Origin of the sequence: Youngimonas ophiurae (nom. illeg.), from assembly GCF_049803795.1 — a bacterium.
GTDB lineage: Bacteria > Pseudomonadota > Alphaproteobacteria > Rhodobacterales > Rhodobacteraceae > Thalassobius.
In genome coordinates this window covers 394,494-444,623 of record NZ_JBNAGJ010000003.1, presented here as the reverse complement: position 1 = coordinate 444,623, position 50,130 = coordinate 394,494, and the positions used below count along the sequence as shown (strand labels likewise).

Sequence of the window (50,130 nt, the reverse complement as noted above, 5' to 3'; positions counted from 1 at the left end):
AAAAGGGCCCCAATGGACCCTTTTCATTTTCCTTCAGCATGCTTTTACGGCGCGTATTGTGAGTATTTTTGCCAGATGGGCGCGGTATTTTCCCGATCCGTGCAGATCTGCGATCATCTCTTCTCCGGGCAGGTTCAGCGGGTCGATTGCGCCTGCGCTGAAGTCGGCGCTCAGCGCCGCTTCGGCCTCGGTCCAGCGGAACACGCCGTCATTGCCCGCCCCGGTCACCGCCACGCGCACGCCATCGGCAAACTTCGCCACGAAGACACCGCATAGCGCAAACCGCGAGGCCGGCTGCTCGAACTTCTGATAGCTGGCCGCCTGCGGGATCGGAAAGCGCACCGCGGTGATGATCTCGCCCTCCTCCAGCACGGTGCCGAACAGCCCGTCAAAATACGCATCCGCAGCGATCTCACGCGCAGAGGTCACCACCACCGCCCCCGAGGCCAGAACCGCCGAAGGATAACACGCCGCCGGATCGTTATTCGCCACAGACCCGCCAATCGTACCGCGATTGCGCACCGCCGGATCGCCGATCCCCCCCGCCAGCGCGGCCAGCGCCGGATAGGCCCCCGCCTCGGCCGCCACAGTCGCATGAGTGCTCGCGCCCCCCACGCGCAGCACACCGTCCGCAGAGGTCACCCCCTGCATCTCGGCAATCCCCGCCAGACGCACCAGCGCCGAAGGCATCGCCAGCCGCTGCTTCATCGTCGGCAGCAGGGTCTGTCCACCCCCCAGCGCCAGCGCCTCCTCATCCTTCAAAGCCTCCACAGCCTCGGCCACCGATCCGGGCGCCACAAAGTCAAAATTATACATCTCGTTTCTCCTCCCAAAGCGCCCAGAGCCACAGCCCAACCCGCTTCTTTGTTCCATAAATACTCATTGCGGCGGCGCCGCACCCGCCGCGCCGCCCCAAAACAAAGCCTCAGCCCCCCTGCATCGCTTCCCAGACCCGCGACGGGCTGACCGGCATGTCGATGTGATCCACCCGGTACCCCCCGCGCTGCAACGCATCGATCACCGCATTCACCACCGCCGGCGGGCTGCCGATCGCCCCGGCCTCGCCGCAGCCCTTCACCCCCAGCGGGTTATGCGTGCACGGCGTCTGGCACGAATGATCCACATCGTAAAACGGCACATCCGAGGCCCGCGGCATCGCGTAATCCATGAAGGATCCGGTCAGCAGCTGGCCGTTCTCATCATAGACGGTGTTTTCCAGCAGCGCCTGGCCGATGCCCTGCGCCACGCCGCCATGCACCTGACCGGCCACGATCATCGGGTTGATCACATTGCCAAAATCATCCGCCGCGGTGAAGGCCAGGATGTCCACCTTGCCGGTCTCGGGGTCCACCTCGACCTCGCAGACATAGGCGCCCGAGGGATAGGTGAAGTTGCTGGGGTCATAAAACGCGGTCTCCTCCAGCCCCGGTTCCAGGTTCTCCAGCGGGTAGTTATGCGGCACATAGGCCGCCAGGGTCACATCGCCCCAGGCCACGGATTTATCCGTGCCCGCCACGCTGAACTGGCCGTCTTTCAGCTCGATATCCGCCTCCGAGGCCTCCAGCAGATGCGCGGCGATGGTCTTGGCCTTGTTGATGATCTTCTCGGTCGCGCGCACCATGGCCGAGCCCCCCACCGCGATGGAACGAGACCCGTAAGTCCCCATACCCATTGGCGTTTTCGAGGTATCGCCATGCACGATGTCGATCTGGCTGACATCAATCCCGATCATTTCCGACACGACCTGCGCAAAGGTCGTCTCGTGCCCCTGCCCGTGGCTGTGGGACCCGGTAAAGACGCTGATGGAGCCGGTCGCATTCACCCGCACGGTGGCGGATTCATACAGCCCCGCCCGCGCGCCCAGCTGGCCCACCAGATTGGACGGCGCAATCCCGCAAGCCTCGATAAAATGCGCCAGGCCGTAACCGCGCAGCTTACCGCGCGCTTTGGATTCGGCTGCGCGCGCGTCAAACCCCGCATAATCCGTCATCTCCAGCGCCTTATCCAAGGTCGCGTGGTAATTGCCGGTGTCATAGGTCACCGCCACGGGCGTGTCATAGGGGAACTGCTCGGGCTTGATGAAGTTCAGACGGCGCAGCTCGGCCGGGTCCATGCCGATCTCGCGCGCGGCCTTGTCGATGACGCGTTCCAGCTGATAGGTCGCCTCGGGGCGCCCGGCCCCGCGATAGGCATCCACCGGCACCGTGTTGGTGAACACCGCCTTTACGTTCACATAGATCAGCGGCGTGGTGTAATTGCCCGCCATCAGCGTGCCATGCAGCCAGGTGGGAATCGACGGCGCAAAGGTGCTTAGATACGCGCCCATATTGGCATAGGTATCGGTGCGCACGGCGGTGAACTTGTGGTTCTCATCCATCGCCAGTTCGATCTTGGTGACGTGATCGCGCCCATGCGCATCCGAGATGAACGCCTCGGAGCGCGAGCAGGTCCATTTGACCGGCCGGTTCACCACTTTGGACGCGTAGGTCACAAAGGCCTCTTCGGCATAGTGGTAAATCTTCGAGCCAAACCCCCCGCCCACATCGGGCGCCACGACCCGCAGTTTATGTTCCGGAATGGACAGCACAAAGGCCCCCATCAGCAGCCGGATCACATGCGGATTCTGGCTGGTGGTGTAGAGCGTATATTCGTCATTGGCGCGCGCATAATGGCCCACGGCCACGCGCGGCTCCATCGGGTTGGGAACCAGGCGGTTGTTGACCAGCTCCAGCGTGGTGACGTGATGGGCCGACTTGATGGCCGCGTCCACGGCCTCGCGGTTTTCTTCGACAAATCCCCAGTCATAACAAAGGTTTGAGCTCAGATCCTCATGCACCTTGGTGGCCCCGTCCTTCAGCGCCTCCTTCATGTTCAGCACCGGCTCCAGCTCTTCGATCTCCAGCTCGATCGCCTCGGCCGCGTCGCGCGCCTGTTCCAGGGTTTCGGCCACCACAACCGCGATGGGATCGCCCACATGGCGCACCTTGCCCTCGGCCAGAATCGGGTGTTTGGGTTCCTGCATCGGCTGGCCATGGCGGTCCGTCACCTGCCAGCCGCACGGGATGCCGCCCGCCGCCGCAAAATCGGCAGCGGTAAAGATCTTCACCACCCCCTCCAGCGCCGACGCCGCGGCCGTGTCCAGCCGCGCGATCCGCCCATGCGCCACATCCGAGCGCAGGAAATACGCGTGGGTCTGGCCGTGAATGTTGATGTCATCGGTGTAATTGCCGGCCCCCGTCAGGAAACGGACGTCCTCGCGCCGTTTCGTGCTGTCGCCGATGCCGCCCGCCTTGGGCATGTCCTTGGGCATGTCTTTGGGCATGATCTCTCCTCCCTGAGAAAATCGTCCTGTAATCAGTGATTTATGCTGCGCTCTTCATTCTGCCGCCACGGCACCCACGTCCTGACCGGACGCCGCCATGATCGCCTTGACGATGTTGTGATAGCCCGTGCAGCGGCAGATGTTGCCCTCCAGATGATGCCGGATCTCGGCCTCAGTGGGCTTGGGGTTGTCCTTCAGCAACGCCGCCGCAGACATCACCATCCCAGGCGTGCAGAACCCGCATTGCAAACCGTGATGATCCTGAAACGCCTGCTGCAAAACGCTCAGCGTTCCGTCCGCAGACGCCTGGCCCTCAATCGTCGAAACTTCTGACCCATCCGCCTCAACCGCAAGCATCGTGCAGCTTTTGATCGCAACACCGTCAACATGCACAACACAGGCCCCACATTGCGACGTGTCACACCCAACATGCGTCCCACTCAAACCCAAACCAAAACGCAAAAAATCAACCAATAACGTCCGACTCTCAACATCAGAACTATGAAATATTCCGTTTACTGTCATACCTATCCGCATCTCATTTCCTCCCTGCGACATCAGTGTACAAATTCATACCGGACGGGCCGCGCGGGCCATTATCCGGGGACTTCAATAGATGTATCTTTCCGATCAGGCGCTTGCGCGGGCGCTGGTTTGTGCCCCTGACGCGGCATGGGCCGGGTCGGGATTTCCTTTAGCAGCCCGCCCACGCCCATACGCGCGATATCCCGCCCCGTGACAGGCAGGGCGCAGGCCACACGGCCCAGCACCCAATCGGCCCCATTCAGCGCGGGCGAGCGGGCACAGCCGGGCAGGCCGATCACGGGACGCCCGGAGATGTCGGCCAGAAACAGCAGGTTGCCGGGGTCCACGGGCATACCGAACCGCTCGACCCGCCCGCCGGCCAGCCGCACCGCCTGAGGGGCCACATCCAGCGGATCTGAGGTGGCCGAGCCGGTCAGGATCAGCGTCAGATCGCTGGAGACCCCGGCCAGAGCGGCGCTCAGCGGCTGCTCTTGATGCGGAACGGTGATCACCTCGGTCAGGGCGATGTTCAGCGCGTTCAGGCGGGCCTCGATCGCGGGCAGGCCTTTTTCGCCCGCCCCACCGGGGATTTGCGTGATCAGCAAAGAGGCCGTGCGCAATTGCGGCGGCGCAAAGCGGATCGCCCCGTGCGCCAGGTGACAGGCGCGCTCCAGATCGGCGCGCGGGACACCGTAAGAGATGATCTTGACCGTGGCCACCATCCCGCGCGCGGCCATCTGCTGATGGGGCGGCACCGTGGCGACGGTGATCATCGGGTGAACCTCGTTGGCGGCGATCAGGCGGGCCTCGTCCAGCAGGGCCAGCCCCGGCCCGCGGGCCAGGATGTTCACCCGCCCGGTGAAAGGCGCGGTCAGGCGCAGGCCCCGAAGATCGGGGGCCAGCGCGGCAGCCAGTTGCTGCGCGGCGGCGTCTTCGTGCAGGTCCTCGGGGTCCAGCTGCGCGACGATCACCTGCTTCAGCCCGGCATCGCTTAGCAGGCGGGCGTGCTGCTCGGTCAGTCTGATCCCCTTGCGCAGCTTCTGCCCGTTCACCGTCAGCGAGTGGGCCAGAATGGCGCCCGCGATCCGGGCCGGAGGAACGGGACCGAACTTCATCCCTGCCTCAGCACCCGAGTGCATTCGGCCAGGATGGAGACGGCGATTTCAGCCGGGCTGGCCGCACCGATATCCAGACCCACAGGGCCGTGAATGCGGGCAATCTGATCGGGGGGAAACCCTGCCTCTGTCAGGCGGTCCACGCGTTTGGCATGGGTCCGTTTCGAGCCCAGAGCCCCGATATAGAACACATCCGCCGTCAGCGCCTGTTCCAGCGCGGGATCGTCGATTTTCGGATCATGCGAGAGCAGCACAAGCGCGGTACGCGGGTCCAGACCCAGCGTCTTGATCGCGTCATCGGGCCAGTCGTTCAGGATTCGCTCTCCGGGGAAACGTGCGTCCGAGCCAAATGCCTCGCGCGGGTCCACCAGCACCGGATCATAGCCCGCCAGCCGCGCCATCGGCACCAGCGCCTGAGCGATATGCACGGCGCCCACGATGATCATCCGCAAAGGCGGGTTGTGAATGGTGACGAAAAAGCGCCCGTCCTCTTCAAAGCCCGAGCGGTCCAGCCGAAACCGATCCGCATGGCCATGCTGCGTCAGCCAGCGGTCGCCCTCAACCAGATCGGCCACGACGGCCACCGCGCGGCGGGCGGTGCGGGCCGCCACCAATTGTTCCAGCAAATCGGCAGGCAACACCGCGCCCACGGGTTCGACCAGCACGCGGATTGTCCCGCCGCAGGCCAGCCCGACAGCAAAGGCATCCCCATCGCTGATCCCGAATTCCAACAGGCGGGGCTGGCCGTCCTCCAATGCCTCCAGCGCTTCGACGACCACCGCGCCTTCGACGCATCCGCCAGATACCGAGCCCTGGATCTCGCCCGCGCCCGACACGGCCAGCTGACTGCCCACCCGGCGCGGCGCGCTGCCCCAGGTTTCCACCACCGTGGCCAGAACAGCCCCCTTGCCACCGCGATACCATCGCAGAGCAACCTCGGGGATGTTGTCAAACCGATCCATACGTGATGAGCCTCCCTGTGACGATCACTCTAACACAGGGTAGTGCTCTGTCTGCCCCCCGCAACCTACGACGAAAGTCTTAGAGGAAAAGATCGCAAAACGGCCGCCCCAAAGGGCAGCCGCATCGCATAGCCAATCTGGCAAACGGGCTATTGCGCCGGGACGGGCTCGGCTGTTTTGCCATTCAGGCTGTCGGGCAGCACAAAGGCGATGACGATAAAGGCCAGCCCCAGAACGATGCCCAGAATGTCACCCGGCAGGGCTGTCAGGCCTTCGTATTTGGCCCCCGGAACGGTGCCCAGCGTCACCTTACCCCCGGCGATTGCGTCCAGCAGGCCGCTGGATTTCCACGCCGGATAAGTCACCATATAGGCCGCCGCGCCCAGCAGGCCGCCCGCGATAAAGGCCAGCCCGTCCTTGCGCCCGGTGGCCGCCGCGCAGACCCCTGTACCGGGGCAGAACCCCGACATCGCCCAGCCGGTGCCCAGCAGCAGACCGCCGATAAACACGCCGATATAGGCGGATTTCACGGACATATGCCCCACATCCACCAGCCCCAGCATCTGCCCGCCGAACATCAGGATAGACCCGGTGCCGATTGCCAGCAGAATGGTTTTCATCAGATGCAGGTTGGTCAGGTTCAGCATCTTGCCGATATAACCCGGATTGGTGGCGCCGATCCGGTCCAGAGTGAAGCCGAACAGGGCTCCGATCACGATTGCAAGCAGAATGGTCATGGCTCAGGCCCCTTTCTTATACATCATCAGCGACACAGGGATCGCGGCGGCAAAGGCTCCGGCGGCGAAAATATAGCCCGACAGCGAAGTCTGCATCATCCCGCTCATCATATGCCCCGAGGTACAGCCCCCCGCCAAGCGCGCGCCATAGAGCACGATAAACCCACCGACAAAGGCCACGGCGAAACGCTTGACCGCGCTGTCTCCGAAATTGGCGCGCCAGATGCCGGGCATGGTGCGCTCTTCGCGGCTCAGCCCGCCCTTCAGCAGCGTGGACAGAAAGGCCCCCGCCATCATCGCCAGCACGAAAACAAAGCTATAGTTCAACGGGTTAGACACCGATTTGGCGTATTTCCCGTTCGATTTCGCCAGATAGGCATTGGTCGAGGTGTAGCCGTCCTCGGTTTGGGTCACCAATTGCGTATTCACCGCATCGCCGATGATTCCATCCAAAATCACGAATTGCGTGCTCACCCCGATCGGTTTGACCAGCAGCACCGCCAGAAAGAAGACGAACCCCAGCAAGAGCCCCCCCGTTTTCCAATTGAGTACCATTTTCTTCCCCTCGATTTTTCACATCAGGAAATCATTATATGTACTCACATTCCATTTGCAGAATGATTTAGATCAAACCGGCTCAGCCCGCGCGCAACAGGGCCATCAGCCGGTCTTTTTCACCGCCATCGCCAGGGCGCGAGATCGCGGCGGCCAGTTGCTCCAGCGTGGCAATCGAGTGCCCGGCGCGGAAGGCATCCACATGCGGCAGCATCGCCTTGATCCCCGAGGCTTTGGGCGCGAACCCATCCCAGCGCAGCAGCGGATTGAGCCAGATCAGGCGGCGCGCGGACAGGTGCAGGCGCTCTGTCTCTTTTTCCAGCGCGGCTACATCGCCCCGGTCCAGCCCGTCGGTGATCAGCAAAACAACCGCCCCCTGCCCCATCACCCGGCGCGACCAGTCGCGGTTAAACGCATGTAAACATTCACCTATTCTGGTTCCTCCTTCCCAATCCTGAGCCTCGGCCCCCGCTGATTTCAGGGCCTGATCCACGTCGCGCGTGGCCAGATGCCGGGTGATATTGGTCAGCCGCGTGCCGAAGGTGAAGGCATGAACCTGCGCCCATCCGGCACCTTTTTCATTTGCCACCGCGTGCAGAAAATGCAGCACCATCCGGCTGTATTGGCTCATGGAGCCGGAAATATCGCACAGCACCACAAGGTTCGGATAGCGGGTTTTGTGGGATTTGAGCACCAGATCGCAGGTCTCGCCCCCCCGCCGCAAAGAGGCGCGCATCGTGCCGCGCCAATCCACCCGGTGGCCGCGCAGGCTGGTCTGGGTGCGGCGCGATTTCAGCGGCTTGACCGGCAGTTTCAGCCGCGCCAGCATCCGGCGGGCCTGGGCGGTTTCCTCGGCGCTCATCTGTTCGAAATCGAGGGTTTTCAGGCGTTCCTCGGACGACATGGTTTGCGAGGCGTCCACCTCGATCTTTGTGTCCTGCTCATCGGATTCGGGCTGCGGGAGGTCCGGCAATTGCCCGTCCAGCAGGGCCTGGGCTGCGCGTTTTTCGGCCGATTGGGCGGGCTTTTCCTCTTGTACGCCGCGAATGGCCGGCAGCATCATCGCCATCATATGCTCCAGGTAGCGCGGATCGCGCCAATAGAGCCGGAATATCTGCGAGAAGACCGCGCGATGCTCGGGGCGGTTCACGAAACAGGCGTGCAATGTCCAGTAAAAATCGCGTTTATCGGTAAAGCCCGCCGCCTGCACCGCCCGGATCGCATCCATCACCCGCCCCGGCCCAACCGGCAACCCCGCCCGGCGCAGGGCGCGGGCAAAGTGGGTGATGTTATGGGTCAGCCTGGGGTTTTCCGGCAGGTCGAGATCGGGGAGCTGGGCCATGGCGTCACCTGTTGCGGTGGGGGGCAGATAGCTCCCCACACCCGCAGCCCAGGTGGGGGGCAGTCTGCCCCCCACACCCCCCGAGAGTATTTGCGGCAAGATGAAACATCAGGCCGGGGCGAGGGCGGCGCGGGAGTCGTCCAGCAGGCGTTTGGCCTCGGAGCCCTGGAGGCGCTGGATGTCGTCCTGGTATTTGAGGATGGCGCCGATCGTGTCGGAGATGACCTCGGGCGAGAGGGAGAGCACGTCGAGGGCGAGCAGGCATTTGGCCCAGTCGATGGTTTCGGCGACGCCGGGTTTTTTAAAGAGATCCTCGGTGCGCAGGCGTTGGATGAAGGCGACGACCTCGCGCGAGAGGGATGCAGCGGCCTGGGGCGCGCGGGCCTGGAGGATTTCCAGTTCGCGGTCGAAATCGGGGTAATCGACCCAGTGATAGAGGCAGCGGCGTTTGAGCGCGTCGTGAACCTCGCGCGTGCGGTTGGAGGTGAGGATGACGATGGGCGGTTCGGGCGCGTGGATGGTGCCCAGCTCGGGGATGGTGACCTGAAAGTCGGAGAGGGCTTCGAGCAGGAAGGCCTCGAAGGGTTCATCGGTGCGGTCCAGCTCGTCGATGAGCAGGACGGGAGCACCGCCGGGTTGCGGGCGCATGGCTTGCAGCAGGGGGCGCTCGATCAGGTAGTCTTGGGTGAAAAGCTCGGTTTGCAGGGCGTCGCAATTGGCGGAGCCTGCGGCCTCGGCGGTGCGGATGGCGATCATCTGCGCGGCGAAGTTCCATTCGTAGACGGCGCTGGCCGCATCCAGCCCTTCGTAGCATTGCAGGCGGATCAGGCGGCGGCCCAGGGCGGCGGCGATGGCCTTGGCGATCTCGGTTTTGCCGGTGCCGGCCTCGCCCTCCAGAAACAGCGGACGGCCCAGTTTCAGCGACAGAAAGGCCACCGTGGCCAGCGCCCGCCCGCATATGTAATCCTGCCCTGCCAGCGCCGTCTGCACGTCGTCAATCGAAGAAATATCGCTCATACCTGTCCTCCCTCTTTTTACCATGCAGGCCGCATTGCAGCCGTCAAGTGGCACCAAAGGCGCAAATCCCCCGCGAATGTTGACGCCCCGCAGGACACCTGTCATGATTTCGGTAACGAATTCCGGGGTAAAACGGGACAAACCCGCAGCCGGACCATGGGCAGTACAGTCATGAGTGTGATCAAATCAGACATCACGGGGGCGCAGCGATGCGGATAACCGCCGTAACTTGTGTGAAAGACGAGGGGCCGTTCCTGTTGGAATGGATCGCCTTCAACCGGCTGATCGGTGTCACCGATTTCCTGTTTTATTCCAACGATTGCACGGATGGGACGGATCTGTTGCTGGATGCTTTGGCCCGGCGCGGGATGGTCCGGCATCTGCCGAACCCCGCTCAGGGGCGCAATTACCAGATGGAGGCCCTGCGCCACGCCGCTAAACAGGATGTCGTGCGCGATGCCGATTGGGTCTGGGTGGCCGATGTGGACGAATTTCTGAACATCCATGTGGGCGATCACACGATCCCGGCCCTGATCAGGGCCTGCGGCGATCCTCAGGCGATCTCGGTCACGTTTCAGTTCTTTGCCAATGGCGGCGTCGAAACCTTTCAGGACCGCCCCGTCATCGCGCAATTTCCTCGTACCCATAACCCGGACATCTGGTGCGGTGAGCTGGCGATCGAGGTGAAAACCCTGATGCGGGCCGATTTTCCCTTGCGTTATTTCGGGGCGCATCGCCCGTTTTTCCGCGAGAAGCTGCCGCCGCGCAAACGGCCGCGCTGGACGGACGGATCGGGCCGCGATGTGCCGCACCGTTTTCTGGTGGCCGCCAACCCGCGCCGCATCCGCAAATTCCCCGCCCGCGGGGCGCGCGATTTCGCGACTCTGAACCACTATGCCCTGCGGTCTATGGACAGCTATCTGGTGAAAAACGACCGGGGCGATGTGAACCGCGAACACCGCGCCTTTGATGACACCTATTGGCGCGAGCGCAACGACGCAGGATATGAGGAGCTTTCGATTCAGCGCTATCTGCCGGATTTGCAGGACGCGCTGACCGAGCTGAAATCCGACCCCGAGCTTGCCGCTCTGCACGCAGATTGCGTCCGCCTGCACCGGGACCGTTGCGCGCAACTGCTGCAAACCGAAGAGTTCACGCATATGCGGGCGGCCTTGCAAAACGCCCCCGCCCTGCCGCAAGAAGAGCAAGAGCTGCTGAGCAGGCTGGGGATCCCGGTATGAGCGAGCGGCTGCGCATCGTCAATCTGGGGCTGCCCAAGTCGGGCACGACCACCCTGGCCCATGCGCTGCGGGTGTCGGGGCTGCGGACGGCCGATTACCGCATCCGCAAGCGGCAGACACCGGACAGCAGCCTGCACAATGCCTTTGTCGGGGAACTGATGTATCGCAGCTATTTCAGCACCGGCGACCCGCTAGAGGCCCTGGATCATTTCGATGCGCTTTCGGAAATCAGCACCCTGCGCGAGGGGCATTCGCTGTGGCCGCAGATGGACTGGGGGCTGATTGACGCGATCCGCACACATCATCCGCAAACGCGCTTTGTCGCCACCTGGCGCCCCCCCGAGGCGCTGTCGAATTCCATCATGCGCTGGTCCAACCTGGGCACCGAGCGCCTGCCCGCCGGCCATATCCCCGGTCTGCCGCAGGGCTATGGCGACGATCCGGCTCAGCGTGTGCAATGGATCTGCGCGCATTATGCCCATCTGGAACGGCTGTTCGCCGATGACCCGGACTTTCTGATTCTGGACGTGCAGGCCGGGGACGCCAGGGCGCAGCTGTCGCGCTTTTTGCAACATGAAATCACCTGGTGGGGCAAGGCCAACCGAAACCGTACCGCCCCGCGCCGCAAGCCCAAGGAAACCGTCTGATGCGCCTGTTTGTTCATATCGGTCTGGAACATGTCGGGGCCAGCCGCCTACAGGACGTGCTGGCCGCCAAGCGCGAACAATTGCTGACCAAGGGCATTCTGTATCCGCGCTCGGCCGGGAACAAGAACCACACCCGCCTGTTCATGGCCGTCACCGATGCCGATCATGTGGATCCTTTGCGCCACAATCGCGGCTATACGCAGACAGAGGACCAGCAGCGACTGTATGAAAGCGTCGCGCGCGGGCTGGCGCAGGAAATCGCCACCCATCGGCCGCATACGATGATCCTGTCGGCCAGCCAGCTGGGGGCCTCGCTGGCGCGCCCGTCCGAAATCGCGCGCCTGCACGATCTGCTGTCACCCCTGTCCCAGGACATCCGCATTCTCGCCCATGTGGACGAGCAGGCCCGCCTGCTGGCCCGGCATTACGGCGCTCAGGTGATGGAGGGGCGGGCTGCCTCGCTGGAGCTGGAGCTGGACATGGCCGGATCGGCGGACTGGTGGGACGATGCGCTGCTGGACGGGCATGTGATTGACCCCGACAAAGGCCAGTATCAGGAAACCCAATGCCCCGCCTTCTGGCTGGATTATCCGCGCCTGGTGCACGAATGGGAGACCGTCTTCGGCGCGGATTCGGTGACATTGCGCCCCTATGACGCGGCGCTGTTTTACGGGGAAACCGTCACGCGGGAAATCTGCGAATCGTTTGATCTGGACGTTCAGATTGGCCGGGCTGACAGCGCCCGCCCCCCGGCGCAGCCCTCGGCCGTCACGGTGGCGCGGGCACGGCAGATGAATGCGCTGCTGCTGCGGCTGCTGGCGCGCTCGGATCGGCTGATCCCGCGCAAACTGTGGAAATCCCTGCTGGAGGAAGTCACCTTTGAGGCCCCGCCCATTCCCGCCGGCAGCCTAAGCGCCGTTTCGGACGGGTTTGCCGCCGCGAATGCGCAGCTGTGCCGGGATCACCCGGCGCTGTCGCCTGCGAATTTCACCCCCGACACGCCCAGCGCCCCGTGGGTGGAAAGCCCCACGCAGCTGGGCTATCGCGCGTCGCAATATCTGCTGGCCTTCATGGGGCGGATCGACCGCACCACCCGGTCTGAAAAACGCGCCCGGCGCGAGGCCGTGCAGGAAACCGGCGCCTCACAGGGGACGATCCCCGGTCTTAGCCCCGAAACGCAGGCAATTATGCCGCCGCTGGCCGCGCAGAACTTTGCCAAATTGCAGAAATCCTCGTTCAAGCCGCATAACCGCCTGGGCAAAATCAACGAGGACGTCCCCGGCCCCGCCTATCCCCCCGCGCCCGACGGGACCAACACGCTGATCGTGGGCTGCATGAAAAACGAGGCCCCCTATATCGTCGAATGGGTCGCGTATCACCGGGCCATCGGGGTAAAGAATTTCCTGATCTACACCAATGATTGTTCCGACGGGACCGATCAGATCCTGCACCGGCTTCAGGAAATGGGCGTCCTGCAACATCGCAATAACGATGACTGGTCGGGCAATTCGCCTCAGCAATTCGCCCTGGACAACGCGCTGAAGGAACCGGCCCTGCAACAGGCCGACTGGATCGCGCATATCGACGTGGACGAGTTTATCAACATCCGCTGCGGGGATGGCACGCTGCGCGCGTTTTTCAAGGCCGTGCCCGATGCCACCAATGTGGCCATGACCTGGCGGCTGTTCGGCCATTCAGGCGTGCACGATCTGGCGGATCGGTTCGTGATTGAACAGTTCGACCGCTGCGCCCCGAAATTCTGCCCCAAGCCGCACACTGTCTGGGGGTTCAAAACGCTGTTCCGCAATACCGGCGCCTATGGAAAGCTAAGCTGCCACCGCCCCAACAAGCTGGACGAAAGCGCGGCCGGGCAGGTCAAATGGGTGAACGGCTCGGGGCAGGACATGACCCAGGAGGCGCTCAAGAACGGTTGGCGCAGTTCCAAAAAATCCATCGGCTATGACCTGATCCAGCTGAACCATTACGCGCTGCGCTCGGCCGAGAGCTTCCTGATCAAGCGCCAGCGTGGGCGGGCGCTGCATGTGGATCGCTCGATCGGGCTGAATTATTGGATCCGCATGGACTGGAACGATCACCGCGATCTGACCATTCAGCGCAATATCCTGCGATTGCGGGCCGAATATGACCGGCTGATGGCCGATGACACCCTCAGCGCGCTGCACCGAAAGGGGCTGGCCTGGCACCGCGCCAAGGCCGATGAGCTGCACGCCATGCCCGAATTTCAGGAACTCTACGATCAGGCCCGCGCCTTGAAGCTGAACCAGACCGAGCGCGTCGCCTGGGCCCTGGCCCTGGATATGGAGAGCTAGATGGCCCAGCGGTTCCTGGCCATCGCGTGCCTGCGCAACGAGGCGGCTTTCCTGCTGGAATGGCTGGCCCACCACCGCGCCTGCGGGTTTGGCGAATTTCTGGTGTTCTCGAACGATTGCCAAGACGGGACGGATGCGATGCTGGACCGGCTTCAGGACATGGGGCTGGTGGTGCATAAACGCAATAATGGCCCGTATGATACGCGCGGCATCCAGTTTACCGCGCTCAACCGGGCCTCGGATCTGCCCATCGTGCGGCGCGCCGACTGGCTGCTGCCGCTGGACGTGGATGAGTTCGTGAACATCCATACCGGAGACCGCACAGTGCAGGCGCTGACCGCGGCCCTGCCGCAGGCCACCGCGATCACGCTGACCTGGCGCTTGTTCGGCAATGGCGGTCAGGTCGCCTATGAGGACCGCCCCATCACCGCCCAGTTCACCCGCGCTGCGCCGGAAATCATGCACTGGCCCTGGCGCAGCACCATGTTCAAGACGCTTTATCGCAATGATGGCACCTATGCGCGGCTGGGGGTTCACCGCCCCCGCCGCCCGGATGCAGACCGCCTGCCCGATGCCCGCTGGTTCGATGGCGAGGGGCGCGAGCTGGATCGCAAATTCCGCTCTACCCGGATATTTTCCACCTATGGGCAGGCCAATTACGCGCTGGCGCAGCTCAATCACTATCCGCTGGGCGCGATGGAGAGCTACCTGCTGAAGGCCGATCGCGGCCGCGCTGTGCATTCCGATCATATGCTGGGCATGGATTACTGGGTGGAACGCAACTGGTGCGAGGCGCAGGATCTGTCCATTCAGGCCCTCGCCCCGCGGATGCAGGCCGAACTGGCGGCGCTGAAATCCGATCCCGAACTGGCGCGTCTGCACGACCAGGCGGTGGCCTGGCGCAAAGCGCGGCTGCATGAGCTGCTGCAACGCGAACCCTACCGCGCCCTGATGGGACGGCTGATGATGACGCCCCCCTCGCGGCCGCTTCCGCCGCAGGCGGCGCGCGTTCTGTCACATCACGCCCGGCGCGCAATGGCCCGGCACGATGGCGCCCGCAGAAAGCCCTAGGAATCTCCGCATTTTCGCCCCATTGGACCCGTAGAAAAAAATCCATGATAATGGTCTGCGTTAAAGCGGGCGTTAAGGATGAGTGGTATGACGGACCTGAAGAAACTGCTGCAAACCCCTCTGGCTGGGCTGAAGAAGCCCGCCTGGCTGGGCAAGTTGCAGGAAATTTCCGAGGAAACAGGCTTTTTCGAACCCCTGGGCAAGCGTCATTTCGCGGCCTTCGCGGATCTGGACGAAACCCTGATCGTCACCTTCGAATCCCTGCAAGGCATTCAGGCCCTGTCGGAAACCGCGCAGCCCCTGGGATGGGAAGTCGCGCGCGAACACGGCTGGTCGCATCTGGCGCTGATTTCGGATGGGGACACCTGGTTTCGGGACGAGGCCGTCTATGCCATGTTCGATCAGCTGATCGACGATGGTTTCTTCGAGGAATTCGACCGCGTGGTGTTCTATGGCGCGGGCCCGTGCGGCTATGCGGCCGCAGCCTTTTCCGTCGCCGCGCCGGGGGCCACGGTGCTGGCCGTCCAGCCCCAGGCCACGCTGGACCCGCGCATCACCGAATGGGATGACCGTTTCATCGAAATGCGCCGCACCTCTTTCTCGGATCGCTATGGCTATGCGCCCGATATGATCGACGCGGCTGATCAGACCTATGTGTTCTACGACCCGCACGAGGATCTGGACGCCATGCACGCGGCGCTGTTCACGCGCCCCAATGTGACAAAGCTGCGGATGCCCAACATGGGCGACGCGCTACAAACCGAGCTGTTGACGATGGACCTGCTCTTCACCGTTCTCAGCCAGGCCGGACGCGGCAGTTTCTCGGCGGCTGCCTTTGCCGAACTCTACCGCGCCCGGCGCAATCACCCCTCGTATCTGCGCGGCCTGCTGACCCGTCTGGATGTGCAGGACCGCCCCTATCTGGCCACCATCTTGTGCCGCAACGTGGTGGCGCGGATGCACGCTCCGCGCATTCGCCGCCGACTGGACGCGCTAGAGAAGGCCGCCGCCGAGGGCAAGATCGAGATTCCCGCCGCCTGACACCGATTTCGCGCGCCTACCCACTGGTCCACGCGCCCGGATCGGTGTAATCGCAAAGGCATGAGCACCTCGATCACCATCACACGCCCCGATGACTGGCACCTGCACCTGCGCGATGGCGCAATGCTGCGGGCTGTCCTGCCCGAAACCGCCCGCCATTTTGGCCGCGCCATCATCATGCCGAACCTGGTCCCGCCCGTGGTCACCAGCGCCGATGCCGCCAGCTATCGCGACCGGATCCTGGCCGCGCTGCCCGTCGATATGACATTCGAGCCGCTGATGACGCTCTACCTGACCGAGGACACAGATCCCGCCGACGTCGCCCATGCGTTCGAAACCGGGCTGTGCGCGTCGGTGAAACTCTATCCCGCTGGGGCCACCACCAATTCCGCCTCGGGCGTGCGTAACTTCGACAAAGTCCGCCCCGTGCTGGAAAAAATGGCCGAAATCGGCATGCCCCTCTGCGTCCACGGCGAGGTCACCGACACAGACATCGACATCTTCGACCGCGAGGCCGTCTTCATCGACCGCGTGCTGGACCCGATCCGCCGCGCCACCCCCGGCCTGCGCGTGGTGATGGAACATATCACCACCAGCGACGGCGTAGACTATGTCAAAGCCAACGACACCGATCTGGGCGCCACAATCACCACCCATCACCTGATCATCAACCGCAACCACATCCTGGTGGGCGGGATCAAACCGCATTACTACTGCCTGCCCGTCGCCAAACGCGAATCCCACCGCCTGGCCCTGCGCGCCGCCGCCACCTCGGGCGACAAACGCTTCTTCCTGGGCACCGACAGCGCCCCGCATGTGGACGCGGCCAAGGAAACCGGCTGCGGCTGCGCCGGCTGCTTTACCGCCACCAACACCATGGCCCTGCTGGCCCATGTCTTCGAAGAAGAAAACGCACTGGACACCCTCGAAGCCTTCACCGCGCTCAACGGCCCCGCCTTCTACCGCAAACCCACCAATAGCGGCACCCTCACCCTCACCAAAGGCGCCCCCGCCCAGTGGCCCGCCAAAATCCACTCCGATGACGGTCCCGTCACGGTCTTTGATCCGGGCTTCCCCGTGCACTGGCACGTCACCGCCTAAGCCCTTCTTTGCTCGCCAAATACTCCCGCCGGAGGCGCCCGCACCCACCCAGCGCGCCCCCGGTTCCAACAAAAGGACACCGCAGATGATCCCCGCCGCCTACCCCACCAAAGAGGAAATCGCCCGCCTGACCGCCCGGATGTTGCTGGAAATCAAGGCCGTGCATTTCAACGCGGACGAACCCTTTACCCTGGCCTCGGGCCTGCCCAGCCCCACCTATATCGACTGCCGCAAACTGATCTCTTACCCGCGCATCCGTAGCACCCTGATGGATTTCCTGACCGTCACCGTCATGCGCGAGGCCGGTTTCGAAGCCTTCGATAACATCGCCGGCGGCGAAACAGCGGGCATTCCCTTTGCCGCGATGGTCGCCGAGCGCATGGCTCTGCCCATGACCTATGTGCGCAAGAAACCCAAAGGCTACGGCCGCAACGCCCGCATCGAGGGCGCCATGTCCGAAGGCGAACGCGTGCTGCTGGTCGAGGATCTGACCACCGATGGCGGCAGCAAACTGTCTTTCGTGGACGCGATTCGCGAAACCGGGGCCTCCTGTGGGCACACGGCGGTGATCTTCTACTACGGCATTTTCCCCGAGACCGAGAAAACCTTGGGCGATCATGGCGTTAAACTGCACCACCTGTGCACCTGGTGGGATGTGCTGGCCGAGGCCCGCGCCGCCAAGGCCTTTGATGAGAACACCCTCAAAGAGGTCGAAGCCTTCCTGACCAGCCCCCGCCCCTGGCAAGAGGCCCGCAAAAAGGGCTAAGAGCACCCCAGATATTGACCCGCCAAGCCTTTTTGCCACATGATGCGGTATGGGGATAAGTTGCCAACAGCTTATCCCCAAAAACATACAATTTGCCTGCCCGCAGGCGGATTCTGTATGAACTCCTCCCATCGGGAGACAGGGACAGATGAACGAAATCGCCAAGATCGACAGCGCTGAACAAACCGACGGCACCGATCCGATGCCGCATTCCATCGAGGCTGAGCAACAGCTTCTGGGCGCGATCCTGACCAATAATGACATCTATGACCGCGTGGCCTCGATCATCGGGGCGGGGCATTTCTATGACCCGGTCCACGCCCGCATCTACGAGGTGGCCGCCGCGCGTATCGCCAAGAACGCGCTGGCCAGCCCGGTGACGTTGAAAGCCTTCCTTGAGGATGACGCGGGCCTTCAGGAACTGGGCGGGCCGGCCTATCTGGCGCGTCTGGCGGGGGCGGCGATCTCGGCCTATGCGGCGCGCGATTACGCGCAGATGATCTATGACATGGCGATCCGCCGCGAGCTGATTGGCCTGGGCAACAACATCGCCACCAAGGCGCAGCGCGTGGACGTGGCCTCGGAGCCCAAGGAACAGATCGTCGACGCCGAACAGGCGCTCTATAAACTGTCCGAACAGGGCCAGACCGACAGCGGGTTCGTGTCCTTCCTGAAGGCCGTGACCGAGGCGGTGAACGTCACCAACGAGGCCTATCAGCGTGGCGGCGGCATGGCCGGGATTTCCACCGGGTTGGCCGATCTGGACAAACAGCTGGGGGGGCTGCACCCCTCGGACCTGCTGATCCTTGCGGGGCGTCCGTCGATGGGGAAAACCTCGCTGGCGACCAACATCGCGTTCAACGTGGCCAAGGCCTATAAACGCGGGCTGAAACCGGACGGGACCGAGGGCGCCGTGGATGGCGGCGTGGTGGGCTTTTTCAGCCTTGAAATGAGCGCCGAGCAGCTGGCGGGTCGGGTTCTGGCCGAAGCGTCCGAGATTTCCTCGCATAAGATCCGTCAGGGTGACATGACCGAGGGCGAATTCCGCCGCTTCGTGGAAGCCGCCAAGGAACTGGAGGCCTGCCCCCTGTTCATCGACGACACCCCGGCCCTGCCGATCAGCCAACTGGCCGCACGGGCCCGGCGCCTGAAACGGACGCATGGGCTGGACCTGCTGATCATCGACTATCTGCAGCTGTGCCGCGGCATGTCGGATAACCGGGTGAACGAGATTGCCGAGATCTCGATGGGGATGAAGGCCATTGCGAAAGAGCTGAACATTCCGGTGATCGCGCTGTCGCAGCTAAGCCGTCAGGTGGAAAGCCGGGACGACAAACGCCCGCAGCTGTCGGACCTGCGCGAGAGTGGCTCGATCGAACAGGATGCGGACGTGGTGATGTTCGTGTTCCGCGAGGAGTATTATAAGGAACGCGAAAAACCGGGCGAGCACGAGCTGGAAAAGATGGAAGAGTGGATCGCCGCGATGGAGCGTCTGCATGGCAAGGCCGAGGTCATTGTCGGCAAGCAGCGCCACGGCCCCATCGGCACGGTCGAGCTGGCGTTCGAGGCGCAGTTCACGCGGTTTGGCAACCTGGCCAAGGCCTGGCAGCAGGGGCCGGACGAGGGATATTAAGCCGGGGTTTTGGGGGCTCTGCCCCCGCCCCCCTGCGGGTGGCCCCCCGGAGTATTGGCAGAGCAAAGAAAGCGGCGGGAGGTTGCGCGTTTTGAGCGGCCCTGAGCGGTGGGGGGCGTTTGCGCTTGACCATTTTGGGCACTCTGTCAAAACAGCCCTATGACGACGGCAACATTGACAATTGATTTGGCGGCGCTGGTGGCGAACTGGCGGGCTTTGGATGGTTTAACCGGCAGCGGCGTGGAGACGGCGGCTGTGGTCAAGGCCAATGGCTATGGGTTGGGTGCGGGGCGCGTGGCGCGCAGCCTGGCTCATGCGGGCGCGCGGCGGTTTTTCGTGGCGGTGGCCGAAGAGGCCGCGGCGGTGCGCGAGGCGTTGGGGCCTGGGCCTGAGATTTGTGTTTTCTCGGGGCATATGTCGGGTGATACCGATATGATCCATGATTTGCAGCTGGTGCCGATGCTGAACTCGATTGATCAGATGCTGCGCCATGTAGAGGCTTTGCCGGGGCATCCCTTTGGCGTGCAGCTGGACACCGGCATGAACCGTCTGGGGATGGAGCCCGCCGAATGGGCCGCCCTGCGCGAGATTGCCCTGGCGCAGAATATCCAGCTGATCATGTCGCATCTGGCCTGCGCGGATGCGCCAGAGCATCCGATGAATGCCCAGCAATTGCAGGTGTTTCGCCAGATGACGGATGGGTGCGGCGTGCCTCGGTCCTTGTCGGCGACGGGGGGGATTTTGCTGGGGCCGGACTATCATTTCGATGTGACGCGGCCGGGGATCGGGATGTATGGCGGTTTGCCGTTTCAGGCGGCGCGCCCGGTGGCGCATATCAGCCTGCCGGTGATCCAGATCCGCGATGTGGAGGCGGGCGAGAGCGTGGGCTATGGCAATAGCTGGGTCGCTGGGGGGGCCTCTCGGATTGCGACTGTGGCGGCGGGCTATGCCGACGGGATTCACCGCAGCATGGGGGCGCGGACGGCTCTTTATGCGGGCGATGTGGCCTGTCCGGTGCGGGGCCGGATTTCGATGGATCTGATCGGCGTCGATGTGACCCATCTGCCCGAAGCGCCCAAGACGCTGGATCTGCTGAACGCAAGCCAGACCGTGGACATGCTGGCCGGGAATGCCGGTACGATTGGGTATGAAATCCTGACTTCTTTGGGCGCGCGGTACCGCCGGCGCTATACCAGCGCATGAGCCCGGCTGCGCCTTTGGCGGCCCTGGGGCAGCAGGTTCTGGCGGCTTTGGCGCTGGTGGGGCGGGTGACTCTGTTTGCGGCTCAGACCGTTTCGCATCTGTTCCGGCCGCCGTTTTATGGGCGCGAGTTTCTGCACGCTCTGGTGCAGATCGGCTGGCTGTCCCTGCCCGTTGTGGGGCTGACCACGCTGTTTACCGGGGGCGCGCTGGCGCTACAGATCTACGCGGGCGGCAGCCGCTTCAACGCCGAGGCCGTGGTGCCCTCGATCGTGGCCATCGGCATGGTACGCGAGCTGGGCCCGGTGCTGGCCGGGCTGATGGTGGCCGCGCGGGTGGCCAGCTCGATCGCGGCCGAAATCGGCACGATGAAAGTGACCGAGCAGATCGACGCTCTGGTCACGCTCTCCACCCATCCGATGAAATATCTGACCCTGCCGCGCGTGCTGGCCGCGACGATTGCCGTGCCCGTGCTGGTTGGCATCGGCGATGTGATCGGCATCATGGGCGGCTATTTCGTCGGGATCAGCCGACTGGGGTTCAACGGCGCGGCCTACCTAAGCAACACCGTTGATTTCCTTGAAACATTTGACATCGTGTCCGGCCTGATCAAGGGCGCGGCCTTTGGCTTTATCGTGGCGCTGATGGGCTGCTTTTACGGGATGCATTCGGGCCGCGGCGCGCAGGGCGTGGGCCGGGCAACGAAATCGGCGGTCGTCGCGGCCTCGATCCTGATCCTGGCGGCCAATTACCTGCTGACCGAGGTGTTTTTCTCCGCATGATCGAACTGACAAACGTCCACAAAGGGTTCGGTAACCATCAGGTGCTGCGCGGGGTCGATCTGACAATCCCCAAGGGCACCTCCATGGTGATCATCGGCGGCTCGGGCACTGGCAAATCGGTGGCGCTGAAATGCGTGCTGGGGCTGATCGCCCCCGATAGCGGCACCATCACGCTGGACGGCCAGGACGTCACCAAAGCCGACCGAGACGCCTTTCTCGCCCGTTTCGGGATGCTGTTTCAGGGCGGCGCGCTGTTTGACTCGCTGCCCGTCTGGCAAAACGTCGCCTTCCGCCTGCTGCGCGGCTCGCTGAAACGCCCCAAACACGAAGCCCGCGAAATCGCCATCGAAAAACTGCGCCGCGTCGGCCTGAAACCCGATGTCGCCGACAAATTCCCGGCGGAACTGTCGGGCGGGATGCAAAAACGCGTGGGCCTGGCCCGCGCCATCGCCGCCAATCCCGAAATCATCTTCTTCGACGAACCCACCACCGGGCTCGATCCGATCATGTCCGGCGTCATCAACGAACTCATCCGTGAAATCGTCGTCGAAATGGGCGCCACGGCAATGACCATCACCCATGACATGAGCAGCGTGCGCGCCATCGCCGATAACGTCGCCATGCTGCACGAAGGGGTGATCAAATGGACCGGCCCGGTCAGCCAGATGGACACCTCGGGCGATCCCTACCTCGATCAATTCATCCACGGCCGCGCCGACGGGCCAATAGAATCCGTCCGCTAACGCCTTCTTTCTGAAAGAAATACTCTCGCCGAAGGCGTCCCTGCCCCACCCAAGGTGCCGCCGCCGCCCTTGCGCACACCGCCCGCGCCCCCTAGCTGCATAGCCAAAGGAGACGCCCCCGCATGAAATACCTCAACCTCGCCCTCCTGATCCTCTTTCCCATCGCCTGGTTCGCGCCGCTGTTGCGCGCCGGGCTTTTGCCGCTCTTCGGCCTGTCGGAAATCAGCGTCATCTCGGGCCTGCAAAGCCTGTGGAGCAGCGACGTCTTCCTGGCGCTCATCGTGACAGTATTTGCCCTCTTCGCGCCCTATATCAAAACCATCGGCCTGGCGCTGATCCACTTTGACCTGCTGGACAGGCGCACCCTGCCCGCGCTCAATATCCTGGGCAAACTGGCCATGGCGGACATCTTTTTGATCGCGCTCTACATCACCATCGCTAAGGGCATCGGCCTGGGCACGATCGAGACCGCCTGGGGCCTGTATCTGTTCACAGGCTGCATCCTGGCCTCTTTGGGGATTTCCATCGCTGCCCGCAAGGAACGGGTTTGACCGAGACCGCCCGCTAGGGCATCACTGCGCCCATGGCTAAAACGACATCCTTCTCTTGTACCGCCTGCGGCGCGCGCACGAACAAATGGTCCGGGCGCTGCGATGCCTGCGGCGAATGGAACACCATCATCGAGGACGCGCCCCTGTCCGCCGGCCCATCCAAGAAATCGCTGGGCAACAAACGCGGGGCGGCGATCCAGCTGACCGATCTGGCGACGCAGGAAACGCCTCCGCCGCGCACACAATCGGGGCTGGAAGAGCTGGACCGCGTATTGGGCGGCGGTCTGGTTCCGGCCAGCGCCATTCTGGTGGGCGGCGATCCTGGGATCGGCAAATCCACGCTTTTGTTACAGGCCGCCGCGCGTTTTGCCGGGGCCGGGCTGAAGACCATCTATATCTCGGGCGAGGAAGCCAGCGCTCAGGTGCGGATGCGCGCGCAGCGGCTGGGGCTGACAGATGCCCCCGTGCAACTGGGCGCGGAAACCAACCTGCGCGATATTCTGACCACTCTGGACACGGAAAAGCCGCAGCTGGCCATCATCGATTCGATCCAGACCATGTGGGCCGATAACGTCGAAAGCGCGCCGGGATCGGTCAGCCAGGTCCGCGCCGCCGCGCATGAACTAACCACTTTTGCCAAACGCAAGGGCATGTCGGTGATCCTGGTGGGCCACGTCACCAAAGAGGGCCAGATCGCCGGCCCGCGCGTGGTGGAACACATGGTGGATACGGTGCTCTATTTCGAGGGCGAGCGCGGCCATCAATTCCGCATCCTGCGCGCGGTGAAAAACCGTTTCGGCCCCGCGGACGAGATCGGCGTCTTTGAAATGACCGGCAGCGGTCTGTCCGAGGTGCTGAACCCCTCGGCGCTGTTTTTGTCTGAACGGGGCGAGCCCTCGCCGGGGTCCGTGGTCTTCGCCGGGGTCGAGGGCACGCGCCCCGTTCTGGTGGAGTTCCAAGCGCTGGTCGCGCCCTCGCCGCACAGCCAGGCCCGCCGCACGGTGGTGGGCTGGGACGGCTCGCGCCTGGCGATGATCCTTGCGGTTCTAGAGGCACGCTGCGGCATCCCCTTTGCGGGCCTCGATGTCTATCTGAACGTCGCGGGCGGGCTGAAAGTGTCCGAACCGGCCGCCGATCTGGCCGTGGCCGCCGCGCTGCTGTCTGCCCGCGAGGACGCCGCCCTGCCCAAAGACACGGTTTTATTTGGCGAAATCAGCCTGTCGGGGGCCCTGCGCCCGGTCGGTCAGACCGAAAACAGGTTGAAAGAAGCGCAAAAACTTGGTTTCACCACAGCAATCGCGCCGTCCGGAGGCAAAGCGGGCGGCACGGGTGGCATGGCACTTCGGCAATTCGGGGACCTGACCGCCTTTGTAGGAGACATCTTCGGCGCGGGCTAAGCGCTGATAAACAAGGACGGACTTATGGACGGGTTCACCATTATCGACGGCGTTGTTGCGGTCGTCATCATCCTTTCGGCCCTGCTGGCCTATTCGCGCGGGGTTGTGCGCGAGGCGCTGGCCATCGCCGGCTGGGTGGCTGCGGCCATTCTGGCCTATCTCTTTGCGCCGCAGGTGCAGCCGCTGGTCAAGGAAATCCCGGTGCTGGGCGACTTCATTGCCGACAGTTGCGAGCTAAGCATCATCGCCGCCTTTGCCGCCGTGTTCGCGCTGGCGCTGGTGATTGCCTCCTTCTTTACGCCGCTGTTTTCCTCGCTGGTGCAACGCTCGGTTCTGGGGGGGCTGGATCAGGGCATCGGGTTCCTGTTCGGCGTGCTGCGCGGTATCTTGCTGGTGGCGATTGCCTTCTTTGTCTATGAGACCGTGATCACCTCGCAGCAGATTCCGATGGTGGATGACAGCCGCTCGGCGCGGGTCTTCGCCAAAATGACCGGCAAAATCGAAGGCAGCGACCCCGAAGAGGCCCTGGGCTGGATCACCGCCCAATACGAACAGCTGACCAACGCCTGCGAAAAATGATCTGCGTGAAAGCGCCGCATTCGCATCGCCCCAAGAAATCCAAGACCGCCCGTGCAATTGCCGGGCGGTTCTTTTATGATCCTTTCGTGACAGTCACGCATTCTACCCCTATGTAGGGGCCAAACTGCCAGCCAACGGATTCGGAGCACAGCCTTGTCCAAGCTTATGCCACCCGCTCACCCCTTCGACGATGACAAGCTGAAAGAGGAGTGCGGCGTGTTCGGCGTCGTCGGCGTTGCCGATGCGGCCAACTTCGTGGCCCTGGGCCTTCATGCGCTGCAACACCGCGGCCAAGAGGCCGGCGGGATCGTCAGCCACGATCCCATCGAAGGGTTCAACAGCGCCCGCCGTTTCGGCTATGTGCGCGATAACTTTACCTCGCAATCGCTGATGAAAACGCTGCCTGGGCCGCTGGCCATCGGGCATGTGCGCTATTCCACCGCCGGCTCCAAGGGCGCGGCGATCCGCGATGTGCAGCCGTTCTTTGGGGAATTCTCCATGGGCGGGGCCGCGATTGCGCATAACGGCAATATCACCAATGCCGACGCCCTGCGCCGCGAGCTGATCGAGCGTGGCTCGATCTTCCAGTCTTCTTCGGATTCGGAATGTATCATCCATCTGATGGCCCGGTCGCTGCAACGCACCATTCCCGAACGGATGGAGGACGCCCTGCGCCGCGTCGAAGGCGCGTTTTCCGTGGTCGCCATGACCCGCACCAAGCTGATCGGCGTGCGCGATCCGCTGGGCGTGCGCCCGCTGGTGCTGGGCAAGATCGGCGATGGCTGGGCGCTCAGCTCGGAAACCTGCGCGCTGGACATCATCGGTGCCGAATACGTGCGCGAGATCGAGCCGGGCGAGATGGTCGTGATCAGCGAAAAGCACGGGATCGAGAGCATCCGCCCCTTCCGCCCGCGCCCCTCGAAATTCTGCATCTTCGAACATGTGTATTTCTCGCGCCCCGACAGCATCATCGACGGGCGCTCCGTCTATGAAACCCGCCGCCAGATCGGTGTGGAACTGGCCCGCGAGGCCCCGGTCGAGGCCGATCTGGTCTGCCCCGTGCCCGACAGCGGCACCCCTGCGGCCATCGGTTTTGCCCACGAAAGCGGCATTCCCTTCGGGCAGGGCATCATCCGCAACCAGTACATGGGCCGGACTTTCATCGAGCCGACCGAGCAGATCCGCAACATGGGCGTCCGGCTGAAACTGAACGTCAACCGCGCCCTGATCAAGGGCAAGCGGGTCATTCTGGTGGACGATTCGGTGGTGCGCGGCACGACCAGCCGCAAGATCAAGGAAATGATCCTGGACGCTGGCGCCGCCGAGGTGCATTTCCGCATTGCCTCGCCCCCCACGGCCTGGCCCTGTTTCTATGGCGTGGACACGCCCCAGCGCGAAAAGCTGCTGGCCGCCACCATGACCGAGGAAGAAATGCGCCAGCATCTGAATGTGGACAGTCTGAAGTTCATCTCGCTGGACGGGCTGTACCGCGCCGTGGGCGAGGCCGAGGGCCGCAAGAACGACTGCCCGCAATATTGCGATGCGTGTTTCTCGGGGGAATATCCGGTTGAACCCTCGGATATGATCCAGAAGGGCTTTGTGCTGAAAGCCGCCGAATAGGCCGCGATTGATCCGCCGGACCGAGGGCATTGCCGCGCGCGATGCCCCTTTTTCGTGTGGCAGCGGCGCGTTGAGCACAGGCGCGCTTAAGACAGGCGCGCTTCAGGCAGGCAATTTTTCGCGCCCACGGGCGGCACGGGCCAGCGATTGGCCGCTGATCGGCCCTGTTCTTTCGCATATGGGCCTTTTTTCCGGGGTCCGCCCTCGTCATATGCCGCAACGCAGCAACAATGCGCTGCGTAGCCACATGGATCTTATGACAACGCCCACTCCGCCGCAGGTCGCGCAGGCCGCGACCCAAACCGATATGCCTTTGCCCAGCGGGCTGACTTTGCTGGGCACCCTGATCACCCCGCAAAGCAGCCGCGCGCTGCTGCGCCAGGGCCGACGCACCCGGCAGGTTTCAACAGGGGATCGTATTCAGGGGCATCAGGTGGTCGCGATCACCGAGGGCCGGGTCATTCTGACGCGCAAAGGCGCGCAGAAAACGCTCAGCCTGCCCGAATAGCGCCGCTTGCGCCTCTGCATCTGCGCCCCTACTGTGCCCCCACCCTGCAAGAAGGCCCTGATATGTCTCTGTTGTCTCTGGATGCCCGCTGGCGCCGTTTTAACGATGAAACCCGCGCCTGCCCCTGTTGCGGACGGCGGTTTTCGGGGATTTACGACATCGGGTTCGATCATCCCTCGGACTGGCCGCATGGCGCGCGCGCGGATGCGCCCTTTGTCAAGGAAGGGGCCGATCAGCTGTCGCCCGATCTGTGCCGCACCGGAGAGGCGCGATACCTGCGGGTGGTGCTCAGCCTGCCTGTGCAGGGCGCGGATGAGACCGTGCATATCACCCCCTGGGCGCAGGTTCCGCCCGACATGTTCTATGCCTATTTGAACAGCTGGGACGATCCGGCCGCGCCTCTGCCCGCCGAGGCCGAGGTGCTGCTGGCCAATCCCCTGCCCGATCTGGAGGCCGAGGTGCTGCGCCTGCGCTTTCCCCGCCCCGATCAGCGCCCTCAGGCCGTGGCGATGGGCGGCACGCTGGCCTTGGCGCAGGCAAACGGGATCAGCTTCGATCAACTGCTGGATCTCTATGCCGCTTGCGGGGATGACATTCGCCCGCATCTGATGCGCGACTGAATGCGCGCGGGCGGCGGCCCGAATCCGCTTGACCCGCTGCGGATTTCGGCCCAAACCCGGCACCATGACACAGAAAATCGCCCTGATCACCGGAGCGTCGCGCGGCCTGGGCGCAGGCCTGGCCGAGGCGCTTTGCCAGACCCACCATATCGTTGCCGTCGCCCGGACCACCGGCGCGCTGGAGGAACTGGACGACCGAATCCAGGCCAAGGGCGGGCAGGCCACGCTGGCCCCGATGGACATCACCAACAAGGACGCGATGGCGCAGCTGTGCCGCTCGATCTATGACCGTTGGGGGGCTGTGGATGTCTGGGCGCATACGGCGGTGCATGTGGCCCCGCTGGCACCCGCGAATTTCGTCGATCAGAAGGATTGGGAAAAATCGGTGGCCTGCAATGTGTCGGCGACCGGGGTGCTGATCCCCTATATCGCCCCCTTGCTGGGCGAGAGCGGCACCGCGCTGTTTTTTGAGGACGCGCGCGCCGGGCAGAAGTTCTTTGGTGCCTATGGGGCCACGAAGGCCGCGCAGATCGCCATGGCCCGCAGCTGGGCCGCCGAGACCGCCCGGACCGGCCCCAGGGTGCATATCCTGACCCCCGAGCCCATGGCCACGGCCACCCGCGCGCGGTTTTTCCCGGGAGAGGACACGGGCGTGTTGGCGCGGCCTCAGGATGAGGCGAAACGGTTGCTGGAGGCGGTTGCGTAGCCGCAAAGGGGCGCTGCCCCCGCCGCCCTTTGGGCGTCTCCCCCGGAGTATTGGCTGAGCAAAGAAGCAGGGCGCGCGCGGCGTTTGCCCTGGGGCGGGTATGATGCTTGCTCTGGTTTCGGGGGGCGGCTAGTAAGGGAGAAAGAGCGGTAAGGGCGGGTTTATCATGCGTATTTTGATCACCAATGATGACGGCATCAATGCGCCGGGCCTGGAGGCCATGCATGAGATTGCCAGTGAGCTGGCCGGGCCGGAGGGGGAGGTCTGGACTGTGGCGCCGGCCTTTGAGCAATCGGGCGTGGGCCATTGTATCAGCTATACCCATCCGATGATGCTGTCCAAGATGGCCGAGCGGCGCTATGCGGCCGAGGGCAGCCCGGCCGATTGTGTGCTGGCCGGTCTGCACCACGTTCTGAAGGAAAACCTGCCCGATCTGATCCTGTCGGGGGTGAACCGGGGCAATAACTCGGCCGAAAATGCGCTGTATTCCGGAACGCTGGGCGGGGCGATGGAGGGGGCGTTGCAGCGCATTCCCTCGATCGCGATGTCGCAATATATGGGGCCGTCGATTTTTCATGCCGACGATCCGTTCGAGGCAGCGCGGGTTCATGCCCCGGCTTTGATCCGCAAATTACTGGCCAGCTGGCCCGAGGACACCGCGGGGTATCGGCTGTTTTACAACATCAACTTTCCGCCCTTTGACGCGCGGGGGGTGCGCGGGGTGAAGATCGTGCCGCAGGGGTTTCGCGAACACACCCGGTTTTCCTGTCAGCCGCATCTGTCGCCCTCGGGGCGGCAATTCCTGTGGATCAAGGGCGGCGATCAGCACAAACCCACCGCGCCCGAAACCGATGCGGCGGTCAATCTGGATGGCTATATCTCGGTCACGCCGATGCGCGCCGATCTGACGGATCACGCCCTGCTGGCCAAGCTGAAAGAGCTGGAATGATCGACGAAACCGCAGACGCCACACGCAAGATGCAATTCCTGTTTGCCCTACGCTCGCGCGGGGTGACGGATGCTGCTGTGCTGTCCGCGATGGAGAAGATCGACCGCGGCCTGTTCGTGCGCGGCCTGTTTGCCGAACGCGCCTACGAGGATATGCCCCTGCCCATCGCCTGCGGCCAGACGATCAGCCAGCCTTCGGTGGTGGGGCTGATGACGCAGGCCTTGCAGGTCAGCCCGCGCGATAAGGTCATGGAGGTGGGCACCGGATCGGGCTATCAGGCGGCTGTGCTGAGCCAGCTGGCCCGGCGCGTCTATACCGTGGACCGTCACCGCCGCCTGGTGCGCGAAGCGCGCGAGGTGTTCGATGCGCTGGATCTTGCCAATATCACCGCCTTTACCGCCGATGGCAGCTTTGGTTTGCCCGATCAGGCGCCCTTTGACCGCATTCTTGTGACCGCTGCGGCCGAGGATCCGCCCGGCCCTCTCTTGGCGCAATTGAAAATCGGGGGTATTATGGTTCTGCCTGTGGGCCAGTCGGATACGGTGCAAAGCCTGATCCGCGTGCGGCGGCTTGAAGGCGGATTTGACTATGATGAATTGCGCCCAGTCCGCTTTGTACCCTTGGTCGAGGGGCTGGCGCGGGACGAGTAAATCGGGCAAACACCCGTTAATCAGTTGATCAAGCCCCGGCCAACAAGGGGCAGACAGAGGACATCGAGATGACCCAGACCTGCCGTTTCCATTCGGCCCGTGTGATGCTTGCCGGTTCGGCGCTGGCGCTACTGGCGGCCTGTGACGAACCATTTGATTTCGATCTGCGTGGCAATTTCGGCAATGCGCTTAGCACTGCGGATGCGGCGCGTCAGGCTACCGCTGAACGCCCTGCGCCGGACAATCGCGGTATCATTTCCTATCCCGGCTATCAGGTCGTGGTGGCGCGCGGCGGCGATACGGTGGCCGATGTGGCCAACCGGATCGGCCTGGATGCCGAGGAGCTGGCCAAATACAACGGCGTGCGCCCCGATGATGTGCTGCGCAAGGACGAGGTGCTGGCCCTGCCCCGCCGCGTCGCCGAACCCTCGCCCGCCACTGGCGCCGAGGCCACCGGCCCGATCCAGCCGCCCTCGTCCGTGGACATCGAGAGCATCGCCGGGGGCGCGATTGACCGGGCCTCGGCCGCGAAGGTGGAAACCACCGAACTGCCCAAAACCGAGACCGCGAAACCCGCCCAAAAGGCCGAGAAGGTCCAGGTGGGCATCGAACCCATCCGCCACAAGGTGGTGCGCGGCGAGACCGCCTATACGATTTCGCGGATGTATGATGTCTCGGTTCGGGCGCTGGCCGAATGGAACGGCCTGGGCCCCGATTTCACCATCCGCGAGGGCCAGTATCTGCTGATCCCCGTGCCCGACACCAGCGCGCCGCAACGCAAAGCGCAGCCTTTCACCACCAGCAAACCCGGCCAGGGCAGCAGCACGCCCACCCCGCCAAGCGCCAGCCAGGCGCTGCCCGCGCAGAAAACCACCCCTGCGGCCCAGGCCACACAGCCCACCGGCGCGCCGGATCTGAGCAAATCCCAGACCCGCAAGGCCCAGATGGACATGCCCGTGAACGGCAGCATCGTCCGAGACTACAAGAAGGGTAAAAACGACGGGATCGACATCGCCGCAGCCCCCGGCACGCCGGTCCGCGCGGCGGCCAATGGCACCGTCGCGGCGATCACCACCGATGCCGATCAGATCCCGATTCTGCTGATCAAACACCCCGATAATCTGCTGACGGTCTATGCCAATGTGGATGCGATCTCGGTCAAGAAGGGCGATGGTGTGAAACGCGGCCAGAGCATCGGGAAAATCCGCTCGGGTAAATCGAACTACGTGCATTTCGAGGTCCGCAAGGGCTTTGATGCGGTGGATCCGACGCCCTATCTGAAATAACCCGCCTGAAAGAATGCCAAAGGCCCGCTGATCTGGCGGGCCTTTTATTTCAAGAGGTTAGCTTAGACCCGAACGCCCTTGCGCCCGGCCAGATCGGTAAAGAACTGCCAGGCCACCCGGCCCGACCGCCCGCCGCGCGTGGCCTGCCATTCGATGGCTTCGGCGCGCAGGGTGCTGTCCTCGATCTGCACGCCATGGGCATCGCAATAGCCCCGGATCATCGCCAGATAGTCATCCTGCGTGCACGGATGAAAGCCCAGCCACAGCCCGAAGCGATCGGACAGGGACACCTTTTCCTCGACCGCCTCAGAGGGGTTGATCGCGCTAGAGCGTTCATTCTCGATCATGTCGCGCGGCATCAGGTGGCGCCGGTTCGAAGTGGCATAGAACACCACATTGTCGGGGCGTCCCTCAATCCCGCCATCCAGCACGGCCTTGAGCGATTTGTAATGCTGATCATCATGGCTGAAGGACAGATCGTCGCAAAACAGCACGAACCGCGCGTCGCTGGCGCGCAGCAAGTTCAGCAGCCGCGCCACCGAGGGCAGATCCTCGCGTTGCAGTTCCACGATTTTCAGCGCGTGCCCCTGCGCCAGAACCTGCGCGTGCACCGCCTTCACAAGCGAGGATTTCCCCATCCCGCGCGCACCCCACAGCAGGGCGTTATTCGCCGGCAGGCCGCGCGCAAATTGCACCGTGTTGGTCAGCAGCGTGTCGCGGCTGCGATCCACCCCCACCAGCAGCGACAGATCCACGCGGTTTACCTTGGGGACGGGCTCCAGCCGGTCGGGCTCTACATGCCAGACAAAGGCGTCGGCCGCGTCGAAATCGGGGGCCGCCAAAGGCGCCGGAGACATCCGCTCCAGCGCCGCCGCGATACGTTTCATGGTCTTTTTCACGGTTTCGACCCGCTGTTATCCACCATGCCGGGGTCGTCCTCTTCTTCGTCGAATTCTTTCATCAACGGGTCGTCGAACTCTTCTTCGGGCTCTTCTTCGTCGTCGTAATAACCTTCGGCGCGCAGGCGGGCCTCGCGTTTGGTTTCCACGCGGGCCACCAGGAAGATCGAGATTTCATAGAGCCCGTAAACCACCACAAACAGGATCAGCTGCGTCGTCACATCCGGCGGCGTCACCAAAGCGGCCACCGTCAGGATGCCCACCACGGCGTATTTGCGGGTGTTGCGCAGCCCCTTGGCCGAGGCCAGCCCGGCCTTGCCCATCAGCGTCAGCAGCACGGGCAGTTGGAAACACAGGCCAAAGGCCACGATCATTTTCAGCGTAATATCAAGGCTTTCGTTGACCTTACCGTTGAAAACAATGTCGATCCCTTCCTGAGCGGCAGTCAAAGAGGCATCCACATCCTGCCCCACCAGCATGGCCGAAACGAAGGACGGGAAATCCGCAAACCCCAGGAAAAACGCCATGGCCAGCGGGATCACCACGTAATGCGCAAAGGCACCGCCCATCAGGAACAGCACGGGCGAGGCAATCAGAAAGGGCAGAAAGGCGTTCTTTTCGTTTTTATACAGTCCCGGCGCCACAAAGCGCCACAGCTGGTTGGCGATCACCGGAAAGGACAGCGCCAGCCCGCCCACCATCGAGATGCGGATCAGGGTAAAGAAATATTCCTGCGGCGCGGTGTATTGCATCACCGGATTGGGATTGCCCAGCGCGCGCATCGTGTCCTCGATCGGGCCCAGCAGGAAATCCAGAATGTGCCGCCCGAACGAGAAACAGATCACCATCCCGATCACAAACGCAATGACCGAGCGGATCAGACGCGTGCGCAATTCGGCCAGGTGTTCGATCAGCGGGGCGCTGCTCTCTTCGATCTCGTTGCTGTCGGTCATGCCTTATTCCTTGGCCTGTTCGGATGCCTTCTGAGGGGCCGGTTCTTCGGCCTTGTCTCCGACCTGGGCGGCGGCGTTTTCGGCCTCGGCCGCGTCGGCAGCCTGGCGTTCGGCCTCGCGCTTGGCGGTCGCGTCGTGGATTTTCTTGGCGACGGCGGCGCGATCCTCGTCCAGATCGGTGTCTTTGGTCGGATCCCAGTTCTTGAAGCTGTCGGTGGCCTCTTTGACCTTGTCCATGCCGAACTGTTTGGGGTCGGCGGCGGCCTTGATCGTGGTCGAGATGTCCTTGACCCCGGCATCATCGGCGGCCTGATCCATGGCGCGACTGAATTCACGCGCCATGCCCTTGGCCTTGCCGACAAAACGTCCAACCGTGCGGAACAGACCGGGCAGATCCTTGGGCCCCACCACGATCAGAGCGACGATCCCGATGACCATCAGCTCGGTCCAGCCAAGATCGAACATGGATTAGACCTTGTCTTTTTCGGACTCGGGGGTCACGTCCTTGGCCTCGGCGGCGGCCTGCTCTTCCAGTTCCTTGGTGCCTTCGTTCACGCCCTTCTTGAACGAGGTAATGCCCTTGCCCACTTCGCCCATCAACGAGCTGATTTTGCCACGGCCGAACAGCACCAGCACAACGACGGCGATCAGCAGAAGGCCGGGCAGGCCGATATTGTTAAGCATGTTGTCTCTCCCTTGGTTGGGCTTTCGTTGCGAAGCCCTGCGAAAATCACGTTACGTATCTAATAACGATTGGCCCGCGTTGGAAGAACCAAAGCGCCGCAACGGTGGATTTTTCGTATAGGTGTCAGAAACCTGCCCCTCAGGCCCTGAAATCGGGCGACAGGGAAATCGGCCGATCAGGCCACGGGAAAGACGAAACAGCGATCGCGCCGGAACATCAGCCACAGCGGTTTGCCGGGTTTGGGCAAAAACACATTCGGCACCGTTGCCTTCAGCACCGAGCCGTCGAAATCCATGCGAATCTCGACCAGGCTTTCCGAGCCCATAAAGCGTGCGCGCACCACTTCGCCGCGCGCGGCCACCCCATCCTGAGGCGTCGGCAGAGGGCCCTTACCCCCGCGATCAAAGTCTATCTTCAGGTGCTGCGGACGGATCACAATATCCACCTGCCCGCCATCCGCGACGCCGGGCGCCAGGAACTGGCCAAAGGGCGTATTCGTCAGCGCGCCCTGCACCGTGCTGCGTATCACATTGATATCGCTGAAAAATGCCACGGCCTGTTTGTCCACGGGCGCGTTGTAGATATTGTAGGGCGCGCCTTGCTGAACGATCCGCCCCTTGCGCATCAGGGCAATCTCATCGGCCATGCGCATGGCCTCTTCGGGTTCGTGCGTCACCAGCAGGACGGCGGCGTCCTCTTCTTTGAGCAGCTCAAGCGTCTGATCGCGGATGTCGTCGCGCAGACGGTTATCGAGACCCGAGAAGGGCTCGTCCATCAGCATGATCTTGGGGCGCGGAGCCAAGGCACGAGCCAGCGCCACGCGCTGCTGCTCCCCCCCTGACAGCAGATAAGGGAAGCTGTCGATAAACCGTTTCAGCCCGACCTTATCGAGCAATTCCTCGACGCGGGCGCGTTTGGCCTCTTTGGGGCCGCGCAGGCCAAAGGCGACGTTATCGCCGACGCTCAGATGCGGAAAGAGGGCGAAATCCTGAAACATCAGCCCGATATTGCGGCGCTCGGGCGGGATTCGGAACACGGTGTCGCAGATCAGGCTGCCATCCACATAAATCTGCCCGGTATCCTGCATTTCCACGCCCGCAATCATCCGCAGCGTGGTGGATTTACCGCAGCCCGAGGGGCCCAGCAGGCAGGTCACCTGCCCCGGCATCACACTGAGCGAGACATCATCCACCACCCGTTGCCCGCCGAAACTGCGGACAAGATTGCGAATCTCCAATCTGGGGGCGGGTTGCACGACGCTTGGCCTCTTGCGTTATTCCGATGGATTTTATCGGGCTTTGCAGGCAGATACCAAGCCGCGCCGTGCGACACAAGTCTTAGCAACAGGGCGCAGCATCGCCGTCGGTGGCGCGCTCGAACGGGCTTTCGCCGCCGCAGCCGTCAAAAATGCCGTAATGCGTGGAAAAATCCCCGATAAAGGCGAAATGATCGGCAAATCGCGTGTCCGCCAGCATTTTCCAGGTATTACCGCAGACGGGGAACACCTTGCCGGTTTCGATAATGTGGTGATCGTCCAGCGCAAAGGCATGGGGGGCATGTTCCACGGTGCCCTTGTAGATCACCGCCTGGCCGTAGTCCTCGCAGGCGGTTTCCAGACCGTCCAGTTTGAACAGCCGATAGGTGGCCGAGGTGAATTTCAACGGCGCCACACGTTTTTCCAGCTCGGGGTTTTCGATGGTCAGCGGGCGGTGCGTCACCAGGCGCGGATCGTCAAACCCGGCGCGTTTGGCGAAGGTCAGAAAATCGTTCCAATAAAGCGCCCCGGACAGGCATTCGCCATACAGCACCTCATCTTGCGCCATGGCCAGAGGCACCCGGCGGTCGGCGTAAACATCCGAGAAATACATCTCGCCCCCCGGTTTGAGCAGATGGTGCGCGCCGCGCAGAACGGCCTCTTTGTCGGTGGCCAGGTTGATCACGCAATTGGACACGATCACGTCAAAGCTGCCCGGCTCCAGCCCCAGTTGATCCAGCGTTTCGATATAGCCCTGGTGGAACTCTACATTGTCAAAGCCAAAGCGATCCGCGTGCCAGGCCTGATGACTGCGGGCGATTTCTAGCTGTTCTGGGGTCATGTCCACGCCCACCACGCGGCCCTTGGGCCCCACCAATTGCGCCAGCGCATAGACATCGCGCCCGGCCCCGCAGCCCAGATCCAGCACCCGCGCGCCCTGAAGCCCCAGAGGCATCACCAACCCGCAGCCGTAATAGCGGGTCAGCACCTCATCGTGGATATTGGACAGCACAGATTTCACATAGTCCGGCATCTCATCGGGGGTGCAGCAGGCGTTTGTCTGCAAATCGTCGCTGCCTTGCAGAACCTTGCCGTAATATTCTTGTACGTTTTCGTGTTTCATCCCCGGTCTCTCCGTCTTTGCTGGCCTATGTTTTTCTGACCTGTGCTTTCCCCGCAGACGATAGAGCGCAAAAGAAAACCGGGACAATCCATGATCGCCCCGGCTGACGCAGTTGTGAGGATGGCTTACATCACCGTGTTCGTGGCACCGCCATCCAGCAGCACGTTCTGCCCCACCATGAACCCGGCATGAACCGAGCACATAAAGGCACAAGTCGCGCCGAATTCCTGGGCCGTGCCATAGCGGCCGGCGGGGATTGCGGCCTCTTTTGCGGCGCGGGCCTCATCGGGGGTGATGCCCTGCGCGGCGGCGGTGTTGGCATCCAGCGAAACCATCCGGTCGGTGGCGTGCAGGCCGGGCAGCAGGTTGTTGATCGTCACGCCTTGGCCCGCCACCTGACGCGCGGTGCCGGCCACATAGCCCGTCAGCCCCGCCCGCGCCGAGTTCGACAGCCCCAGCACCGCAATCGGTGCCTTGACCGAAACCGAGGTGATATTGACCACCCGGCCCCAGCCCCGGTCCATCATGCCCGGCACCAGCGCCTTGATCAGCGCGATGGGGGCCAGCATGTTGGCATCCAGCGCCTTGATGAAGTCCTCGCGGTCCCAATCTGTCCACATGCCGGGGGGCGGCCCGCCCGCGTTATTGACCAGAATATCCACGTCCTGCGCCTTTTGCAGCACGGCGGCGCGGCCTTCGGGGGTGGTGATGTCGGCGGCCACGGTCACCACGTCCACACCATATGCGGCGCGAATTTCGGCGGCGGTGGCCTCCAGCGTCTCGGCCCCGCGGGCGTTCATTACCAGATCCACACCGGCCCCGGCCAGCGCCTCGGCGCAGCCCCGGCCCAGCCCCTTGCTGGAGGCACAAACCAGCGCGCGTTTTCCCTTGATCCCCAGATCCATGTGTTTTGCTCCTGCTATGCTTTGGCCCTTAGGTCTAGGGCGCACCCTGCGCCTTGGCAATTGAATTGGCCCGGAAAACTCCGCCGCGTTGACCATAAGCCGCCACAATCCTAGGGTAGGTCAAAGGCTGATCTGCTATTCAGGAACCCCGCCGGAATGACCCGTCATGCGCCCTCTGTTCTGACTCTCAGCGTTCTGCCCGCCACGGCCCTGCGGGTCGAGAACGGGGCCAATATGGGCGATGCGCTGTCCGTGGCCGACGATCTGATGCTGGACGATGTGTATCAGTTGCAGTTTGCCGCCACCCCCGCCCCGCTGCTGCTGGTGCCGCAAGATCACGGGCATTTCAGCATTTCCCAAGACAGCCCCCAGGGCACACCCGGCGCGATGCTGGCGCTGGATGCCTGCCTGACGCTGATGTCGCCGGATGGAAAGACCTCGGAGCTGCTGGTGCTGGTCGAGCTGGAGAGCGATCACATCGCGCGGCTCTATGCGCTGCCGCTGGCGCCGCTTAGCTCGAAAACCGATTACAGCCTGGTTGGGATCGACACGCAGAACGCACGGGCGAAACTGGCGCAGGTGGCCTGCGTGGCCTTCACCCGCGGCACCCATATCACCCTGGCCACAGGCGAGCAGCGCCCGATCGAGGCCCTGCAAATCGGCGACCGCGTGCTGACCCGCGATGACGGGCCTCAGGAAATCCGCTGGATCGGCCAGTCCACCACCCGCGCGGTGGGCGATTTCGCCCCCATCCGCATTGCGGCAGGCGTTTTGCACAACACCCACGATCTGCTGGTCAGCCCCGAACACCGCCTGTTCATCTATCAGCGCAGCGATCAGCTGAACCTGGGCCGGTCCGAGCTGCTGATCCGCGCGCGGCATCTGGTTAACGGCACCACGATCACCCGGCAGGATGGCGGCTTTGTGGATTATTTCCAGCTGCTGTTCGACAGTCACCAGATCATCTATGCCGAGGGCATCGCCGCCGAAACCCTGCTGCTGGACGACCGCACGCGCCCTGCCCTGCCCGCCGATCTGCTGGACGGGCTTGGGGCCCAAGATCTGGATCACGACCCGCGCCAGCACAGCGACATCGAGGTAGACGAGGCACAGATCGACCGATCCAATGTCGTGTCTCTTTTGCGGCGTGCCACCACCGGATAATCGCAGCAAATCATTGCCAAGCCCCGCGCGCGCCAATATATGCGCGGACATGTTGGATACCGCCTCGAACCGCCCCGAATTGCCGCCCGAGATCGCGCGGCGCCGTACCTTTGCGATCATCTCGCACCCGGACGCCGGTAAAACGACGTTGACGGAAAAATTCCTGCTGTATGGTGGCGCGATCCAGATGGCCGGACAGGTGCGCGCCAAGGGCGAGGCACGGCGCACGCGCTCGGACTTCATGCAGATGGAAAAGGATCGCGGCATTTCCGTGTCCGCCTCGGCCATGTCGTTCGATTTCGGAACGTTCCGCTTCAATCTGGTGGACACGCCCGGCCACAGCGATTTTTCCGAAGATACCTACCGGACGCTGACGGCGGTAGACGCGGCCGTGATGGTGATCGACGGCGCCAAGGGTGTGGAAAGCCAGACCCAAAAACTGTTCGAGGTCTGCCGCCTGCGCGACCTGCCGATCCTGACCTTCTGTAACAAGATGGACCGCGAATCCCGCGACACTTTTGAAATTATTGACGAAATTCAGGAAAACCTGGCCATCGACGTCACGCCCGCCAGCTGGCCCATCGGGGTGGGGCGCGATTTCATCGGCTGCTATGACATGCTGCACGACCGGCTGGAGCTGATGGACCGCGCCGACCGTAACAAGGTGGCCGAGTCGATCAAGATCGAAGGTTTGGACGACCCCGAGCTGGAAAACCACGTGCCTGCCGAGCTGATCGACCAGCTGCGCGAAGAGGTCGAGATGGCGCGCGAGTTGCTGCCCGCTTTGGACCCGCAAGCGGTTCTCGAAGGCCACATGACCCCGATCTGGTTCGGCTCGGCGATCAACTCGTTCGGCGTCAAGGAACTGATGGACGGCATCGCCGAATACGGCCCCCAGCCGCAGCCGCAACAGGCCGACCCCCGCGCCATCGCCCCCGAGGAAAAGAAAGTCGCCGGCTTTGTTTTCAAGGTGCAGGCCAACATGGACCCCAAGCACCGCGACCGGGTGGCCTTTGTGCGTCTGGCCTCGGGGCATTTCAAACGCGGCATGAAACTGACCCATGTGCGCACGAAAAAACCCATGGCGATTTCCAACCCCGTGCTGTTCCTGGCGTCTGACCGTGAACTGGCCGAAGAGGCCTGGGGCGGTGACATCATCGGCATCCCCAACCACGGCCAGCTGCGCATCGGTGACACGCTGACCGAGGGCGAGATGATCCGCGCCACCGGCATTCCCTCGTTTGCGCCCGAATTGCTGCAAACCGTGCGGCCGGGCGATCCGATGAAGGCCAAGCACCTGGAAAAGGCGCTGATGCAATTCGCCGAGGAAGGCGCGGCCAAAGTGTTCAAACCCAATATCGGCTCGGGCTTTATCGTCGGGGTCGTGGGCGCGCTGCAATTCGAGGTTCTGGCCAGCCGGATTGAACTGGAATACGGCTTGCCCGTGCGGTTTGAGCAATCACAATTCACCAGCGCCCGCTGGGTCAGCGGCGACAAGGGCGACGTGGACAAATTCGTGCAGGCCAACAAGCAGCACATCGCCCATGACCACGACGGAGACATCGTGTACCTGACCCGCCTGCAATGGGATATCGACCGGGTGGAGCGCGACAATCCCGAAATCAAGCTGACCGCCACCAAGGAAATGCATGGCGACTAAGCCAGGCGCAGGCAGGGCCCGCCCAATACGCCCTGCCGCCCTAGTTCCGCCACAAGTTCCGGCCTAAACTCGACCACACGGATCACCAGAACGGGGCCCGATTCTTGACCTCTGCGCTTATCAGACTTGTAGCGATTGCGGCCCTGCTGCTGATGGCGGCCGGCCTGTCCGCGCCCGCCCGCGCCGCGCAGCCCAGCCTGATGGATTTGCCCTATGGCAGCGATCCCAAGCAGCGTCTGGACGTCTACCTGCCCGCGCACAGACAGGATGCGCCGGTCATCGTGATGGTGCATGGCGGCGGTTGGCGCTTTGGCGACAAATCGCAAATCCCCGCCTGGCGCAACAAGGTGGAACACTGGACCGGCCAGGGCATCGTGGTGGTGACGGTGAACTATCGGCTGCTGCCGCAGGCCCATCCGCTGGAACAGGCGCGCGACGTCGCCCGAGCGCTGGCCTATGTGCAAAGACGCGCGGCGCAATGGGGGGCCTCGGCGCAGCGGCTGGTGCTGATGGGGCATTCGGCGGGCGGGCATCTGGTGTCCTTGCTGAGCGCCGATCCGGCCATGGCCTGGCAAGAGGGCGCGCAGGACTGGCTGGCCACCGTGGCGCTGGATTCGGCGGCGCTGGACCCGGCTGAAATCATGCGCCAGAGCCCCTCGCCGCTGTATGCCCATGCCTTCGGGACAGACCCGTCATATTGGGAACAAGCCTCGCCTCTGGCGCAATTGCAGCCCACCGCGCGGCCGATGCTGCTGGTGTGTTCGTCGCGCAGAACGCTGCCCTGCCCGCAGGCCGAACGGTTTGCCGGGCAGATGCGCGCGCTTGGCGGTCAGGCGCGCACGCTGCCTGTCGATCTGTCGCATCGGTCGATCAATGCCGCAATCGGGCTGCACCCGGTCTATACCGCCGCGCTGGATGCGTTCCTGGCCGAGGCCGGGCTGTGGGCCCCCTGATGCCGGCAGGGCCGCTGCAAAACCGGGTGCTTCCTACCGGCGAGATCGTTGCCATCCCCGCGCGCGGCACGCTGACCGGCAATCGCGGCATTCTGCACGATCGTCAGGGCCGTCTGGGCCGCGCCCGCTGGCGGCACCCCAATTGGGTCTGCTGCGCGCTGGAATTTCGCGGGCGCTATCACGGGCCGATGCCCGATCGCGGCTGGACGGCTTTGTTTTTCCTGGACGAGGCCGTCGCCCTGACAGCGGGCCATCGCCCCTGTCACCAATGCCGCCACGCGGATGCCGGACGGTTTCGGGCCGCCTGGGATCGGGCGCTGGGGCCGGCTGCCACCACCAAACAGATTGACCGGATCCTGCATCCCGCCCGTGTCTCCCGTGATCGTCAGCAAATCCGCCACCAGGCCGAGGCCCGGACCCTGCCGGACGGGTGCTTTGTATTGGGTCAGAGGCCGCTGCTGCTGTGGGGCGATGCGGCCCTGCCCTATAGCCCGCAGGGCTATGCCGCGCCTGTCCGACGTCCGGAGGGGCCCGTCACGGTGCTGACCCCGGCGCCCATGATCGCGGTGCTGCGCGCGGGCTATGCGCCCCGGCTGCATCCAACGGCGCCCGTCCCTCTGCCGTAGGGCGTGGATTGGCTCTTGCTCAGACACGTGGTCCGCGCCATGCTGCCGCCATGAGTGAGCAGAAAAAACAGACCTATAAGAAGGGGTTCCCGGCGATTGTCACGCATATGCAGCAACGTCAGGACGCGCTGGTCTACCACGAAGGAGAGTCCCTGCCGCCCCTGGATATAGAGCTTGATCCGCTGAAAACCCGGACAATGCTGCGGCACGCGCCCGAGCTGGGCAGCTCGCGCAGCAGCTATGCCAGCAAATACCGGGATCTGGCCAAAGAGTTCGACGCCCGCCCCGCGCTGCTGCATCTGCACGGTTTGCTGATTGCCAACATGCGCCGTCAGGACCAGCCGCCGCAGACCGCCGCGCTGTTTGAACGCCTGTGGGCGCAGGAATCCGAATTCCTGCTGGAAAATCTGGATACGCGCTGGCTGGTCTCGGCGGTGACGACCTTTGGCGATCACGGGCAAACGGCGCTTCGGCGGCAGTTGGGGCACTCTTTGTCGGTGCTGTTCGGGATGATGAAGCTTTATGAAACCGAGCGGCTGTATTCCGGCAGGCATCCCGATCAGACCTTCGATCTGAAGACCCGGTCAAATGAAAAACTGGCGATGCAGATGGATCCGTTTTCGCTGACCTCGGGCGGGTTGGACGTGAACATGCTGGGCGCTCTTTGGCAATTGTCCGAGCAAGACCCGCTGATCCGCCCCCTGGCGCAACGGCTGTTGCAGCTTCTGGTTCAGGATGACCGAACGGTGTTCCGGCGGCTTCTGAAAATGCGTGAACGCCGCGCCAAGGCGCTGAAAGAAAAGGGCATTCGCAAAAAATCTGCCCCCAAGGCCAAAATCGCGGCCGAAATTCCGCCGCATCTGATCAAGACCGATCCCCAGCAAATCCGCTGGGGACTCGTGTCTTTGGTCAAGGCTCCGCTGCCCCAGATCGCCGCCTTTGTGGCCTATCATCTGGATCTGGGGGCCGACCGTATTTACCTGTATCTGGACGCCCCCGATCCGGCGACGGTTCAGTATCTGTCGGGGCATCCGAAACTCCAGGTCACCGCCTGTGACGCGGATTTCTGGCAGGCCCAGAAAAAGCCACGCATGAAGGCGCATCAGGTGCGGCAATCCTGGGTCGCCACGCAGGCCTATCAGGATGCGGATGTGGACTGGCTGGCGCATATCGACGTGGATGAATTTCTGCTGCCGCCCCGGCCCGTGCCCGACATTCTGGCCGACGTGCCCGACGATGCCGCCATGCTGCGGATAATGCCGGCCGAGCTGCTGGCGGGCACAGCCGGCGCGGAACAGTTCAAGCTGCAACCCAGCTATGCGGGCCAGCCCAAAGCGGTACGAGAGAGCCTCTATCCCACCTTCGGGGCCCATCTGCCCGGCGGGTTCATCAGCCACCGCGAAGGGAAAAACTTTGTCCGGACGGGGCTGATGGGCATCCGTGTGGGCATTCATGCCTGTTTGCAAAACGGGCGGCAGATCTCGAACCGGGTCAGGCTTGCGGGGGGCTATCTGGGCCATGCCCATGCGCCCAGCTGGGAATTTTTCCGCGATCACATGCAGTTCCGGATGCAGCGCGGCTCTTACCGTAAATCGGATGAAAAGAAGTTCCGCCTGCTTGATATTCTGACCTTCCTGCAAGACGAAGAAGGCGAGGACGGCCTGCGCCTGTTCTTTACCGAAGTCTGCGAGGCCACGCCCCGCCTGACCGAAGCACTGGAATCGCATGACATGCTGCTGCGCTACCCGCTGGATTTGCCCGCCAAACTGGCGCGGCACCTGCCCCCTCTGCCTGCGGCATCCGCAGATAAGGACAGCGCATGAGCCAGCCGAAATGGGGCATCGTCAGCACGGTCAAGGCCCCCACGCGGGAGATCCTGAACTTTTGCGCGCATCATTTGCAGCTGGGGGCGCACCGGCTGTATATCTATCTGGACGATCCGGATAGCGACGCGTTTCAGCCGCTCTCGGAACATCCGAAAATCCGCCCGATTCTGTGCGATGATCGCTATTGGCAGCGCCGCAACGGGCGCCCCGAAAAGCACCAGGTCCGGCAGGTGCAGAACGCCCGCCATGCCTATCGGCGGCGGGTGCAGGTGGACTGGCTGGCGCATATCGACGTGGACGAGCTGCTGTGGCCGCAAACGCCTCTGCCCCGGCAGCTGGCCGCCCTGCCCGCCGATTGCCTGGTGGCCCGCATCCGCCCGGCCGAGGCCCTGGCCAGCCCCGCCCCCTCGGAGCTGACCCATTTCAAGCGTTTCGCGCTGGATCGGGCACGACGAGAGCGCCAGACGCGCCGGCTCTATCCCACATTCGGGCAGCATCTGAACGGGGGGTTTCTGTCTCATGTGCAGGGCAAGCTGATCTATCGCACCGGCATCCCCGGCCTGCGCGCCAAAATCCATAACGTGCTGCTGGACGCGCAGATGAACCCCGGACAGCAGGAACTGACCGGCACCCAGCTGCTGCATCTGCACGCCAAGGATTGGGACAGTTTTTATGCGGCCTTTCTGTTCCGGCTAGAGCGCGGATCGTATCGGGCCGAGCTGAAACCGGGCAGCGGAGGTGTCTCGATTCATCAGCTGTTTACCTCGATTCATGAGGACACCGGCCCCCAGGGGCTGCGCGCCTTCTACGAGGAAGTCTGCACCGCCTCGCCTGCGCTGCTGGACAGGCTGCGCGCCGAAAACCTGCTGTCCAGCCACGCGCTGAATCTGGACGCAGTGCGCAAAAGCCACTTTCCCGCAGCGTAACCTCTCGGCAGATATGGATAGATTGACCCGTGCCCCGGTTTCGGGTACACCGCGCGCACAGGAAGACAGACCTAAGACTGCCACAGGGTTCAACATGGGCCAGCCGGGCCCACCCTTCCACAGACGCTACGGGCCGAAACGTGTCCGTAAACCACGGATACGCATGATAAAATTCTCTGATCTGAAACTCGATCCGAAAGTCCTGAAAGCAATCGAAGAGGCCGGCTATGAAAAGCCGACCCCCATTCAGGCCGGCGCCATTCCTCCTGCATTGGAGGGGCGCGACGTGCTGGGCATCGCCCAGACCGGAACCGGAAAAACCGCCAGCTTCACGCTGCCGATGATCACGCTGCTGGCCAAGGGCCGCGCCCGCGCCCGGATGCCGCGCAGCCTGGTGCTGTGCCCCACGCGGGAACTGGCCGCACAGGTTGCCGAAAACTTCGACACCTATACCAAGCACATGAAACTGACCAAGGCGCTGCTGATCGGCGGTGTTTCCTTCAAGGAACAGGACGCGCTGATCGATCGCGGCGTGGACGTGCTGATCGCCACCCCCGGCCGCCTGCTGGACCATTTCGAACGCGGCAAGCTGCTGCTGACCGGCGTGCAGATCATGGTGGTGGACGAGGCCGACCGGATGCTGGACATGGGCTTTATCCCCGACATCGAACGCATCTTCAGCCTGACGCCGTTCACGCGCCAGACCCTGTTCTTCAGCGCCACCATGGCGCCCGAGATCGAGCGGATCACCAACACTTTCCTGTCCGCCCCCGAGCGGATCGAGGTGGCCCGGCAGGCTACCACCTCGGACACGATCACGCAGGGCGTGGTGATGTTCAAGGCCTCGCGCAAGGACCGTGAAGGCAGCGAAAAACGCAAAGTTCTGCGCGCGCTGATCGAGGCTGAGGGCGAGAATTGCAAGAACGCGATCATCTTCTGCAACCGCAAAGTGGACGTGGATATTACCGCAAAAAGCCTGAAAAAATATGGGTTTGACGCGGCGGCCATTCATGGCGACCTGGATCAGAGCCACCGGATGAAGACGCTGGACGGGTTCCGCGATGGGACGCTGCGGTTCCTTGTGGCCTCGGATGTGGCGGCGCGCGGGCTGGATATTCCCAACGTCAGCCATGTGTTCAATTTCGATGTGCCCTCGCATTCCGAAGACTATGTGCACCGCATCGGCCGGACCGGCCGCGCCGGGCGCAAGGGCACCGCGATGATGATCTGCACTCCGCGCGATGAGAAGAACTTTGAAGCGATCGAAAAGCTGGTCGAGCTGGAAATTCCGCGGCTGGAGAACCCGCTGAAGGACGAAAAGCCGGCCAAACGCGCCACGAAATCCGATAGCGAAGAGAAAGCGCCCCGCGCGAAAAGTTCGCGGTCGAAGAAGACGACCGAAGACGCGCCCAAAGCCGCAGAAGAGCAGCCCAAACCCAAGCGTCAGGACCGGCGGGAGCGTGGAGGGCGCGGCGGACGCGATGTGGTGGGCATGGGCGATCACATGCCCAGCTTTATCGCGCTCAGCTTTGAGCAGCGGCGCGCCGGGTAATCTCAGGTAATTTTCAATGATCCAAAGGGGCGCGCTGACGCGCGCTCTGGATATCTCGGGACCGACCTTTGGCCGGTCCCTCGGGGACGGGGCTGCGCCCCTTTGGCGTCTGTGGCCCGTGCACCGCTTTACATCAGGCGGCTGACCACCACGGTGACTTCGGGTTTTTTGCCGATCTCATCCAGGGCGGTTTTGCGCACCAGGCGTTTGATCTCGGTTTCCAGCTTATCGTCATCCTTGAGCATTTTGCCCTTGGCGCGGCCCAGGAACTGGTCCAGGTCTTCTTCGAGCGCATCGACAAGAGGCGCATTGCCGCGACCGATTTCGGGCAGGCCGCTCAGCTCGCACCACGGCTCACCCAGGGGTTCGCCGTCTTCGTCGATGATCACGGTGACCAGAACATGGCCGTTCAGCGCCATGCGAATCCGATCGCGCACAATGCCATCCAGCGCGCCGATCAGGCAGCGGCCATCCAGATAAGTCCGGCCGGTTTCCACGTATCCCGCCACGCCGGGTTTGTTGCCCGACAGGTTCAGCATCACGCCATTCGGGGCGATAATGGATTGGAATCCATTGGTTTTAGCCAACTTGGCATGTTCGCGCAGGTGACGGTGTTCGCCGTGCATGGGCACCACGATCTGGGGCGAGACCAGCTTGTGCATCTCGGTCAGGTCCGGGCGGTTGGCGTGGCCTGAGACGTGATAGCGGCCCTGAGTGTCATCCACCACATCCACGCCCATTTCGCTGAACTGGTTCATAATGCGGATGACGCCACGCTCGTTCCCCGGAATGGTTTTCGAGGAAAAGAGGAACAGATCGCCCTCTTTCAGCGTGATGCCGTTGTATTTGCCATTGGCCAGCTGCGCGCTGGCGGCGCGGCGTTCGCCCTGGCTGCCGGTGACCAGCAGCATGACGTTTTCGCGGGGCATTTGCACCGCATCCTCGGGCGCAATCACGCTGGGGAAATCGGTCAGCACGCCGGTTTCCACGGCGGCCTGGATCATCCGGCGCATGGCGCGGCCCAGCAGACAGACCGAGCGCCCTGCCCGCGTGCCGGCCTCGGCCAGGGTTTTCACCCGCGCCACGTTCGAGGCAAAGGTCGTGGCCACCACCATCTGTTTGGCCTCGGAGACCAGAGAGGTGATCTCATCGGCGATGCTGGCCTCGGAGCGGCCGGCGACGGGGGTGAACACATTGGTGGAATCGCAGACCAGCGCCTTGACCCCCGGTGCCGCAACCGAGGCCCACAGTTCCGGATCGAACGGTTCACCCACGATCGGGGTGCGGTCCAGCTTGAAATCGCCGGTGTGGATCACGCGGCCCTCGGGGCTGTCGATCACCAGCGCCGAGCTTTCGGGGATCGAGTGCGAGATCGGCAGGAACCCCACGCTGAAGGGGCCCGCCTGCACGGTCTCGGGCCAGGCCGAGGCGGTGGTCACGGATTTTTCCGAGACACCATATTCGGCCAGCTTGTGCCGCGCGATATTGGCGGTAAAGGCCCGCGCATAGATCGGCGCGCCCAGTTTTTCATACAGATGCCCCACCGCGCCCACGTGGTCTTCGTGTGCGTGGGTGATGAACACGGCCTCCAGCTGGGATTTACGCTCTTCCAGCCAGGTGATGTCAGGCATGATCAGATCCACGCCCGGCGTGCTGTCCATATCGGGAAAGGTTACGCCCATATCGACCAGGATCAGGCGCTCTTTGCCCTCAGCCCCATAGCCGTAGACATAGCAATTCATCCCGATCTCCCCTGCGCCACCCAGTGGGAGATAAATCAATCGTTCGCTGCTCATATGTTGCCCTGGTCCTTATTGTATTGGTGAATGACCGTCAGGCCATGGATCGTCAGGAATTCGTCGAAAACGTCGAACAGGGTCTCACCCTGTCCGAAAAGCGGTGCCAGACCGCCGGTCGAGATCACGCGCATTGGGCGATCATACTCTTCTTTGATGTGATCGCAAATGCCGCGCACCAGACCGACATAGCCCCAGAAAATTCCGCTTTGCATACAGGCGACGGTGTTTGTGCCGATCACTTTGTTCGGTTTGGTGACATCCACATGCGGCAGCGCGGCGGCCATCTCGTGCAAGGCCTGAAGGCTGAGATTCACCCCCGGCGCAATCACCCCGCCCACATAGGCACCATCCTGGGCCACCACGTCAAAAGTGGTTGCCGTACCGAAGTCCACAACGATCAGATCCCCGCCATAGCGATCATACGCCCCCGCCGTATTGACCAGCCGGTCAGGCCCAACCTGCGTGCCCGCGTCCACCCGTGGCATGGCCGGCAACAGGCAATCGGGCTTGCCCACCACCAGCGGGCGACAGTTGAAATACCGATCCGCCAGAACGCGCAGATTGAACACCACACGCGGCACCGTCGAGCTGATGATCACCGTATCAATATCCACATGGATATCGTGGTGCTGCAACAGCCGGTCCAGCCAGACGAAATACTGGTCCGCCGTGCGCTGATGATCGGTGGCCGTCCGCAGGGTGCAGCGGATTTTCCTGCCATCCCAGATGGAAAACACGGTGTTGGTGTTGCCGCAGTCAATTGCCAGAAGCATCCCCTGCCTCCTTCAGAAGAAAATTTCAGCCGCCGGGATCACCTCGCGGCCTTTGGGCGTGGATAGGACAATATTGCCCGTCTCGTCCACCGTCTCGAACGTGCCCGTGGTTTCCTGACGCATGGTTCTGGCGGTGATCACCTCGCCCAGGCGGGCCGCATGAGACAGCCAGGCCTGGCGGATCGGCGCAAACCCATAGGTGCGGAACTGCGTCTCAAGCCGGGCATAGGCGGCGGCCAGCAAGGTCAGGAAATCCTCGGGCGGGATGCGGATGCCGGTTTCCCCGAACACGGACACAGGCCGCAGCGCGTCGGGTTCCACCTGCCCGGCCTGCGGCGCGGTGGCCAGATTGACGCCGATCCCGATGGCGATATGGCTGACGCCGCCCGCCCCACCCGCGCTTTCCAGCAGGATCCCGGCCAGCTTTCCGCCCGACAGCAGCACGTCATTGGGCCATTTGAGGCTTAGCAGATCCGAGCGGCCAGTGGCGGCAGACACGGCCTCATAGAGCGCCAGCGAGGCCACGAAAGAGCGCAGCGCGATCTGGTCCGGGGTCTCGGCGGGCCGCATCACCAGCGTGGCCGAGAAATTGCCCTTGGGGTCCGTCCAGGGACGCCCCCGGCGCCCGCGCCCGGCAGTTTGCTGCAATGCCAAGATCCATTCGGGGCCCGTCAGATCGGGGGCGATCCGGGCGGCCTCGGCATTGGTGCTATCGACGGTGGCCAACACGCGGCGGCCATAGCCCTGGGGCCAATCATACATGATCGCAGCCCTCCTTAAAAACAAAGCGACGCGCCAAGGGCGCGTCACCTTTCGATTTACAGACCTGCGTCAATCAGTTGACCAGCGTTGCGGCAGCGGCGGCGGCCACGCCTTCGATCCCAAAGAGATTCACCACACCGATCAGCATCACCGCAGCCGAAGCCATCAGGAAGCCCCACAAAATGGGCGAGCGGTTCTTGTCCAGCGCCTCGCCTTCCTCGCCGAAATACATGTAGTAGACGATCCGCAGATAGTAGAAGGCCCCGATCACCGAGGCAATCACCCCCAGCACCGCCAGCCAGATCAGACCGGCGTCATAGGCGGCCTTCAGCACGTAGAACTTACCGAAAAAGCCCACCATCGGCGGCACGCCGGCCAGGCTGAACATCAGCACCAGAACGGCCAGAGCCTTGGTGGGTTCGCGTTTGGCATATTGGTTCAGCGCCTTGATGTCGGTGACGGGCTGGCCGTCTTTTTCCATCGACAGGATAAAGGCAAAGGTGCCGACATTCATCGCCACATAGATCACCATGTAAACCAGCAGCGCCTGCACCCCGAACGCGGTGCCAGCGGCCAGGCCCATCATCGCATAGCCCATATGCGCAATCGACGAATAGGCCATCAGACGTTTGATATTGGTCTGACCGATCGCGGCAACCGCGCCCAGGAACATCGACAGCACCGCCATCAGCGACACGATCTGCTGCCAATCGGCGACAACCCCGCCAAAGGCATCATGCAACACGCGGGCAAACAGCCCCATCGCCGCCATTTTCGGCGCGGTGGCAAAGAAGGCGGTGACCGGCGTGGGCGAGCCCTCGTAGACATCCGGGGTCCACATGTGGAAGGGCACGGCCGAGACCTTGAACGCCAGGCCGGACACCACAAAGACCAGGCCGAACAACAGCCCCAGCGAGGCCCGCCCATCCGTGGCCGCCTGAATGATACCCGAGAATTGCGTGGTGCCGGCAAAGCCATAGACCAGCGAGGAACCATACAGCAGCAGGCCCGAGCTCAGCGCGCCCAGCACAAAGTATTTCATGCCGGCCTCGGTAGATTTGGCGCTGTCGCGGCGCATCGCGGCCACAACGTACAAAGACAGCGATTGCAGCTCCAGCCCCATATACAGGGTCATCAGATCCGCCGCGGACACCATCACCATCATGCCAACGATGGCCAGCACGATCAGCACCGGATATTCGAAGCGCAGCAGGCCCTTGCGGGACATGTAGTCCTGGCTCATGACCAGAACGGCGGCGCCGCTCAGCAGCAT

Annotated in this window: 48 protein-coding genes (1 of these 48 cut by a window edge); 28 read left to right on the top strand and 20 right to left on the bottom strand. The window is 63.2% G+C overall.

The features are described from left to right. Positions 1-33 precede the first annotated feature (33 nt). The 9 genes from ACP15O_RS09855 to ACP15O_RS09815 form a co-directional block, all read right to left on the bottom strand. Positions 34-816: an FAD binding domain-containing protein gene (locus ACP15O_RS09855; RefSeq protein ID WP_425095911.1), complete on the bottom strand. Its 783-nt coding sequence runs from the start codon at positions 814-816 to the stop codon at positions 34-36. A 109-nt stretch (positions 817-925) separates the two neighbouring features. Then, a complete protein-coding gene (locus ACP15O_RS09850; RefSeq protein WP_425095920.1) occupies positions 926-3,298 on the bottom strand; it encodes a xanthine dehydrogenase family protein molybdopterin-binding subunit in 2,373 nt (790 codons plus the stop codon). A gap of 78 nt (positions 3,299-3,376) precedes the next feature. Beyond that, entirely contained in the window at positions 3,377-3,859 is a 483-nt protein-coding gene (locus ACP15O_RS09845; RefSeq protein WP_425095910.1) for a (2Fe-2S)-binding protein, read from the bottom strand. Between the two features lie 59 nt (positions 3,860-3,918). Continuing rightward, positions 3,919-4,962: a molybdopterin-binding protein gene (locus ACP15O_RS09840; RefSeq protein ID WP_425095909.1), complete on the bottom strand. Its 1,044-nt coding sequence runs from the start codon at positions 4,960-4,962 to the stop codon at positions 3,919-3,921. Then, entirely contained in the window at positions 4,959-5,924 is a 966-nt protein-coding gene (locus ACP15O_RS09835) for an XdhC family protein (protein WP_425095908.1), read from the bottom strand. The genes ACP15O_RS09840 and ACP15O_RS09835 overlap by 4 nt, the downstream gene beginning before the upstream one ends. A gap of 149 nt (positions 5,925-6,073) precedes the next feature. Then, the gene (locus tag ACP15O_RS09830) at positions 6,074-6,661 is read right to left on the bottom strand and encodes a YeeE/YedE family protein (RefSeq protein ID WP_425095907.1); all 588 of its coding nucleotides are present in this window, start codon (positions 6,659-6,661) and stop codon (positions 6,074-6,076) included. 3 nt (positions 6,662-6,664) lie between these two features. After that, positions 6,665-7,216, bottom strand: coding sequence for a YeeE/YedE thiosulfate transporter family protein (locus ACP15O_RS09825; RefSeq protein WP_425095906.1), 552 nt, complete (start codon positions 7,214-7,216; stop codon positions 6,665-6,667). 82 nt (positions 7,217-7,298) lie between these two features. Then, positions 7,299-8,558: a vWA domain-containing protein gene (locus tag ACP15O_RS09820; protein WP_425095905.1), complete on the bottom strand. Its 1,260-nt coding sequence runs from the start codon at positions 8,556-8,558 to the stop codon at positions 7,299-7,301. Positions 8,559-8,666: 108 nt separating this feature from the next. Continuing rightward, positions 8,667-9,575, bottom strand: a complete 909-nt coding sequence (locus ACP15O_RS09815) for an AAA family ATPase (protein WP_425095904.1) — start codon at positions 9,573-9,575, stop codon at positions 8,667-8,669. Positions 9,576-9,784: 209 nt separating this feature from the next. On the opposite strand from ACP15O_RS09815, the gene ACP15O_RS09810 reads away from it, so the two are divergent. The 21 genes from ACP15O_RS09810 (at position 9,785) to ACP15O_RS09710 (ending at position 30,996) form a co-directional block, all read left to right on the top strand. Next, positions 9,785-10,816 (top strand): glycosyltransferase family 2 protein, encoded by a 1,032-nt coding sequence (locus ACP15O_RS09810; protein WP_425095903.1) that lies wholly within the window; start codon positions 9,785-9,787, stop codon positions 10,814-10,816. Next, positions 10,813-11,463 carry a sulfotransferase family protein gene (locus ACP15O_RS09805; protein ID WP_425095902.1) on the top strand — a complete coding sequence of 217 codons (651 nt, stop codon included), beginning with the start codon at positions 10,813-10,815 and terminating at the stop codon, positions 11,461-11,463. The genes ACP15O_RS09810 and ACP15O_RS09805 overlap by 4 nt, the downstream gene beginning before the upstream one ends. After that, positions 11,463-13,793 carry a glycosyltransferase family 2 protein gene (locus ACP15O_RS09800; RefSeq protein WP_425095901.1) on the top strand — a complete coding sequence of 777 codons (2,331 nt, stop codon included), beginning with the start codon at positions 11,463-11,465 and terminating at the stop codon, positions 13,791-13,793. Before ACP15O_RS09805 ends, ACP15O_RS09800 begins: the two co-directional genes overlap by 1 nt. Then, positions 13,794-14,864: a glycosyltransferase family 2 protein gene (locus ACP15O_RS09795; protein WP_425095900.1), complete on the top strand. Its 1,071-nt coding sequence runs from the start codon at positions 13,794-13,796 to the stop codon at positions 14,862-14,864. It begins immediately after the preceding gene. 87 nt (positions 14,865-14,951) lie between these two features. After that, positions 14,952-15,905: a phosphoadenosine phosphosulfate reductase gene (locus ACP15O_RS09790; protein WP_425095899.1), complete on the top strand. Its 954-nt coding sequence runs from the start codon at positions 14,952-14,954 to the stop codon at positions 15,903-15,905. Between the two features lie 60 nt (positions 15,906-15,965). Next, complete coding sequence (pyrC, locus tag ACP15O_RS09785; protein WP_425095898.1) at positions 15,966-17,006, top strand: dihydroorotase; 1,041 nt, start codon at positions 15,966-15,968, stop codon at positions 17,004-17,006. 85 nt (positions 17,007-17,091) lie between these two features. Continuing rightward, positions 17,092-17,772, top strand: a complete 681-nt coding sequence (locus ACP15O_RS09780) for an orotate phosphoribosyltransferase (protein ID WP_425095897.1) — start codon at positions 17,092-17,094, stop codon at positions 17,770-17,772. A 148-nt stretch (positions 17,773-17,920) separates the two neighbouring features. Next, positions 17,921-19,405, top strand: a complete 1,485-nt coding sequence (locus tag ACP15O_RS09775; protein ID WP_425095896.1) for a replicative DNA helicase — start codon at positions 17,921-17,923, stop codon at positions 19,403-19,405. Between the two features lie 159 nt (positions 19,406-19,564). Continuing rightward, complete coding sequence (alr, locus tag ACP15O_RS09770; protein ID WP_425095895.1) at positions 19,565-20,608, top strand: alanine racemase; 1,044 nt, start codon at positions 19,565-19,567, stop codon at positions 20,606-20,608. Continuing rightward, positions 20,605-21,387: an MlaE family ABC transporter permease gene (locus ACP15O_RS09765; protein WP_425095894.1), complete on the top strand. Its 783-nt coding sequence runs from the start codon at positions 20,605-20,607 to the stop codon at positions 21,385-21,387. Before alr ends, ACP15O_RS09765 begins: the two co-directional genes overlap by 4 nt. Continuing rightward, complete coding sequence (locus tag ACP15O_RS09760) at positions 21,384-22,130, top strand: ABC transporter ATP-binding protein (protein ID WP_425095893.1); 747 nt, start codon at positions 21,384-21,386, stop codon at positions 22,128-22,130. The genes ACP15O_RS09765 and ACP15O_RS09760 overlap by 4 nt, the downstream gene beginning before the upstream one ends. A 122-nt stretch (positions 22,131-22,252) precedes the next feature. After that, positions 22,253-22,681 carry a paraquat-inducible protein A gene (locus ACP15O_RS09755; protein WP_425095892.1) on the top strand — a complete coding sequence of 143 codons (429 nt, stop codon included), beginning with the start codon at positions 22,253-22,255 and terminating at the stop codon, positions 22,679-22,681. A gap of 32 nt (positions 22,682-22,713) precedes the next feature. Beyond that, entirely contained in the window at positions 22,714-24,078 is a 1,365-nt protein-coding gene (gene radA / locus ACP15O_RS09750; protein ID WP_425095891.1) for a DNA repair protein RadA, read from the top strand. Positions 24,079-24,102: 24 nt separating this feature from the next. Next, positions 24,103-24,657, top strand: a complete 555-nt coding sequence (locus ACP15O_RS09745) for a CvpA family protein (protein WP_425095890.1) — start codon at positions 24,103-24,105, stop codon at positions 24,655-24,657. A 165-nt stretch (positions 24,658-24,822) separates the two neighbouring features. Then, a complete protein-coding gene (gene purF / locus ACP15O_RS09740) occupies positions 24,823-26,277 on the top strand; it encodes an amidophosphoribosyltransferase (protein WP_425095919.1) in 1,455 nt (484 codons plus the stop codon). Between the two features lie 247 nt (positions 26,278-26,524). After that, positions 26,525-26,785 (top strand): type II secretion system protein N, encoded by a 261-nt coding sequence (locus ACP15O_RS09735; RefSeq protein WP_425095889.1) that lies wholly within the window; start codon positions 26,525-26,527, stop codon positions 26,783-26,785. Between the two features lie 62 nt (positions 26,786-26,847). After that, a complete protein-coding gene (locus ACP15O_RS09730) occupies positions 26,848-27,405 on the top strand; it encodes a DUF2199 domain-containing protein (RefSeq protein ID WP_425095888.1) in 558 nt (185 codons plus the stop codon). Positions 27,406-27,469: 64 nt separating this feature from the next. Continuing rightward, a complete protein-coding gene (locus tag ACP15O_RS09725; protein ID WP_425095887.1) occupies positions 27,470-28,111 on the top strand; it encodes an SDR family NAD(P)-dependent oxidoreductase in 642 nt (213 codons plus the stop codon). Between the two features lie 166 nt (positions 28,112-28,277). Next, positions 28,278-29,060, top strand: a complete 783-nt coding sequence (surE, locus tag ACP15O_RS09720) for a 5'/3'-nucleotidase SurE (RefSeq protein ID WP_425095886.1) — start codon at positions 28,278-28,280, stop codon at positions 29,058-29,060. Then, complete coding sequence (locus tag ACP15O_RS09715; protein ID WP_425095885.1) at positions 29,057-29,710, top strand: protein-L-isoaspartate(D-aspartate) O-methyltransferase; 654 nt, start codon at positions 29,057-29,059, stop codon at positions 29,708-29,710. Before surE ends, ACP15O_RS09715 begins: the two co-directional genes overlap by 4 nt. Positions 29,711-29,778: 68 nt before the next feature. Beyond that, positions 29,779-30,996: a peptidoglycan DD-metalloendopeptidase family protein gene (locus tag ACP15O_RS09710; protein ID WP_425095884.1), complete on the top strand. Its 1,218-nt coding sequence runs from the start codon at positions 29,779-29,781 to the stop codon at positions 30,994-30,996. A 62-nt stretch (positions 30,997-31,058) separates the two neighbouring features. On the opposite strand, the gene ACP15O_RS09705 is transcribed toward ACP15O_RS09710, so the two are convergent. The 7 genes from ACP15O_RS09705 to ACP15O_RS09675 all read right to left on the bottom strand — a co-directional run bounded on the left by ACP15O_RS09705 (position 31,059) and on the right by ACP15O_RS09675 (position 36,816). After that, positions 31,059-31,883: an ATP-binding protein gene (locus tag ACP15O_RS09705; RefSeq protein ID WP_425095883.1), complete on the bottom strand. Its 825-nt coding sequence runs from the start codon at positions 31,881-31,883 to the stop codon at positions 31,059-31,061. 8 nt (positions 31,884-31,891) lie between these two features. Further along, entirely contained in the window at positions 31,892-32,848 is a 957-nt protein-coding gene (tatC, locus tag ACP15O_RS09700) for a twin-arginine translocase subunit TatC (protein ID WP_425095882.1), read from the bottom strand. A 3-nt stretch (positions 32,849-32,851) separates the two neighbouring features. Beyond that, positions 32,852-33,313: a Sec-independent protein translocase protein TatB gene (tatB, locus tag ACP15O_RS09695; RefSeq protein WP_425095881.1), complete on the bottom strand. Its 462-nt coding sequence runs from the start codon at positions 33,311-33,313 to the stop codon at positions 32,852-32,854. Between the two features lie 3 nt (positions 33,314-33,316). Then, entirely contained in the window at positions 33,317-33,532 is a 216-nt protein-coding gene (gene tatA, locus ACP15O_RS09690) for a twin-arginine translocase TatA/TatE family subunit (protein ID WP_425095880.1), read from the bottom strand. A gap of 176 nt (positions 33,533-33,708) precedes the next feature. After that, positions 33,709-34,788: an ABC transporter ATP-binding protein gene (locus ACP15O_RS09685; protein ID WP_425095879.1), complete on the bottom strand. Its 1,080-nt coding sequence runs from the start codon at positions 34,786-34,788 to the stop codon at positions 33,709-33,711. Between the two features lie 82 nt (positions 34,789-34,870). After that, positions 34,871-35,911, bottom strand: a complete 1,041-nt coding sequence (locus tag ACP15O_RS09680; protein ID WP_425095878.1) for a methyltransferase domain-containing protein — start codon at positions 35,909-35,911, stop codon at positions 34,871-34,873. A 125-nt stretch (positions 35,912-36,036) separates the two neighbouring features. Next, on the bottom strand, positions 36,037-36,816 hold the full coding sequence (locus ACP15O_RS09675) for an SDR family oxidoreductase (protein ID WP_425095877.1): 780 nt from the start codon (positions 36,814-36,816) through the stop codon (positions 36,037-36,039). Between the two features lie 156 nt (positions 36,817-36,972). Between ACP15O_RS09675 and ACP15O_RS09670 the strand changes: the two genes are divergently transcribed. From ACP15O_RS09670 to ACP15O_RS09640, 7 genes are all read left to right on the top strand, one after another. Continuing rightward, on the top strand, positions 36,973-37,980 hold the full coding sequence (locus ACP15O_RS09670; protein ID WP_425095876.1) for a Hint domain-containing protein: 1,008 nt from the start codon (positions 36,973-36,975) through the stop codon (positions 37,978-37,980). 49 nt (positions 37,981-38,029) lie between these two features. Next, entirely contained in the window at positions 38,030-39,640 is a 1,611-nt protein-coding gene (locus ACP15O_RS09665; RefSeq protein WP_425095875.1) for a peptide chain release factor 3, read from the top strand. A 104-nt stretch (positions 39,641-39,744) separates the two neighbouring features. Continuing rightward, positions 39,745-40,593 carry an alpha/beta hydrolase gene (locus tag ACP15O_RS09660; protein WP_425095874.1) on the top strand — a complete coding sequence of 283 codons (849 nt, stop codon included), beginning with the start codon at positions 39,745-39,747 and terminating at the stop codon, positions 40,591-40,593. Continuing rightward, positions 40,593-41,219 carry a hypothetical protein gene (locus tag ACP15O_RS09655; RefSeq protein WP_425095873.1) on the top strand — a complete coding sequence of 209 codons (627 nt, stop codon included), beginning with the start codon at positions 40,593-40,595 and terminating at the stop codon, positions 41,217-41,219. Before ACP15O_RS09660 ends, ACP15O_RS09655 begins: the two co-directional genes overlap by 1 nt. A gap of 50 nt (positions 41,220-41,269) precedes the next feature. Continuing rightward, positions 41,270-43,042 carry a glycosyltransferase family 2 protein gene (locus ACP15O_RS09650; RefSeq protein ID WP_425095872.1) on the top strand — a complete coding sequence of 591 codons (1,773 nt, stop codon included), beginning with the start codon at positions 41,270-41,272 and terminating at the stop codon, positions 43,040-43,042. Beyond that, positions 43,039-43,971, top strand: a complete 933-nt coding sequence (locus ACP15O_RS09645; protein ID WP_425095871.1) for a glycosyltransferase family 2 protein — start codon at positions 43,039-43,041, stop codon at positions 43,969-43,971. Before ACP15O_RS09650 ends, ACP15O_RS09645 begins: the two co-directional genes overlap by 4 nt. Before the next feature lie 163 nt (positions 43,972-44,134). Beyond that, a complete protein-coding gene (locus ACP15O_RS09640) occupies positions 44,135-45,523 on the top strand; it encodes a DEAD/DEAH box helicase (protein ID WP_425095870.1) in 1,389 nt (462 codons plus the stop codon). Positions 45,524-45,651: 128 nt separating this feature from the next. Here the strand turns inward: ACP15O_RS09640 and ACP15O_RS09635 are convergent, their stop codons facing one another. From ACP15O_RS09635 to nuoN, 4 genes are all read right to left on the bottom strand, one after another. Beyond that, positions 45,652-47,319: a ribonuclease J gene (locus ACP15O_RS09635; protein WP_425095869.1), complete on the bottom strand. Its 1,668-nt coding sequence runs from the start codon at positions 47,317-47,319 to the stop codon at positions 45,652-45,654. Then, on the bottom strand, positions 47,316-48,095 hold the full coding sequence (locus ACP15O_RS09630) for a type III pantothenate kinase (protein ID WP_425095868.1): 780 nt from the start codon (positions 48,093-48,095) through the stop codon (positions 47,316-47,318). Before ACP15O_RS09630 ends, ACP15O_RS09635 begins: the two co-directional genes overlap by 4 nt. Before the next feature lie 12 nt (positions 48,096-48,107). Continuing rightward, the gene (locus ACP15O_RS09625) at positions 48,108-48,857 is read right to left on the bottom strand and encodes a biotin--[acetyl-CoA-carboxylase] ligase (protein ID WP_425095867.1); all 750 of its coding nucleotides are present in this window, start codon (positions 48,855-48,857) and stop codon (positions 48,108-48,110) included. Positions 48,858-48,930: 73 nt separating this feature from the next. After that, positions 48,931-50,130, bottom strand: partial view of an NADH-quinone oxidoreductase subunit NuoN gene (gene nuoN, locus ACP15O_RS09620; protein WP_425095866.1) — the 3' portion only. Its footprint extends 240 nt past the window's final position; only the last 1,200 of its 1,440 coding nucleotides appear in the window; its start codon lies beyond the right edge, outside the window; its stop codon occupies positions 48,931-48,933.

What these genes read in the sequence shown, in the direction of transcription:
- ACP15O_RS09855 (WP_425095911.1), bottom strand. Translation starts at nt 816, where the DNA reads ATGTATAATTTTGACTTTGTGGCGCCCGGATCGGTGGCCGAGGCTGTG.
- ACP15O_RS09850 (WP_425095920.1), bottom strand. Translation starts at nt 3,298, where the DNA reads ATGCCCAAGGCGGGCGGCATCGGCGACAGCACGAAACGGCGCGAGGAC.
- ACP15O_RS09845 (WP_425095910.1), bottom strand. Translation starts at nt 3,859, where the DNA reads ATGCGGATAGGTATGACAGTAAACGGAATATTTCATAGTTCTGATGTT.
- ACP15O_RS09840 (WP_425095909.1), bottom strand. Translation starts at nt 4,962, where the DNA reads ATGAAGTTCGGTCCCGTTCCTCCGGCCCGGATCGCGGGCGCCATTCTG.
- ACP15O_RS09835 (WP_425095908.1), bottom strand. Translation starts at nt 5,924, where the DNA reads ATGGATCGGTTTGACAACATCCCCGAGGTTGCTCTGCGATGGTATCGC.
- ACP15O_RS09830 (WP_425095907.1), bottom strand. Translation starts at nt 6,661, where the DNA reads ATGACCATTCTGCTTGCAATCGTGATCGGAGCCCTGTTCGGCTTCACT.
- ACP15O_RS09825 (WP_425095906.1), bottom strand. Translation starts at nt 7,216, where the DNA reads ATGGTACTCAATTGGAAAACGGGGGGGCTCTTGCTGGGGTTCGTCTTC.
- ACP15O_RS09820 (WP_425095905.1), bottom strand. Translation starts at nt 8,558, where the DNA reads ATGGCCCAGCTCCCCGATCTCGACCTGCCGGAAAACCCCAGGCTGACC.
- ACP15O_RS09815 (WP_425095904.1), bottom strand. Translation starts at nt 9,575, where the DNA reads ATGAGCGATATTTCTTCGATTGACGACGTGCAGACGGCGCTGGCAGGG.
- ACP15O_RS09810 (WP_425095903.1), top strand. Translation starts at nt 9,785, where the DNA reads ATGCGGATAACCGCCGTAACTTGTGTGAAAGACGAGGGGCCGTTCCTG.
- ACP15O_RS09805 (WP_425095902.1), top strand. Translation starts at nt 10,813, where the DNA reads ATGAGCGAGCGGCTGCGCATCGTCAATCTGGGGCTGCCCAAGTCGGGC.
- ACP15O_RS09800 (WP_425095901.1), top strand. Translation starts at nt 11,463, where the DNA reads ATGCGCCTGTTTGTTCATATCGGTCTGGAACATGTCGGGGCCAGCCGC.
- ACP15O_RS09795 (WP_425095900.1), top strand. Translation starts at nt 13,794, where the DNA reads ATGGCCCAGCGGTTCCTGGCCATCGCGTGCCTGCGCAACGAGGCGGCT.
- ACP15O_RS09790 (WP_425095899.1), top strand. Translation starts at nt 14,952, where the DNA reads ATGACGGACCTGAAGAAACTGCTGCAAACCCCTCTGGCTGGGCTGAAG.
- pyrC (WP_425095898.1), top strand. Translation starts at nt 15,966, where the DNA reads ATGAGCACCTCGATCACCATCACACGCCCCGATGACTGGCACCTGCAC.
- ACP15O_RS09780 (WP_425095897.1), top strand. Translation starts at nt 17,092, where the DNA reads ATGATCCCCGCCGCCTACCCCACCAAAGAGGAAATCGCCCGCCTGACC.
- ACP15O_RS09775 (WP_425095896.1), top strand. Translation starts at nt 17,921, where the DNA reads ATGAACGAAATCGCCAAGATCGACAGCGCTGAACAAACCGACGGCACC.
- alr (WP_425095895.1), top strand. Translation starts at nt 19,565, where the DNA reads ATGACGACGGCAACATTGACAATTGATTTGGCGGCGCTGGTGGCGAAC.
- ACP15O_RS09765 (WP_425095894.1), top strand. Translation starts at nt 20,605, where the DNA reads ATGAGCCCGGCTGCGCCTTTGGCGGCCCTGGGGCAGCAGGTTCTGGCG.
- ACP15O_RS09760 (WP_425095893.1), top strand. Translation starts at nt 21,384, where the DNA reads ATGATCGAACTGACAAACGTCCACAAAGGGTTCGGTAACCATCAGGTG.
- ACP15O_RS09755 (WP_425095892.1), top strand. Translation starts at nt 22,253, where the DNA reads ATGAAATACCTCAACCTCGCCCTCCTGATCCTCTTTCCCATCGCCTGG.
- radA (WP_425095891.1), top strand. Translation starts at nt 22,714, where the DNA reads ATGGCTAAAACGACATCCTTCTCTTGTACCGCCTGCGGCGCGCGCACG.
- ACP15O_RS09745 (WP_425095890.1), top strand. Translation starts at nt 24,103, where the DNA reads ATGGACGGGTTCACCATTATCGACGGCGTTGTTGCGGTCGTCATCATC.
- purF (WP_425095919.1), top strand. Translation starts at nt 24,823, where the DNA reads ATGCCACCCGCTCACCCCTTCGACGATGACAAGCTGAAAGAGGAGTGC.
- ACP15O_RS09735 (WP_425095889.1), top strand. Translation starts at nt 26,525, where the DNA reads ATGGATCTTATGACAACGCCCACTCCGCCGCAGGTCGCGCAGGCCGCG.
- ACP15O_RS09730 (WP_425095888.1), top strand. Translation starts at nt 26,848, where the DNA reads ATGTCTCTGTTGTCTCTGGATGCCCGCTGGCGCCGTTTTAACGATGAA.
- ACP15O_RS09725 (WP_425095887.1), top strand. Translation starts at nt 27,470, where the DNA reads ATGACACAGAAAATCGCCCTGATCACCGGAGCGTCGCGCGGCCTGGGC.
- surE (WP_425095886.1), top strand. Translation starts at nt 28,278, where the DNA reads ATGCGTATTTTGATCACCAATGATGACGGCATCAATGCGCCGGGCCTG.
- ACP15O_RS09715 (WP_425095885.1), top strand. Translation starts at nt 29,057, where the DNA reads ATGATCGACGAAACCGCAGACGCCACACGCAAGATGCAATTCCTGTTT.
- ACP15O_RS09710 (WP_425095884.1), top strand. Translation starts at nt 29,779, where the DNA reads ATGACCCAGACCTGCCGTTTCCATTCGGCCCGTGTGATGCTTGCCGGT.
- ACP15O_RS09705 (WP_425095883.1), bottom strand. Translation starts at nt 31,883, where the DNA reads ATGAAACGTATCGCGGCGGCGCTGGAGCGGATGTCTCCGGCGCCTTTG.
- tatC (WP_425095882.1), bottom strand. Translation starts at nt 32,848, where the DNA reads ATGACCGACAGCAACGAGATCGAAGAGAGCAGCGCCCCGCTGATCGAA.
- tatB (WP_425095881.1), bottom strand. Translation starts at nt 33,313, where the DNA reads ATGTTCGATCTTGGCTGGACCGAGCTGATGGTCATCGGGATCGTCGCT.
- tatA (WP_425095880.1), bottom strand. Translation starts at nt 33,532, where the DNA reads ATGCTTAACAATATCGGCCTGCCCGGCCTTCTGCTGATCGCCGTCGTT.
- ACP15O_RS09680 (WP_425095878.1), bottom strand. Translation starts at nt 35,911, where the DNA reads ATGAAACACGAAAACGTACAAGAATATTACGGCAAGGTTCTGCAAGGC.
- ACP15O_RS09675 (WP_425095877.1), bottom strand. Translation starts at nt 36,816, where the DNA reads ATGGATCTGGGGATCAAGGGAAAACGCGCGCTGGTTTGTGCCTCCAGC.
- ACP15O_RS09670 (WP_425095876.1), top strand. Translation starts at nt 36,973, where the DNA reads ATGACCCGTCATGCGCCCTCTGTTCTGACTCTCAGCGTTCTGCCCGCC.
- ACP15O_RS09665 (WP_425095875.1), top strand. Translation starts at nt 38,030, where the DNA reads ATGTTGGATACCGCCTCGAACCGCCCCGAATTGCCGCCCGAGATCGCG.
- ACP15O_RS09655 (WP_425095873.1), top strand. Translation starts at nt 40,593, where the DNA reads ATGCCGGCAGGGCCGCTGCAAAACCGGGTGCTTCCTACCGGCGAGATC.
- ACP15O_RS09650 (WP_425095872.1), top strand. Translation starts at nt 41,270, where the DNA reads ATGAGTGAGCAGAAAAAACAGACCTATAAGAAGGGGTTCCCGGCGATT.
- ACP15O_RS09645 (WP_425095871.1), top strand. Translation starts at nt 43,039, where the DNA reads ATGAGCCAGCCGAAATGGGGCATCGTCAGCACGGTCAAGGCCCCCACG.
- ACP15O_RS09640 (WP_425095870.1), top strand. Translation starts at nt 44,135, where the DNA reads ATGATAAAATTCTCTGATCTGAAACTCGATCCGAAAGTCCTGAAAGCA.
- ACP15O_RS09635 (WP_425095869.1), bottom strand. Translation starts at nt 47,319, where the DNA reads ATGAGCAGCGAACGATTGATTTATCTCCCACTGGGTGGCGCAGGGGAG.
- ACP15O_RS09630 (WP_425095868.1), bottom strand. Translation starts at nt 48,095, where the DNA reads ATGCTTCTGGCAATTGACTGCGGCAACACCAACACCGTGTTTTCCATC.
- ACP15O_RS09625 (WP_425095867.1), bottom strand. Translation starts at nt 48,857, where the DNA reads ATGTATGATTGGCCCCAGGGCTATGGCCGCCGCGTGTTGGCCACCGTC.